At 38.8% G+C, this 57,671-nt stretch carries 53 protein-coding genes, 2 tRNA genes, 1 pseudogene and 1 riboswitch (2 of these 57 cut by a window edge); of the genes and pseudogenes, 34 read left to right on the top strand and 22 right to left on the bottom strand.

The window, feature by feature from the left end:
- The 3 genes from RB214_RS00570 to RB214_RS00560 form a co-directional block, all read right to left on the bottom strand.
- Positions 1-415, bottom strand: the beginning of a protein-coding gene (locus RB214_RS00570) for a mannose-1-phosphate guanylyltransferase/mannose-6-phosphate isomerase (protein WP_309167930.1). 1,001 nt of this gene lie to the left of the window's left edge; the window shows 415 of its 1,416 coding nt (coding positions 1-415); the start codon lies at positions 413-415; its stop codon lies off the left edge, out of view.
- A gap of 75 nt (positions 416-490) precedes the next feature.
- A complete protein-coding gene (locus RB214_RS00565; protein WP_222714764.1) occupies positions 491-1,264 on the bottom strand; it encodes an amidohydrolase in 774 nt (257 codons plus the stop codon).
- Complete coding sequence (locus tag RB214_RS00560; RefSeq protein ID WP_309167929.1) at positions 1,252-2,394, bottom strand: methionine aminotransferase; 1,143 nt, start codon at positions 2,392-2,394, stop codon at positions 1,252-1,254. The genes RB214_RS00565 and RB214_RS00560 overlap by 13 nt, the downstream gene beginning before the upstream one ends.
- A gap of 108 nt (positions 2,395-2,502) precedes the next feature.
- On the opposite strand from RB214_RS00560, the gene RB214_RS00555 reads away from it, so the two are divergent.
- Genes RB214_RS00555 through RB214_RS00545 form a run of 3 tightly spaced genes read left to right on the top strand, consistent with a single transcriptional unit; the run spans position 2,503 to position 4,354 of the window.
- Positions 2,503-3,132 carry a methylthioribulose 1-phosphate dehydratase gene (locus tag RB214_RS00555; protein WP_024589460.1) on the top strand — a complete coding sequence of 210 codons (630 nt, stop codon included), beginning with the start codon at positions 2,503-2,505 and terminating at the stop codon, positions 3,130-3,132.
- The gene (gene mtnC, locus RB214_RS00550; RefSeq protein ID WP_309167928.1) at positions 3,129-3,815 is read left to right on the top strand and encodes an acireductone synthase; all 687 of its coding nucleotides are present in this window, start codon (positions 3,129-3,131) and stop codon (positions 3,813-3,815) included. The genes RB214_RS00555 and mtnC overlap by 4 nt, the downstream gene beginning before the upstream one ends.
- Positions 3,812-4,354 (top strand): acireductone dioxygenase, encoded by a 543-nt coding sequence (locus RB214_RS00545; RefSeq protein WP_309167927.1) that lies wholly within the window; start codon positions 3,812-3,814, stop codon positions 4,352-4,354. Before mtnC ends, RB214_RS00545 begins: the two co-directional genes overlap by 4 nt.
- 75 nt (positions 4,355-4,429) lie before the next feature.
- Here the strand turns inward: RB214_RS00545 and mtnA are convergent, their stop codons facing one another.
- The gene (gene mtnA / locus RB214_RS00540; RefSeq protein ID WP_309167926.1) at positions 4,430-5,455 is read right to left on the bottom strand and encodes an S-methyl-5-thioribose-1-phosphate isomerase; all 1,026 of its coding nucleotides are present in this window, start codon (positions 5,453-5,455) and stop codon (positions 4,430-4,432) included.
- Positions 5,456-5,584: 129 nt separating this feature from the next.
- Here mtnA and mtnK point away from each other — a divergent pair, with 129 nt between their 5' ends.
- Positions 5,585-6,802 carry an S-methyl-5-thioribose kinase gene (gene mtnK / locus RB214_RS00535; RefSeq protein WP_165726891.1) on the top strand — a complete coding sequence of 406 codons (1,218 nt, stop codon included), beginning with the start codon at positions 5,585-5,587 and terminating at the stop codon, positions 6,800-6,802.
- Between the two features lie 128 nt (positions 6,803-6,930).
- Positions 6,931-8,304 (top strand): IS4 family transposase, encoded by a 1,374-nt coding sequence (locus tag RB214_RS00530; RefSeq protein WP_309167925.1) that lies wholly within the window; start codon positions 6,931-6,933, stop codon positions 8,302-8,304.
- A 42-nt stretch (positions 8,305-8,346) separates the two neighbouring features.
- Here RB214_RS00530 and RB214_RS00525 read toward each other — a convergent pair whose 3' ends face one another.
- Both RB214_RS00525 and RB214_RS00520 read right to left on the bottom strand, forming a co-directional pair.
- Positions 8,347-9,813, bottom strand: coding sequence for an FMN-binding glutamate synthase family protein (locus RB214_RS00525; protein ID WP_007579865.1), 1,467 nt, complete (start codon positions 9,811-9,813; stop codon positions 8,347-8,349).
- 112 nt (positions 9,814-9,925) lie between these two features.
- On the bottom strand, positions 9,926-11,704 hold the full coding sequence (locus RB214_RS00520; RefSeq protein WP_309167924.1) for a DUF885 domain-containing protein: 1,779 nt from the start codon (positions 11,702-11,704) through the stop codon (positions 9,926-9,928).
- A 358-nt stretch (positions 11,705-12,062) separates the two neighbouring features.
- On the opposite strand from RB214_RS00520, the gene RB214_RS00515 reads away from it, so the two are divergent.
- The 14 genes from RB214_RS00515 (at position 12,063) to mdoH (ending at position 28,572) form a co-directional block, all read left to right on the top strand.
- The gene (locus tag RB214_RS00515; protein ID WP_309168930.1) at positions 12,063-13,049 is read left to right on the top strand and encodes a GGDEF domain-containing protein; all 987 of its coding nucleotides are present in this window, start codon (positions 12,063-12,065) and stop codon (positions 13,047-13,049) included.
- Positions 13,050-13,132: 83 nt separating this feature from the next.
- On the top strand, positions 13,133-13,888 hold the full coding sequence (ubiE, locus tag RB214_RS00510; RefSeq protein WP_197184354.1) for a bifunctional demethylmenaquinone methyltransferase/2-methoxy-6-polyprenyl-1,4-benzoquinol methylase UbiE: 756 nt from the start codon (positions 13,133-13,135) through the stop codon (positions 13,886-13,888).
- A gap of 11 nt (positions 13,889-13,899) precedes the next feature.
- Complete coding sequence (locus RB214_RS00505; RefSeq protein WP_309167923.1) at positions 13,900-14,583, top strand: SCP2 sterol-binding domain-containing protein; 684 nt, start codon at positions 13,900-13,902, stop codon at positions 14,581-14,583.
- Between the two features lie 9 nt (positions 14,584-14,592).
- Positions 14,593-16,197: a ubiquinone biosynthesis regulatory protein kinase UbiB gene (ubiB, locus tag RB214_RS00500; RefSeq protein WP_309167922.1), complete on the top strand. Its 1,605-nt coding sequence runs from the start codon at positions 14,593-14,595 to the stop codon at positions 16,195-16,197.
- An 80-nt stretch (positions 16,198-16,277) separates the two neighbouring features.
- Positions 16,278-16,526, top strand: coding sequence for a Sec-independent protein translocase subunit TatA (gene tatA, locus RB214_RS00495; RefSeq protein WP_007579853.1), 249 nt, complete (start codon positions 16,278-16,280; stop codon positions 16,524-16,526).
- Positions 16,527-16,531: 5 nt separating this feature from the next.
- Positions 16,532-16,864: a Sec-independent protein translocase protein TatB gene (gene tatB / locus RB214_RS00490; protein WP_309167921.1), complete on the top strand. Its 333-nt coding sequence runs from the start codon at positions 16,532-16,534 to the stop codon at positions 16,862-16,864.
- Between the two features lie 48 nt (positions 16,865-16,912).
- On the top strand, positions 16,913-17,653 hold the full coding sequence (gene tatC, locus RB214_RS00485; RefSeq protein WP_309167920.1) for a twin-arginine translocase subunit TatC: 741 nt from the start codon (positions 16,913-16,915) through the stop codon (positions 17,651-17,653).
- Position 17,654: 1 nt separating this feature from the next.
- Complete coding sequence (locus RB214_RS00480) at positions 17,655-18,170, top strand: hypothetical protein (protein ID WP_309167919.1); 516 nt, start codon at positions 17,655-17,657, stop codon at positions 18,168-18,170.
- Complete coding sequence (locus tag RB214_RS00475; RefSeq protein ID WP_182197636.1) at positions 18,170-18,955, top strand: TatD family hydrolase; 786 nt, start codon at positions 18,170-18,172, stop codon at positions 18,953-18,955. Before RB214_RS00480 ends, RB214_RS00475 begins: the two co-directional genes overlap by 1 nt.
- Positions 18,955-20,808, top strand: a complete 1,854-nt coding sequence (locus RB214_RS00470; protein ID WP_309167918.1) for a diguanylate cyclase — start codon at positions 18,955-18,957, stop codon at positions 20,806-20,808. Before RB214_RS00475 ends, RB214_RS00470 begins: the two co-directional genes overlap by 1 nt.
- 12 nt (positions 20,809-20,820) lie before the next feature.
- Entirely contained in the window at positions 20,821-21,831 is a 1,011-nt protein-coding gene (gene hemB / locus RB214_RS00465) for a porphobilinogen synthase (RefSeq protein WP_309167917.1), read from the top strand.
- A gap of 127 nt (positions 21,832-21,958) precedes the next feature.
- A complete protein-coding gene (locus tag RB214_RS00460; protein WP_309167916.1) occupies positions 21,959-24,688 on the top strand; it encodes an ExeM/NucH family extracellular endonuclease in 2,730 nt (909 codons plus the stop codon).
- Between the two features lie 331 nt (positions 24,689-25,019).
- The gene (locus RB214_RS00455; protein ID WP_309167915.1) at positions 25,020-26,639 is read left to right on the top strand and encodes a glucan biosynthesis protein G; all 1,620 of its coding nucleotides are present in this window, start codon (positions 25,020-25,022) and stop codon (positions 26,637-26,639) included.
- Positions 26,611-28,572: a glucans biosynthesis glucosyltransferase MdoH gene (gene mdoH, locus RB214_RS00450; protein ID WP_309167914.1), complete on the top strand. Its 1,962-nt coding sequence runs from the start codon at positions 26,611-26,613 to the stop codon at positions 28,570-28,572. Before RB214_RS00455 ends, mdoH begins: the two co-directional genes overlap by 29 nt.
- 472 nt (positions 28,573-29,044) lie before the next feature.
- Here mdoH and fusA read toward each other — a convergent pair whose 3' ends face one another.
- The 3 genes from fusA to ylqF form a co-directional block, all read right to left on the bottom strand.
- Positions 29,045-31,129 carry an elongation factor G gene (gene fusA / locus RB214_RS00445; RefSeq protein ID WP_024605154.1) on the bottom strand — a complete coding sequence of 695 codons (2,085 nt, stop codon included), beginning with the start codon at positions 31,127-31,129 and terminating at the stop codon, positions 29,045-29,047.
- A gap of 206 nt (positions 31,130-31,335) precedes the next feature.
- Complete coding sequence (locus tag RB214_RS00440; RefSeq protein WP_222714700.1) at positions 31,336-32,061, bottom strand: response regulator; 726 nt, start codon at positions 32,059-32,061, stop codon at positions 31,336-31,338.
- A gap of 487 nt (positions 32,062-32,548) precedes the next feature.
- Positions 32,549-33,493 (bottom strand): ribosome biogenesis GTPase YlqF, encoded by a 945-nt coding sequence (ylqF, locus tag RB214_RS00435; protein WP_309167913.1) that lies wholly within the window; start codon positions 33,491-33,493, stop codon positions 32,549-32,551.
- 91 nt (positions 33,494-33,584) lie between these two features.
- On the opposite strand from ylqF, the gene RB214_RS00430 reads away from it, so the two are divergent.
- Positions 33,585-34,121 carry a YaeQ family protein gene (locus RB214_RS00430; protein ID WP_165744885.1) on the top strand — a complete coding sequence of 179 codons (537 nt, stop codon included), beginning with the start codon at positions 33,585-33,587 and terminating at the stop codon, positions 34,119-34,121.
- Positions 34,122-34,304: 183 nt separating this feature from the next.
- Positions 34,305-34,910 (top strand): alpha/beta fold hydrolase, encoded by a 606-nt coding sequence (locus tag RB214_RS00425; RefSeq protein ID WP_004334986.1) that lies wholly within the window; start codon positions 34,305-34,307, stop codon positions 34,908-34,910.
- Here the strand turns inward: RB214_RS00425 and RB214_RS00420 are convergent.
- Complete coding sequence (locus tag RB214_RS00420) at positions 34,907-35,116, bottom strand: hypothetical protein (RefSeq protein WP_007579816.1); 210 nt, start codon at positions 35,114-35,116, stop codon at positions 34,907-34,909. The genes RB214_RS00425 and RB214_RS00420 overlap by 4 nt on opposite strands.
- 335 nt (positions 35,117-35,451) lie before the next feature.
- Here RB214_RS00420 and RB214_RS00415 point away from each other — a divergent pair, with 335 nt between their 5' ends.
- On the top strand, positions 35,452-35,925 hold the full coding sequence (locus RB214_RS00415; RefSeq protein ID WP_165744884.1) for a Dps family protein: 474 nt from the start codon (positions 35,452-35,454) through the stop codon (positions 35,923-35,925).
- Between the two features lie 405 nt (positions 35,926-36,330).
- Here the strand turns inward: RB214_RS00415 and RB214_RS20450 are convergent.
- Positions 36,331-38,084: pseudogene (locus RB214_RS20450) on the bottom strand (TonB-dependent receptor plug domain-containing protein); the annotation flags it as partial.
- A 238-nt stretch (positions 38,085-38,322) separates the two neighbouring features.
- Here RB214_RS20450 and RB214_RS00400 point away from each other — a divergent pair.
- Positions 38,323-39,075 carry a LytTR family transcriptional regulator DNA-binding domain-containing protein gene (locus tag RB214_RS00400; RefSeq protein WP_309167911.1) on the top strand — a complete coding sequence of 251 codons (753 nt, stop codon included), beginning with the start codon at positions 38,323-38,325 and terminating at the stop codon, positions 39,073-39,075.
- A 22-nt stretch (positions 39,076-39,097) separates the two neighbouring features.
- Here the strand turns inward: RB214_RS00400 and RB214_RS00395 are convergent, their stop codons facing one another.
- From RB214_RS00395 to RB214_RS00380, 4 genes are all read right to left on the bottom strand, one after another.
- Complete coding sequence (locus RB214_RS00395) at positions 39,098-39,496, bottom strand: hypothetical protein (RefSeq protein WP_024597142.1); 399 nt, start codon at positions 39,494-39,496, stop codon at positions 39,098-39,100.
- Positions 39,497-39,556: 60 nt separating this feature from the next.
- A complete protein-coding gene (locus RB214_RS00390) occupies positions 39,557-41,632 on the bottom strand; it encodes a S9 family peptidase (protein WP_309167910.1) in 2,076 nt (691 codons plus the stop codon).
- 137 nt (positions 41,633-41,769) lie between these two features.
- Complete coding sequence (locus RB214_RS00385) at positions 41,770-42,333, bottom strand: hypothetical protein (RefSeq protein ID WP_024604716.1); 564 nt, start codon at positions 42,331-42,333, stop codon at positions 41,770-41,772.
- Between the two features lie 96 nt (positions 42,334-42,429).
- A riboswitch (cyclic di-GMP riboswitch) is annotated at positions 42,430-42,517 on the bottom strand.
- A gap of 88 nt (positions 42,518-42,605) precedes the next feature.
- A complete protein-coding gene (locus RB214_RS00380) occupies positions 42,606-43,262 on the bottom strand; it encodes a cytochrome b/b6 domain-containing protein (protein ID WP_033038622.1) in 657 nt (218 codons plus the stop codon).
- A gap of 107 nt (positions 43,263-43,369) precedes the next feature.
- Between RB214_RS00380 and RB214_RS00375 the strand changes: the two genes are divergently transcribed.
- The 3 genes from RB214_RS00375 (at position 43,370) to RB214_RS00365 (ending at position 44,941) form a co-directional block, all read left to right on the top strand.
- Entirely contained in the window at positions 43,370-44,074 is a 705-nt protein-coding gene (locus tag RB214_RS00375) for an AzlC family ABC transporter permease (RefSeq protein ID WP_309167909.1), read from the top strand.
- Positions 44,071-44,370, top strand: coding sequence for an AzlD domain-containing protein (locus RB214_RS00370; RefSeq protein WP_004335020.1), 300 nt, complete (start codon positions 44,071-44,073; stop codon positions 44,368-44,370). Before RB214_RS00375 ends, RB214_RS00370 begins: the two co-directional genes overlap by 4 nt.
- Positions 44,371-44,443: 73 nt before the next feature.
- Positions 44,444-44,941, top strand: coding sequence for a glutathione peroxidase (locus RB214_RS00365; RefSeq protein ID WP_033030969.1), 498 nt, complete (start codon positions 44,444-44,446; stop codon positions 44,939-44,941).
- Positions 44,942-45,059: 118 nt separating this feature from the next.
- Here RB214_RS00365 and RB214_RS00360 read toward each other — a convergent pair whose 3' ends face one another.
- A complete protein-coding gene (locus RB214_RS00360; protein ID WP_007579801.1) occupies positions 45,060-45,245 on the bottom strand; it encodes a PA3496 family putative envelope integrity protein in 186 nt (61 codons plus the stop codon).
- 387 nt (positions 45,246-45,632) lie between these two features.
- Between RB214_RS00360 and RB214_RS00355 the strand changes: the two genes are divergently transcribed.
- Positions 45,633-46,427, top strand: a complete 795-nt coding sequence (locus RB214_RS00355; RefSeq protein ID WP_309167908.1) for a YggN family protein — start codon at positions 45,633-45,635, stop codon at positions 46,425-46,427.
- Between the two features lie 236 nt (positions 46,428-46,663).
- Here the strand turns inward: RB214_RS00355 and RB214_RS00350 are convergent, their stop codons facing one another.
- Entirely contained in the window at positions 46,664-48,106 is a 1,443-nt protein-coding gene (locus tag RB214_RS00350; RefSeq protein WP_309168927.1) for a PLP-dependent aminotransferase family protein, read from the bottom strand.
- A 102-nt stretch (positions 48,107-48,208) separates the two neighbouring features.
- Between RB214_RS00350 and RB214_RS00345 the strand changes: the two genes are divergently transcribed.
- A complete protein-coding gene (locus tag RB214_RS00345) occupies positions 48,209-49,138 on the top strand; it encodes an EamA family transporter (RefSeq protein ID WP_309167907.1) in 930 nt (309 codons plus the stop codon).
- Between the two features lie 37 nt (positions 49,139-49,175).
- Here RB214_RS00345 and RB214_RS00340 read toward each other — a convergent pair whose 3' ends face one another.
- The 3 genes from RB214_RS00340 to RB214_RS00330 form a co-directional block, all read right to left on the bottom strand.
- Positions 49,176-49,499: a hypothetical protein gene (locus RB214_RS00340; protein WP_309168926.1), complete on the bottom strand. Its 324-nt coding sequence runs from the start codon at positions 49,497-49,499 to the stop codon at positions 49,176-49,178.
- Positions 49,500-49,771: 272 nt separating this feature from the next.
- A complete protein-coding gene (locus RB214_RS00335; RefSeq protein WP_309167906.1) occupies positions 49,772-49,903 on the bottom strand; it encodes a hypothetical protein in 132 nt (43 codons plus the stop codon).
- A gap of 14 nt (positions 49,904-49,917) precedes the next feature.
- Positions 49,918-50,310 (bottom strand): diacylglycerol kinase family protein, encoded by a 393-nt coding sequence (locus RB214_RS00330; protein WP_309167905.1) that lies wholly within the window; start codon positions 50,308-50,310, stop codon positions 49,918-49,920.
- 325 nt (positions 50,311-50,635) lie between these two features.
- Here RB214_RS00330 and RB214_RS00325 point away from each other — a divergent pair, with 325 nt between their 5' ends.
- From RB214_RS00325 to RB214_RS00310, 4 genes are all read left to right on the top strand, one after another.
- Positions 50,636-50,776 (top strand): hypothetical protein, encoded by a 141-nt coding sequence (locus RB214_RS00325; protein WP_004335040.1) that lies wholly within the window; start codon positions 50,636-50,638, stop codon positions 50,774-50,776.
- A 218-nt stretch (positions 50,777-50,994) separates the two neighbouring features.
- Positions 50,995-51,085 (top strand) — tRNA-Ser (locus RB214_RS00320).
- Positions 51,086-51,135: 50 nt separating this feature from the next.
- A tRNA-Ser gene (locus tag RB214_RS00315) sits at positions 51,136-51,228 on the top strand.
- A 491-nt stretch (positions 51,229-51,719) separates the two neighbouring features.
- The gene (locus RB214_RS00310; protein ID WP_024597153.1) at positions 51,720-52,208 is read left to right on the top strand and encodes an RNA-binding protein; all 489 of its coding nucleotides are present in this window, start codon (positions 51,720-51,722) and stop codon (positions 52,206-52,208) included.
- Here the strand turns inward: RB214_RS00310 and RB214_RS00305 are convergent.
- Together RB214_RS00305 and RB214_RS00300 are read right to left on the bottom strand one after the other, a co-directional pair.
- The gene (locus RB214_RS00305; RefSeq protein WP_309167904.1) at positions 52,192-53,316 is read right to left on the bottom strand and encodes an aminotransferase class V-fold PLP-dependent enzyme; all 1,125 of its coding nucleotides are present in this window, start codon (positions 53,314-53,316) and stop codon (positions 52,192-52,194) included. The genes RB214_RS00310 and RB214_RS00305 overlap by 17 nt on opposite strands.
- A 1-nt stretch (position 53,317) precedes the next feature.
- The gene (locus tag RB214_RS00300; protein ID WP_165744624.1) at positions 53,318-54,487 is read right to left on the bottom strand and encodes a monodechloroaminopyrrolnitrin synthase PrnB family protein; all 1,170 of its coding nucleotides are present in this window, start codon (positions 54,485-54,487) and stop codon (positions 53,318-53,320) included.
- A gap of 136 nt (positions 54,488-54,623) precedes the next feature.
- On the opposite strand from RB214_RS00300, the gene RB214_RS00295 reads away from it, so the two are divergent.
- Together RB214_RS00295 and RB214_RS00290 are read left to right on the top strand one after the other, a co-directional pair.
- Complete coding sequence (locus RB214_RS00295) at positions 54,624-55,079, top strand: Lrp/AsnC family transcriptional regulator (protein ID WP_024604725.1); 456 nt, start codon at positions 54,624-54,626, stop codon at positions 55,077-55,079.
- Between the two features lie 72 nt (positions 55,080-55,151).
- On the top strand, positions 55,152-57,671 hold the 5' portion of the coding sequence (locus RB214_RS00290; protein WP_309167903.1) for an ATP-binding protein. 201 nt of this gene lie beyond the right edge of the window; the window shows 2,520 of its 2,721 coding nt (coding positions 1-2,520); it begins with the start codon at positions 55,152-55,154; the stop codon falls past the right edge of the window.

Here is a 57,671-nt window from a genome sequence, read left to right as displayed (position 1 = left end):
TTCCTTGCTCAGCAAGTTTTACAGCTTCAGGGAGCTTAGCCGTTAATACATCAAAGTTTTCAATATGATGATCGGCAGGCATCACTAATAGCGGACCGGTAATCCCATTTTGCAGTGCATAGTGGGCGGCTAATGCGATGGCAGGCGCGGTATTTTTACCTTTGGGTTCGAGTAATAATGCAGTAGGAATTGAGCTTTCAGCTTGCTCGGCGGCAATAAATCTGTGCTGTTCGTTACACACTAAAATAGCATTATCAAACAACTCATTAGAAACACGCGCCAATGTACTTTGCAGCAATGACGTGTTTTCATTTAGTAGTGGTAAAAATTGTTTAGGCATTGCTTGGCGAGAAAGCGGCCACAAGCGAGAGCCTATGCCACCAGCTAAAATTACAGGAGTGATTAAAGTGTTCATGATGTATATTAGCCGCCAACAAAAATATCAGCGACTATTTTAACACTTTATTGGCTCTGCGCTAAATTAACGTGTTTATACTAATGTAAAAGGGTCTGCATCTAAATAGGCAGGAAACGCTGCTTTAAACTCATCCAGTGGCGATTTTTCAAGCGTGATAGTAACTAGTTGCTCTGCGTCATCTTGCGCTTTAGTTAACGCATCGCCTTTGAAGTCGTATACTGCGGTACCGCCATTGTGCGAGGCACCATTACCGTCGTCACCCACACGATTAACGCCTACTACGTAACACAGGTTTTCCATTGCACGCGCCATAAGTAACGTATCCCAAATATGGCGGCGCACAGCAGGCCAATTTGCTACGTTTATCATTACATCGTAGTCGTTATTATTACGTTGAAATACCGGAAAGCGCAGGTCGTAACATACCTGCGGTAATAGTTTAAAGCCGTTGATTTCAAAAATTTTGCGCGCTTGCCCTGCTACAACGTGATCGCCCTCGCTGCCTAAGCGAAATAAATGGCGTTTATCGTAATAATTCACCTCACCATCGGGTTTTACCCAATAAAACCGATTCGCTTTTTTATCACCTTGTGCAACAAGTACCGAACCCGCAATAACCGCATTATGTTTATGAGCCTGCGCCTTTAACCACGTCAGTACTTTACCGTTTTCTGGCTCTGCACAATCTACATTAATAGCAAAGCCAGTCGAGAATGTTTCGGGCAGTAAAATAAGATCGGGCCGATGCGTAATTGCCTCAAGCTGCTTATTAAACATGGCTAAATTAGCATCTTTATCAAGCCAATAAAGCGAGCTTTGCAATGCTGTAATGGTTAAAGTTGACATAATATTTGCGCAGCCTCTATGAGAGTGTTGTCGTTTTTAGCAAAGCATAAACGAATTACTTTATCGGTTGGTGGTTTTTGATAAAACACACTTAACGGAATAGCCGCCACACCTGCTTGCTCAACTAACCAATGGCAAAATTCAACATCGTTTAAATCCGATACATCACTGTAATCTAATAATAAAAAGTAAGTGCCTTGGCTAGGTAAAATTTTAAAACGACTATTACTTAAATGGCTCGCTAATAAGTCGCGTTTTTGCTGATAAAACCCACTTAGCTCATCTATATGCTCGCCTTGCTGCTCGAGCATATCGGCAAGCGCATGCTGTGCGGGGGTAAAACTTGAAAACGTAACGTACTGATGAATTTTTCTAAATTCGACAGCTAAATCGGCAGGTGCAATACAGTAACCCATTTTCCAGCCCGTACTGTGAAACGTTTTACCAAAACTCGATATAACAAAGCTTTTGGCAAATAATTCATCATCGCGTAATACGCTTAAATGCGGTTGTTCATCAAACGTAATGTGCTCATATACCTCATCGCTTATTACATACAAATTGTGAGTACCAACTAACTCTTTAAGCTCTTTTATATCTTGTGGCTGTAATATTTTACCGCTTGGGTTATGAGGCGTATTTATAATAATTGCACAGGTATTTTTAGTAATTGCTTGGCTTACTACTTGCCAATCAATAGTGTAATTTGGCGCACTTAAAGCAATGTGTACCGACTTTCCACCAGCAAGTTCAATTGCGGGTTGGTAAGAGTCATATGCAGGGTCAAATACAATCACTTCATCACTTGGGCGCACAATTGTTTGAATAGCCACAAACAATGCCTCTGTTGCACCCGAGGTAACAGTCACTTGATCAGCCGCGTTTATATCAGCTGCATATTTGCGCTTTGCTAAATCAGCAATTTGTTGCTGTAATCGTGGTACACCACTTGAAGGTGAATATTGATTAACGCCCTGCTGCACGTAATAATTTAACTGCGTTTTTAAAAGATCAGGAGCATCAAACTCAGGAAAGCCTTGAGAGAGATTAATTGCCGAAAACTCATTAGCCAACCCGCTCATTTGGCTAAATATACTAACGCCTAAATTTGGTAATTTACTTTCAAACACGTGATGCCCTTAATGATGGTTTTGCGCTTAAAGCGATGCTATCATTGCTTAAAACAGAAGTATAGCCGTCTAAAAATAATTAACTTTACGCTCATTAGTGAGGAATGTATGCAAAACAATACCGCTATTTCACAACTTATTGAAGCCGGAAAATGGGTTAGCCAAAAAGGCTGGGTGCCCGCTACAGGTGGAAACTTTTCAGCTCGTACTAGCACTGGCTTTGTTGTTACAGCAAGTGGGCACGATAAAGGCTCACTGACGCAAGAGCATTTTTTGCAATTAGATCACCAAGGCGAGCGCCTAGCAGGAGCTGTAAAGCCATCGGCAGAAACACAATTACACCTAAGTTTGTATCAGCTTATACCTGATGCACAGTGTGTTTTGCATACTCATTCTGTAGCCGCCACCGTACTGTCGCAAATTACCCAAAGGCATCAGCTTGATTTAACAGGCTATGAAATGCAAAAAGCACTGAGCGGCTTTACTTCGCATTTAGAAACGCTGAGCATTCCTATTTTCGATAACGATCAAGATATTGACCGATTAAGCCTGCTGGTCAGTGACCATCATTTACATACACCAATAGAGCATGGCGTACTTATACGTGGTCATGGCTTATATGCTGTAGGGCGCAATATTGATGAAGTTCGCCGCCACCTAGAAGCCTTAGAGTTTTTATTTAGCTGCGAACTAGAGCGCCTAAAAATAATAGGCATTCAAGCGGGAGTAACTAAATGATTAAAGCCATTTTAACCGATATTGAAGGCACAATAACCCGTATTTCGTTTGTTAAAGAGGTGTTGTTTCCTTACGCGGCAAAGCAGTTACCTACCTTTGTACGTGCCAATGCTAATAAGCCTAATGTAGCCGAGCAAATTAATGCCGTAAAAGCGCTTATTGAAAAGCCAAACGCCAATATAGAAGAAGTCATTAGCACTTTACTTACTTGGATTGATGAAGATAAAAAAATCACTCCACTTAAGCAGTTACAAGGCTTAATTTGGCAAACAGGGTATGAACACGGTGATTTTAAAGGGCATTTATACCCAGATGCATTTGATTTTTTACAAGCTCAACACAACAACGATATTACTTTATATGTGTACTCGTCAGGGTCGGTAAAAGCGCAGCAGCTACTTTTTAAATACAGTGATTATGGCGACATTCGCAGCTTGTTTACTGACTTTTTTGACACCAAAGTTGGCGCAAAACAAGAGCAAACAGCCTATAACACTATTGTTGAGCTGTTACCGTTTAAAGCAGCAGAAATACTCTTTTTAAGTGATGTAGCCGGCGAGCTTGATGCCGCACAAGCTGCGGGCTTAAAAACACTACATTTAATTCGTGATGGGCAAGCAAGCACTAAAGCACACCCTTATATTAATGACTTTAGCCAATTTAAATTGGAGAAATTAGTATGAGCCAATTAACGGTGTATGCCGACAACAATGCAAACAAAGCACTTGTAAGCACATCAAATGCTGATGATATTGTAAATCAACTAGCTAAAGTAAACGTACGCTTTGAACAGTGGCAAGCAAATGCAGATATTAATGAGCACACCACCCATGAGCAAATTATTAGTGCGTACAAAAACGATATAGATCGGTTAAAAACTGAAAATGGCTATCAAATAGTAGACGTTATATCTCTAGCTAAAGGTAATCTTGGCGCATCAGAGCTGCGCAAAAAGTTTTTATTTGAACATACCCATAGTGAAGACGAAGTGCGTTTTTTTGTAAAAGGCCAAGGGCTATTTTGCCTACATTTAGGCAATAAGGTTTATCAGGTACTTTGCCAACAAGGCGATTTAATTTCAGTGCCTGAACTTACCCCGCATTGGTTTGATATGGGAAGCGACCCTGAGTTTACTGCCATTCGCTTATTTAACAATACAGAGGGCTGGGTAGCAAAAAGTACTGACTCGTCTATTGCAGAGCAATTTCCGCTATTATCGTAAGTTAGTCATTCATTCATTCATTCAAAACCTTGGTCCACACTAATAAACATAATGTGAACCAAGGATATTACGAAATTATTTAAGCTTTAAAAGTTCGCCACTTTCTACCTGACTTTGGTTATACACACCGGTATCTAACACCCACCCTGTGACCAGTTTTGCCGGCGTTATATCAAATGCAGGGTTATACACATTAGCATTAGTGGGCGCCCATAAAGCCTCACCAAAGCTACCGCTAACTCCGCGCACTTCTTGAGGATTACGTTGCTCTATTTCTATATCACCACCACACGCGGTGTTGGTATCAAGCGTGGTAATAGGCGCGACCACATAAAATGGAATGTTATGAAAATGCGCTAGTACGGCTAAATTATAAGTACCCACTTTATTAGCAAAATCACCATTGGCAGCAATGCGATCAGCCCCTACCACTATTTTATCCACCTTACCTGCAGCCATTAAACTCGCCGCCATATTATCGCAAATTAATGTGTAAGGTATTTTCCAGCGCTCAAGCTCAAAGGCAGTTAAGCGACCGCCTTGTAATAATGGTCGTGTTTCATCAACCCACACATGTACGTTGCCATATTTTTGCTGCGCTTTGTAAATAACACCTAGTGCAGTACCAATACCAGCGGTTGCAAGCGCCCCTGTATTACAATGGGTTAATATGTTGTCGCCACTATTTATAAGTTCGGCGCCACGGCTTGCCATTCGCTCACACAGCTCAATATCTTCAATAAACAACCGCTCGGCTGTGGTAACAATACCGGCAACATAATCGCTTTGCGTTAAAGCTTTACGCAATGCCGCCATACAATGCATTAAATTAACCGCCGTTGGGCGAGTGGCTTCTAGCTCATTGATTGCTTTTTCAAGCTCACCTTTAACTACCCCTTGCTCAGCTAAATACGCCACTAACAAGCTCGCGCTTAAACCAATAAGTGGAGCTCCACGTACTTTTAAACTAATGATCAGCTCTTTCATGGTTTCTACATCATGGCATTGATGCCATACCTGCTGGTGAGGTAGTAAATATTGGTCGAGCACACTAAGCGACCCGTTTTCATATTTTAAACTGCTTGCGATTAAATTTTGCATAATGCTTAAGGTATTAAAAATGCGTAACGTTATTTTACACCACTTTGAATAACTCTCAAGTTGGACTTGTAGACATCTAAACATTTAAAGGTATAGAATGCTTAAAAGCTGATTTTTGAGATTTAAACCATGACTAACTATGTTGCTTTTAATGCACAGCGCGCTATCGATTATGTATCGACATTAATTGAGTCTAAACAATGTAATTTTTTTGCTCCCGGACAAGCCTTATCGGCATATGAGTTTGGTGATGGCAATCTTAATTTAGTATTTAGAATTACTGATGAGCAAAACAATAGTGTTATTTTAAAGCAAGCTCTGCCTTACGCGCGTTGCGTGGGTGAGTCGTGGCCATTAACGCTTGATAGAGCTCGTATAGAAGCACAAGTTTTGCTTAATCATGGCGCTATTTGCCCAACTTATACTGCTAGGGTTTTACATTATAGTGAAATGCAAGCACTGACTATTTTAGAAGATTTAGGTAATTTACAAATACTGCGAACTGCACAAAATAATGCTGAGCAATTTCCTAAATTAGCGCAGCACGTAGCTACCTACTTAAGCCATACTGGTTTTTATAATTCAGATTTTTATTTAACCGCACAAACTAAAAAAGCGCTAGTTAGCCAATTTACTAACCCTGAGCTTTGCCAAATCACTGAAGACTTATTTTTTAGCGATCCGTACATTGAGCACGAACGCAATAACTATCCAAAGCAACTACAAAGCGAAGTTGATGCAATACACAAAAACAGCGCATTAAAATTAGAAATAGCAAAACTAAAAGCTAATTTTTTATCTAACCCGCAAACATTACTTCATGGTGATATGCATAGCGGCAGTATTTTTGTTGATTGTAATAATACAAAGATGATCGATCCTGAGTTTGGTTTTTTTGGTCCTGCTGGGTTCGATATTGGCTCTTTTATTGGCAATTTACTTTTAAATTACTGCGCACAATACGGGCATATTGAAGATTTTGTGGCTCGTCGTAATTACCAAACCCACTTATTAAGCACCCTTGTTGAATGCTATACCTTATTTGAACAGCATTGGCTTACGCTTATAAATGAGCACACTACTGATAATTCGCTAAAAGTTACAGGCTACGATGAATACTTTATAAAAGGCGTATTACAAGACGCCATTGGTTACTGTGGTGCTGAGTTAATTAGGCGCACCATAGGGCTCGCACATGTAACCGATATAGATAGTATTGGTGATGATAAGGCGCGTCTTATAGTGCAAAAACAAACATTAGCACTAGGCGAGCAACTTATTTTGAATGCCCACACGTGCAACAACAAAGAAGCATTTTTTAGTTTATTAATAAGCCAATTAAACTAAAAAACACTAAAAAAGGCGCTATTAGCTGTCTCTTATACACAAATCCCTGCTAAGAAATTAGCGGGGATTTTTTTGAACTAAATCTCAATGTCATGATCAGATCTTCAAATCTTGTTTGAGGGCACATTATGATTAACGAACATACTCATTGGGCAAAACAACAATTCGGTAAATCGGACTTAGGTGATCCAAGAAGAACAGCGCGTCTGGTAAAGTTAGCATCAACGCTTGCAAATGAACCAGGAAAACCACTTGTGAACATCACTCAATCCCCCGCCGATATGGAAGGTGCCTACCGCTTTATTCGCAACGAGAATATTGACGCAACGGCTATAGCAGAGTCAGGCTTTAAAGCCACGGTTGAACAAGCAAAAAGTCATAACTTATTGCTCGCATTAGAAGACACGACCACACTAATTTATAAGCATTCCTCCATTCGAGATGATTTGGGTCATGTCGGACGAGGAGCAAAACAACGAGGCTTGTTAGCTCATAGCGTATTACTGTTTGCGCCAGACACAAAGCAAGTTGTGGGATTAATTGAACAGTCTCGCTGGAGTCGTGATATCAACACGATTGGAAAAAGAGAAAAACACGCGACGACTTCTTACGAAGAAAAAGAAAGTTACAAGTGGGAGTCAGCGTCACGAGCGATGGCAGAGCGGCTGCAAGGACAAATGGCGAACGTGATATCGGTGTGTGACCGCGAAGCGGACATCTACGAATACTTGCAGTATAAACTGACCGAGCAGCAACGATTCGTCGTACGCTCGATGCAAAGTCGTCATATTGAAGAAGGTGAGGATAAGCTCTATGCGTTTGCAAGCGAGCTGATGAGTGCAGGCACCAAACACATCCACATTGCACAAAAAGGAGGAAGAAAAGCCCGAAGCGCAACACTGGATATCACCTATGCGCCAGTGACACTCAAAGCGCCTTACAATAAGAAAGGACACTCCCTCCCAGTTTACTATGTCGGCTGTACAGAGCGAGGAAACGCTAAGAATGGCTTAAGCTGGCACCTATTAACCAGTGAACCAGTCACCAGCAAAGAAGACGCCTTAGCTATCATCACCTACTATGAGCACCGTTGGCTTGTAGAGGAATACCATAAAGTCTGGAAAAGTGATGGTACGGATATCGAAAGTTTACGCCTTCAAAGCCAAGATAACATGGAAAGATTGGTGACGATTAATGGCTTTATTGCGACGCGAATATTGCAACTAAAGTTCACCAATGAGCAGCCTGATTCTCCAAGTTGTGAACAACTGTTATATCCCAAAGCATGGAAGTTATTGTGGTTAAAGAGAATAAAAACACCATTGCCTGAAACTGCTCCAAATATGTCATGGGCGTATCAGGAACTGGCAAAGTTAGGAGGCTGGAAAGATACCAAGCGCACAGGGCGTGCATCTGTGAAAGTGTTATGGAAAGGATGGCTTAAGTTACAAGCCATCCTGGAAGGCTACGATTTAGCAAAATCTCTTGAGTCAGACTTGTGATCAAGAGACAGCTATTAGCGCCTTTTTTAGTTAGTTAAAAACTTACTTATAGTTTTCGTAAATTTTATCGAGCGGTTCTGATAAACCACTTTCTTGCACTATACGTACATGTTCACGTTTTAATTCGCGTGCACTAGTCACACCACAAGAATGGGCTATTAGCCCAGCTCCATAATGAATGTATTTATTATAGTTAGCTACTCGTTGCGCTTTATCAGCTACATTTAAGCCGCGTTGCAAACGCTCGTTATGCGTAGTGATCCCGGTCGGACAGGTATCTTTATTACATTGCATTGCCTGAATACAGCCCAGTGCAAACATATGCCCTCGAGCCGATACAACAAAATCAGCACCGAGCGCTAACGCCCAAGCAACCTTTGAAGGAACAATTAATTTACCTGAGGCGATTATTTTAATACGATCTCGCAGCCCATGTTTTTCAAGCATATTAACTACAAGCGGTAAACTTTCGCGCAGTGGTAAACCCACCGAATCCATAAGCGGTTGTGGTGCTGCGCCCGTACCACCATCAGCACTATCTATGGTAATAAAGTCAGGTGCAGACTCTATACCACGATGGTTTATTTCAGCGAACAATGTTTCTAACCATCCGTAAGCACCAATTACCGCTTTAAAGCCTGTAGGTTTACCTGTCGCGTTACGCACAGTGGCAATCATATCGAGAATATCGGCTGGGTTTTTAATTTCAGGATGACCATTGGGGCTAATAGAATCTTGCCCTTCTGGTATGCCCCTAATTTTAGCTATTTCGGCGTTAACTTTGCGCCCTGGTAACATACCGCCTTTACCTGGTTTTGCACCTTGGCTCATTTTAAGTTCAAACATTTTTACTTGTTCGTGAGCCGCTATTTCTTTTAGTTTTTCGGTACTTAAATTTCCATGCTCGTCTCGTGCACCATATTTAGCTGTACCAATCTGAAACACTAAATCGGCACCACCTTCTAAATGATAAGGACTTAATCCCCCTTCACCGGTATTCATCCAACAACCCGCTAATTTAGCACCTTTTGATAAAGCACGTACAGCGGGCTTTGAAAGCGCACCAAAACTCATACCAGATACATTGAATAACGAGTTGGTCGTGTAAGGTGTTTTACAGTATGGACCCAAAGTAACATTACTCGGGTCAAGTGCCTCTTCATCTAAAGTAGGAAATGCACAGTTCATAAACATAACCGTACCTGTTACTTCTAAGCTTTGCGTGGAGCCAAATGCAGCCGTACGGTCAACATCTTTTGCTGCACGATAAACCCAACTACGCTCTGCGCGGTTAAACGGCATTTCTTCTCTATCTTGAGCAAAAAAGTACTGTCTAAAAAACTCACCTTGGCGTTCAAAAAAATATCGAAAGCGACCAATAACAGGGTAATTACGTCTAATTGCATGCTTGGTTTGTGTTACATCTCGAATATAAAAAACGACAACGATTAAAACCAATAACCCTAAAACAACAATAAACATACTTGCAAATACATCAATACTAAACATTATAAAATTACTCACCCAAGGCCCCTTGATGACTGTTTTTAAAATAAAAAAGTGCTATACCACCAAAATGACATAACACTTTTATTTGTTCAAGGCTTTAACTGCCTTATATCTAATTCTGTTGTTTAGCTAACTCTGCTTTTATGTATAAACGCACTTGCGTTTCAAGTACCGATAAAGGCACTGAACCATGGCGTAATATTTGATGATGAAATTCACGAATATCAAAGCTTTTTCCTAGCGCTTGCTCTGCTTCAATGCGTAAACGCTTAATAGTAAGCTCACCTATTTTGTACGAAAGCGCCTGTGCAGGCCATGTAATATAACGATCGGTTTCGGTTTTAACGTTATGCAACGAAAGCGCTGTATTTTCGCTCATAAAGTTCATGGCACGCTCGCGACTCCAGCCATACATATGCATACCTGTATCAACAACTAAACGCGCTGCTCGCCACATTTCATACGTTAAACGACCAAAACGGCTATATGGGTCTTGATAAAAACCTGCCTCTAAACCTAAATACTCAGAGTAAAGCCCCCAACCTTCGCCAAATGCCGAGAGGTAAGCATCACGGCGATAGCTCGGCAGATTTTCAAGCTCTGCATTAAGTGATATTTGTAAATGATGGCCAGGCACGGCTTCGTGCAGCGTTAATGCTTCTAAAACATACAAAGGGCGCTTATCTAAAGCGTAAGTATTTACCCAATAATACCCTGCTTCATCATCTCGATTAGAGCCTGAATATCGACCGGTTGTGTATTTAGGTGCAATACTAGCCGGTACAGGTGCTACACCATAAGGTTTGCGTGGTAAGGTATGAAATAACTTAGGCAGTTGTGCATCCATTTTTTTAGCAATATAAGATGCTTCTTTTAAAAGTTGCTCTGGTGTTGTGGCGTAAAATTGTGGATCAGTGCGTAAAAAGTGGATAAATTCGGCAAACGTGCCTTTAAAACCTACTTCTGCTATTACGTTTTCCATTTCACTACGAATTCGCTCAACTTCTTTTAAGCCAAGTTCGTGAATCTCTTTTGGTGTCATGTCGGTAGTGGTGTAGTACTTAGCTCTATTTTTATAAAACGCTTCGCCATTAGGTGTTTCTGATATGCCAATACTTGTACGTGCACCAGGTCGATATTGCTGCGTAAAAAACGCTAAATAATCTTTATAAGATTTTATAACCTCTTCTTTTATAATGATTTTGGCTTTTTGTTGTAGTGCTTTAAATTCACTTTCACTTAAACCCGCTGTGTTAGTTAAAAATGGTTTATAAAATTCAGACGTAGTTACATCGTCAACAATGTAAGCATTAATTGAATCTTCATAACCTTCCAACACAGCTTTAGGTTGAGTAAGCCCTGTCTCAAGCCCTTTTTTCATCCAATACATGTTTTGCTCAAAAAAGCGTGGAACTTGCGACAATCGTGCAAGATACACTTGATAGTCTTCCGGGTTTTTATATTGAGAACTATTTATTATGTACGACAAACCAGAATGAAACCCATATTCAGAGGTGAGCGGCATATAGTGCGCATTAAATACATATTCATCGACACTGTTTTGTACTTGAGCTCGAATAATATCGAAGTTAATTTGATTTTCGTCGCTTAGCTTTTCAATATTAATAGTGTCTAATTCAGCAAGTAATCGCGTTTTATTTTTATATTCTTGCGCTAAAAATTCAGAGGATAAATTTGGTAATAAATAACCATCAACACCACCTACACTATCGTAAGGGTTAATGCTTTCTCTATAATCAACAATACTTTGCGCTACTTGAGTAAATTGTTGATCTGAATTTTGCATGGTCATTTGGCATGCACTTAATGAGCACAAAACCGTGATACCAAATAAAGATTGGCGAAGGGGCTTAATTAAAAAATGATTCATTATAATGTAACTTAGCAGTGTTATTAATTTCATAAAGCTATCGTAGGGTAAATAAATAGCAAGTAAATGAGACCAACCTCATAGTAATAATCCCTACTTATACCAAGTGTATTAATACGTTACATACATTAAATGAAGTAAAAACCAACCTAATTGATGAGAAAAACAGCGATTAAGCTGCTAAAGCAAAATTTAAGTTCCCTAACTATCGTTTTTGCTTTTAAATAGCTCGGATAATGATTACTGTATAAAAAAATAATAAAAAGCTCGGACGCATAACCGCCTCATGGAATGAGATATTTTAAAATTTGCACTTATGCGTACTTAGTTGGTATTTAAAATGATGTTCCATGATTCCATGGCTATTGCACAAGAAAAAATGACCAAAGTGTGTATGTTTTTAGAGCGCTATACGCTCCCACCTACGCCGCTGAATTATCAAGTTATTTATGCTTATACCAGTCAAACTAATCTCAAGCTAAATAAAGCTTTAGACCGTGCTATCGCTGTTGAAGACAATATAGATAGCGTTTTAATTGAACAACTACATTCTGAGTTTTTAAATACTGGCCACAAAGCGCAAGTCAACATGATTCAAAATGTTGATGGTGTTATAAACTCACTTTCTCAAAATTCTCAAGCTACTGAAAAGCAAATAATTCGCTTTGCGGGTCAAGTGAGCGAATGCGTACATTCGCTAGATGAGAACAACATAGAACAAAGCCGTCAAGCGCTTGAAGTTCTTCATAATCAAACCGCCGAATTACTCAACCAACATAAGCAATTTAAGCAAGAACTAAGCAAAGCCAAACAACTACACGAAAAAACACAAAAGCAGCTAACTCAACTTCGTAAACAGCATATTATTGATAGCCAAACAGGGCTTTATAAGCGCCATTATTTAACGCAACAAACCCAAGTGTGGACTAATCAACAAAAATCTATTTGCGCAATAGCGATTCAAATAGACAACCTTGATCACTTTACTAAAAATTATGGTGATATTATTGGTGAAGTCATTTTGAGTAAAGTTGCTAAGCAAGTGCAAAAATATGTTTTTCAAAGTGGCTTACCTGGTCGCACAGCAAAAGATCAATTTACTGTTCTCCTCGCCGACATAGACCCAGATACAGCTAATGTTATTGCCGAAAAAGTACGAAATGGGGTCGAAAAGCTACGCTTTGTTAGTTCAAAAACAGGTATCAAGCTACCAAGTATTGGCTTATCACTAGGAATTGCTCAGCATCAACAAGAAGATGATTTTAATCAGTTAGCAAAAAAAGCATCTCATGCGGCTTTTAAAGCACATTCATTAGGTCAAAGTAGTTACACTGCAGGGCAATAAATTACCTGATAAATCATATTCAAATTGCACCTACTGTGTACAATAAAGTACACTAACCTCTATTGTCACGATAGAGATTAATCATGAACGAAACCGAACAAAAGACCACGCATTTTGGTTATAAAACAGTAGCCGAGAACGATAAAGCTTCTATGGTTGCTGATGTATTTCACTCAGTAGCTGCAAAATACGATGTAATGAATGATTTAATGTCTTTTGGGGTACATCGTTTATGGAAACGTCAAACTATTGCAAGCTCAGGTGTTCGTAAAGGCCATCATGTACTCGATTTAGCCGGCGGCACTGGCGACTTAACGGCAAAGTTTAGCCAATTAGTGGGCGAAACGGGTCAAGTTGTTTTGGGTGATATAAACTCATCTATGCTTAAAGTTGGTCGTGAAAAACTGCATAATCTTGGATTAGTGTGCAATATCGACTACGTACAAATGAATGCAGAAATGCTACCGTTCCCAGATAATAGCTTTGATGTGATCACTATTGCCTTTGGCTTACGTAACGTTACCGATAAAGACAAAGCATTACGATCTATGTACCGTATTTTAAAGCCAGGTGGCAGATTACTTGTTTTAGAGTTTTCAAAACCAGAGCATGACGTACTTAGTAAAGCTTACGATTTTTACTCATTTAATTTATTGCCTACAATGGGTAAGCTAGTTGCTAACGACAGTGAATCGTATAAGTATTTAGCTGAATCTATTCGAATGCATCCAGATCAAGACACGCTAAAAGCGATGATGGAAGATGCAGGCTTTGAGCAAACAACATACCAAAACCTCACAGGCGGAATTGTTGCGCTGCACCGTGGTTTTAAATATTAAGGCTAGCAGTTATGGCGCTTGAGAAAATAACAAAAAATAATAATGATGCAATGCCATCTGAATTTTTTATGTTACCTAATTTTGTACTTTCGCTTATTGAGCGCGTACTAAATCAAGCACTTAGCCTTGACCCACAATTATCCAAAAAGCTAAGCGCAGTTAAACATCAGCGCTTAGTAGTTGAAGTAAGAGATTGGCAACAAAGCATCCAACTTGTTTATAGCGCTGAGCAATTACACTTATACAGTGATCAAAATAATGAAAACGCAGATTGTATGATCAGCGCAGACATAGACACGCTTTTAGCGCTTAAAAACCCAGCTATGCTTACCCAGTTAATTCGCCAAGATAAGCTCGACTTACAAGGCGATTTAAATATTGCGCAAACTTATAGCAATGCGTTTTCAGGCATTGATATTGATTGGCCTGAACAGCTCTCTAGATACATTGGCGATACCCCCGCTCAGCAGTTATATCTGCACTTAAAAAAACTAAAACAAAAGAGCAGCAAAACCAACACTAAAATAAGTACAATGCTTACAAGTTTATGCCAAGATGAGCTCGCAATTACTATTCACCCATTAGAACTTGAGCAATTTAAACAAAAAAATAGAGAACTCAAAGGCCAAGTCGCTGCTGTTGAGCAGCGTATAAATACCTTGTTAAACTCTTTTTCACCTTCAAACACCCGCTAAGGATTTTTTGTGTCGACTGCACGTTTGTATAACATCACCAAAACATTACTTAGCTATGGGTTAGACGAGCTAATTCCAAAACATAAGATCCCTTGGTTTGGTAAAGTAGCTCGTGGCAGTTTGTTTTGGCTGCGTAATCAGCACAAAGAAAAACCTGCAGGGCTACGCTTACGTTTGGCACTACAAGAGCTTGGTCCTGTTTGGATTAAGTTTGGCCAAATGCTCTCAACTCGTCGTGACTTACTCCCTCATGATATCGCTTTAGAGCTTGCGTTTTTACAAGATCAAGTTCAGCCATTTGAAGGCGCACTTGCACAAAAAATCATAGAGAAAGCGCTCGAAATTAACGATATAAGTGAATTGTTTAGTGAGTTTTCACAAACTCCACTGGCCTCTGCATCTATAGCGCAAGTACATACAGCAAAGCTTATTGATGAGCAAAGCATTGAGCAGGATGTCGTAATTAAGGTTATTAGACCCAATATTTACGAGCAAATTAATGCCGACTTAGCGTTAATGGAAAAGCTCGCTAAGGTACTTGCAAAAGTCCATAACGAATCAAAACGTCTACGCCCCGTTGAAGTGGTTAAAGAATACAAAAAAACACTCCTAGACGAGCTCGACTTAATGCGCGAAGGTGCCAATGGCATTCAACTAAAACGCAATTTTGAAGGCTCTGATTCATTATATATCCCTGCAGTTTACAGTGATTACAGCCGTAGCAATGTGCTGGTAATGGAGCGTATTTACGGTATACCTGTGTCTGATATGGATGCATTACTGGCGCAAAACACTAATATGAAATTACTTGCTGAGCGCGGCGTAGAAGTGTTTTTTACGCAGGTGTTTAGAGACAGCTTTTTTCATGCCGACATGCACCCTGGTAATATATTCGTCTCTCGCGAGCATCCTGAAAATCCAATGTATATCGGTATTGATTGCGGTATAGTTGGTACGTTAAGCAAAGAAGATAAACGCTATTTAGCTGAAAACTTTATCGCCTTTTTTAATCGTGATTATCGCCAAGTTGCACAGCTACACGTAGATTCTGGTTGGGTACCACCAGATACTAGCATTGAAGAATTTGAATTTGCGATTCGCACAGTTTGCGAGCCTATATTTAATAAACCTTTGGCTGAAATTTCATTTGGTCACGTACTCGTAAATCTATTTAATACTGCACGTCGTTTTAACATGCAAGTACAACCGCAATTAGTATTGCTACAAAAAACCTTATTATACGTTGAAGGATTAGGGCGTCAGCTTTACCCGCAACTCGACTTATGGAAAACAGCCAAACCCTTTTTAGAAGATTGGGTGAAGCAGCAAGTTGGACCGCTATCAGTACTGAAGCAAATGTATGCTAACTTGCCATTTTGGGCTGAAAAAATGCCTGAACTACCTGATCTAATTTACCAAAATTTAAAGCGTGCACCACACGCTCATCAACCTCAAGAACAAAAGGTATCTCATAAACCTTTAATATTGAGTTTATTTGGTAGTGCTACAATGATTATGGCAACACTTTGTTATTTACAGCACGATTTAGTAGCTGCAAGCATTGCAATAGCCTTATCTGCTATTAGCTTTATTGCAGCATGGCGCAACGCATAAACTGAGTGCTATTTGCGCTATTGGGCGTATAATTAGTATTTAAAATGTACATTTAACCGTTTTATATATTGGAGAAAACCATGGGTTTTGGTGGTATTAGTATTTGGCAATTATTAATTGTTTTAGCGATCATAGTTTTACTTTTCGGCACAAAAAAACTACGCGGTATGGGTGGTGATATTGGAGGCGCTGTTAAAGGCTTCAAAAAAGCAATGTCGGACGACACAGCGAGTGAGCAAGAAAAATCAGAGCAAATTCAACAATCAGAAAAAAGCACCGTTGACGACTCAACCAATACTGAAAAAAACAAAGATAGCAATAAGGTTTAATTAGTATGGGGATGTGGGAGCTTGTTGTTATTTTTATTGTTGGCTTAGTGGTGCTCGGTCCTGAGCGCTTACCTGTTGCTATTAGAACAGTGAGTAAATGGGTTAAAACCGCTAAATCACTTGCCAATTCGGTAAAAGCCGAAGTAAGTGAAGAACTGCGTATTCATGAACTTCACGAAAACCTTAAAAAAGCAGAACAACAAGAACTAAAAGACTTAAGCCCTGAGCTACAAAGTTCATTAACAGAGCTACAAAAAGCGGCGGAGTCAGTTACCCACAGCTACGAGAAAAAACAACCTGATACATCAAATAACCAACAACTTGATGAAAAAAAGTGAAATTTATCTCTCACTTTGCGGTCAACTTACTACATGGTATAAAAAATAATGGCTGAGGAAGTAAAATCGGGGTTTGTAGCGCATTTAATTGAGTTGCGTGATCGTCTAATAAAAGCACTATTAAGCATTTTTGTTATTTTCATTGCCATAGTATATTTTGCGAATGATATTTACGCCTTTGTTGCACAGCCGTTAGTTTCGCATTTGCCAAGCACTGCAACCATGATTGCGACCGATGTAACGGCTCCCTTTTTTGCACCTTTCAAACTTACTTTATTTGTCGCTTTATTTGCGTCGATCCCGTGGATATTGCATCAGGTTTGGGGATTTATAGCACCAGGTTTATATCAGCACGAAAAGAAAATGCTTATGCCTATTCTTACCTCAAGTATAATATTATTTTATGGCGGTATAGCCTTTTGTTATTTTGTAGTTCTGCCAATTATTTTAGGTTTTTTTACAAGTACCGGCCCCGAAATGATGACTCTTGCGCCCGACATAAGTAGCTATTTAGGATTTGTATTAAAACTGTTTTTTGCATTCGGTGTCGCTTTCGAAATTCCAGTGGCAATAATGCTGCTATGCTGGAGTGGTGCAACAACAACAACAAGCTTAAAAGAAAAGCGCCCTTATATCGTCGTGGGTGTTTTTGTAGTGGCGATGTTTTTAACACCGCCTGATGTATTATCACAAACATTATTAGCATTTCCGATGCTTCTTTTGTTTGAACTAGGTTTAATTTTAGCAAAATTTTATACCGCCAAACCACAAAAAGAATCTGAGGAATAAAATGAAAAAACAACTACTCTCACTATTGGTTTTATTAAGTGCGCCTACTTTTGCTGCACAAACTGAATTTAATACTCAGGCCCTGCAAGCATGTAGCTTTATTGAAAATGACTTTAACCGATTGCTTTGCTATGACAATACAATTGCTGGTAAATCACTAACAAAGCCAACAATAACAAAAACGCTCACCCCACCAACGGCTAACAATGTACCTCAAGTCGTAGCTGCTGCACCAATGCAAGTAAAGGAAAAAACTGACGATTTTGGCTTAGAGCACAAAGAATCACAGATAGAAAAAGAGACTGAAATTAAAGCTATGGCTACTTCAGTGAAAGAAGCAGCTTATGGCGAGTTAATTATTTCGCTAGATAACGGCCAACAATGGCGTCAAATTGGCTCTGACAGTATGCGTTTAAAAGAAAACGATTCCGTTGTAATTAGCCGTGGCGTATTTAACTCATTTTTGCTTAAAGTAGACGGTAAAAACCGCTCTATTCGCGTTAAACGTACTAAGTAATGTCATATACGTTAATTGATGCTGGAGTTAACCTAACTAATCATCAATTTGATGAGCAGCATCACGATGTAATTACCCGTGCCAATGAAGCGGGTGTTACAAATATGCTTATTATTGGTTGTGATATTGCAAGCAGTCAGCAATCACTTGATCTTGCAACAAAGCATCTTCAATATTCTACGGCGGGTATTCACCCGCATGATGCAAAATCAGCCACTAATGAACTAGAAGCACAACTAACTATACTTGCAAATAATAAGCATGTTATTGCTATTGGTGAGTGCGGTCTTGATTATAACCGCGACTTTTCGCCTCGCGATGTACAGCGCAGTGTTTTTAGGCGCCAATTAGCACTTGCTGAAAAATTAGATTTACCTGTTTACTTGCATGAACGTGATGCAAGTGACGACATGTTAAGTATATTAAAAGAGTTTAATATTCGCGGTGTACTCCACTGCTTTACGGGTAACTCAGCAGCTCTAAAGCAATATTTAGATTTAGGTCTATATATTGGTATAACGGGTTGGGTATGTGATGAAAGGCGTGGAAAAGATTTACAACTGCTAGTGCCTAGCATTCCTCTAGATCGATTATTAATAGAAACTGATGCACCATTTTTAATTCCACGAACAGTTAAGCCAAAACCTAAATCACGTAAAAATGAACCTGCCCTGCTTCCTTATATCTGTCAAACGGTTGCACAACTTTATAAAATAGATGAAGAAGTTGTGGCCCGTAAAACTACAGAAAACTTTCACCGTGTTTTTGGTTTAGAAGATCGTTAATGGCCTATGCAAAGGCACTTTTAAGCCTATTAGTATTCCTTTTCACTTTTTGCTGTTTCGCAAACCCAGTAATAATAAAACACGATTTTAACTCTCAAAACATTAATAACCTGTATTACTCTTTTGAACCAACGTCGCTATTAAGCGCACAACAAAGTAGCCATATACAGTGGCAAAAAAACACAGGAAAACCCCTTAATTTAGGACTAGAGCAGCGTCCTGTATGGATAAAATTTAAAATAAAAAACACACTTAGTTATAATACTGAGCAAATATTGTCACTAAACAATCCTTTGCTAAACCACGTTCAAGTATATCAATTACATAACTCGCAATTACTTTCTTATACTCAAATTGGTGATGCCTACCCCTTATATAAGCGCAAAATTAAAAGTGAGTCTTTATTAGTTAAACTGCTCAGCCCTGCAAATAGCGAAACGCTTATTATAATGAAAGTGGCGAATAGTTCAGGCTTGCGAGTCCCTTTAACACTGTGGCAACCAGAAGCTTATTTGGCACACAAAGGAAAACTCAATTTACTCTATGGCTTATTGATTGGTTTTATATTTTCTTTGGGTGTGAGTTGCATAGTTTTATATGGTTTTTCACGTAAAGGTTATTTTGTTTATGCTGGGGTTATATCTCTCACATTAGGTAGTGTATTAGCCTACCTTTGTGGTTTTGGCTTAAGGTACGTTCATCCTAATTTGCCTGCATTACAGCAAGTTATGATCCCTATATTACTTACGCTTATCACTTTAATGTTTTTGCCTTTGCAAAAGCAAGTTTGCCATCCCAGGCCCTCTCTTCTGCTAACTATTCAAAAAGTTGTAGTTAACGCTTTAGCCATTTCGTTATTATTTATTTGGCTACTTCCAAACAACATAGTTACATTATTTTGTTTAATCACTACTCCAATCGTTTTAGGCTTTTATATTGTAACTACGTTTATGTGCGTGCGTTTAACGCCTTCTAAACCAAACAAAGCACTATTACTTGTATTGGTTTTTTTCTTGGTGGTAATGCTTTATTTTACTGTTGCAGTAATGGGCCTATACGCCTTTGACAGAAGTACGCTCGCATTTGTATTTGCATGCTTTTTTGGTTACACTTTTTGCTTATGCTACAGCGTAATGAAGTTATTTATTTTACAACGCGATGAAGAAGTGATTGCCCAACAGACCTTGATTGCTGAAAACACAGCACAAGATACACTACTTAAAGAGCGCTTAAAATTACAAGAAAAAACTCGCCAAGAACTTGAATCCCAGGTGGACGAACGCACCTTTGAATTACAAGTAACGCTTAGAGAGCTTGAAGAAAAAAACCGCTCACTTGAGTTACTAAATACTGAAGACGCATTGACTGGAATAAAAAACAGACGCTTTTTTGATAAAAAACTGGTAATGGAGCTTCGTCGCTCTCGTCGAGAACAAACGCCGCTTAGCATTGTTATGCTTGATATAGATCGATTTAAAAATATCAACGACACGTACGGCCATATCATTGGCGATCAAGTTATTAAAGCAGTTTCTGACCTTATAAAAGACCATTTAAAACGACCACTCGATGAAGTTGCCCGTTATGGCGGTGAAGAATTTGTTGTGCTATTACCTAATACCCCTAGTGAAGGCGCACAAGACATAGCTGAAAAAATACGAGCTGATATCTCAGTAAGTACTGTAACGGTTGCCAATAATGATATTCAATTTACTATTAGCGCTGGTGTATACACCAGTATTGCTGATGATGTTAGCAACCCTCAAATTTTTACTGAGTGCGCCGACAAAGCACTTTATTACGCAAAGCAGCATGGCCGTAATCAAGTAATCACTTTTCCATTACCACAGTAGGAGCATATTAGTATGGCCCAATCAGGATTAGACCTTTTCCCATATACTCGCATGCGCAGAATGCGCCGCAGCGACTTTTCTCGCCGCTTAATGGCTGAAAACCAGCTTAGCGTAAATGATTTAATTTACCCTGTATTTGTACTTGATGGTAAAAATCGCCGCGAGGTAATTGAATCAATGCCTGGTATTGAGCGCCTATCAATTGATTTACTGCTTGTTGAAGCAAAAGAACTCGTTGAACTTGGCGTACCTGCCGTTGCTATTTTTCCAGTAACGCCTGCGGATAAAAAATCATTATTTGCCGAAGAAGCATATAACGATGATGGCTTAGCACAACGCACCGTAAGAGCGTTAAAAGAAGCTTTTCCTGAGTTGGGTGTGATTACTGATGTAGCACTTGACCCTTACACTACGCATGGGCAAGACGGCATCATTGATGATTCAGGTTATGTTATTAATGATGTCACTACTGAAATTTTAGTTAAACAAGCACTTTCCCATGCAGAAGCTGGTGCTGATGTTGTTGCCCCTTCTGATATGATGGATGGTCGTATTGGCGCTATTCGCGAAGCACTTGAAGCTGATGGGTTTATTCATACTCGAATTATGGCCTACTCAGCTAAATACGCATCTAGCTACTATGGCCCATTTAGAGATGCTGTAGGCTCTGCTGGTAACTTAAAAGGTGCTGATAAAAAAACTTACCAAATGGATCCAGCAAACTCTGATGAAGCAATACGTGAAGTCGCATTAGACTTACAAGAAGGCGCTGATATGGTTATGGTAAAGCCCGGTATGCCTTATTTAGATATTGTACGGCGTGTTAAAGACGAATTTGGTGTACCTACTTTCGCATATCAGGTAAGTGGCGAGTATGCAATGCACAAAGCAGCAATTGATAACGGTTGGTTAAGTGAAGAGGCTACAATAATGGAATCTTTACTTGCATTTAAGCGTGCAGGAGCCGATGGAATATTAACCTACTTTGCTAAGCAAGCCGCAAAATATCTAGCTAAAAAGTAATTTTTTATTAAAAGGCGGTTAAACCGCCTTTTATTTACATTCGTTTACATTTTTGTATTATTTCCGTCATATTTATTCTCTAAACTGGTGTCCCATTTTGGGATTAATACACGGGAATAATAAAAAAATGTTTAAAACAAAAATAACACCACTCGCACTTGTTATAGCAAGTCTCAGTGCACCAGCATCCGCTGATCTAATCATTTCAGAATATATAGAGGGAAGCAGTAATAATAAAGCAATTGAGCTTTATAATAATGCTGATACGGAGCTTTCTCTTGAAGGTTATACTTTAGGACTCTATTCAAATGGTAGCAGTTCGGTTGGCAACTCGATTGATTTAACCGGAACATTGGCCGCCAATACCACCTACATTATTTCAAACCCCAGTGCAGCAGCTGCAATACTTGATATTGCAGATGAAACCAGCACAGTAACCTACTATAACGGTGATGATGCCCTTGTTTTAACTAAAGACGGTGTAATTGTTGATAGTTTTGGTCAAGTTGGTTTTGATCCGGGTTCAGAGTGGTCTGAAGGGGGTGTAACTACGGTTAACAAAACGCTGCGAAGAAAAGATAGCATTACCACAGGCCGAACTGACTCGACAGCCATTTTTGATCCTAGCGAAGAATGGGAACAGTTTGATATTGACACCTTTGATGGATTAGGTTCACACACAGGAAACGGCGGTACCGCTCCTGTGCCAGACCCTGAACCAGAGCCACTTGAACCACTAGTTTGTGGTGCAGAAAAAACACTAATAAATGCTATTCAAGGTGACGGCTCTGCTAGCCCACTTGTAGGTACATTAGTAGAACTTGAAGGTGTTGTAAGCTCCGATTTTCAAGGTGATGATCAACTAAAAGGTTTTTTTGTTAGCTCACTTGCTGCCGATATAGATGCCAACCCACTAACCTCTGAAGGTGTATTTGTTTATTTTGCAGATACTGATGTAAATGTTGGTGACCATGTGCGCGTACAAGGTACTGTTGAAGAGTATTTTGATGCAACACAAATTGGCAGCGTAAGCCAAGTAGTAGTTTGTAATACAGGTTTAGCTGTAGCAGCTACAAAAATCACTTTACCTTTAGCTGATGCAACTGATTTAGAAGCTTTTGAAGGTATGTTAGTTACATTAGAGCAATCATTAGTGGTTACTAATAACTTTGGTCTTGGTAGATATGGTGAAGTTGAATTAGCTACAGAGCGCTTATATCAAGGGACTCAAATTGCATTACCTGGAGATGCAGCTAATGCAGTTGAAACAGAAAATCTACTTAAAAAGATTTTACTAGATGATGGCTCTACAGTACAAAACTTAGACCCGACAGCTTACCCAGCTCCAGGCTTATCTGCAGAAAATACATTACGCACTGGCGATACAGTAAATACTGTTACAGGGGCACTTGCTTATAGCTTTGGTCTTTACCGAATTCACCCAACTTTAGCGCCTCAGTTTATTGCGACAAATGCACGTGAAGATGCGCCAGAGCTTAATGCAGAAGCAGATTTACGTGTGGCTAGCTTTAACGTGCTTAATTACTTTAATGGTGATGGCCAAGGTGAAGGGTTTCCTACAGCGCGTGGTGCAGACTCTGAAGCTGAATTTATTCGTCAAGAAGCTAAAATTGTAAGTGCAATTAGCGCTATCCAGGCCGATGTTGTTGGTTTAATGGAAATCGAAAATGATGGCTTTGGTGAATTTAGTGCAATTGCAAGCTTAGTAAATGCATTAAACGAAGCTGATTCAGCTAACCAATATGCATTTGTTGACTTTAATGTAGATCAAATTGGTACAGATGCAATTACTACCGCACTTATCTATCGTGCTAACAAGGTAGAAGAAGTAGGTACTGCTGCTATTACGGCTGAGACTCCATTTGATTTTAGTAACCGTGCTCCAATTGCACAAAGCTTTAAATCAATAGAAACTGACGAAGTATTTACTGTTGCTGTGTCACACCTTAAATCTAAAAGCTGTGGTAGTGCTTCTGGAAACAATGCAGATTCAGGTGATGGCCAAGGCTGTTGGAATGAAATACGCACAGAAGGTGCTAATGCATTCGCAGATTGGCTTGATAGCAAACCAACCGGTGTTAATGATGAAGATACTATTTTAGTCGGCGATATGAATGCTTACGCAATGGAAGATCCAATACGTGCATTTGCAGATAAAGGATATAAAAGTGTAGTTGCAGAGCTTGATGGCAATAAACTTGGTTACTCTTATAGCTTCTCTGGTCGTGCAGGTAGCCTTGACCATGCTGTAGCAAGTGCATCGTTACTTAGCAAAGTAGTATCGGCTAAAGATTGGCATATTAATGCTGATGAACCAATTTCGCTTGATTACAATGTAGAGTTTAAAAGCGAAGGTCAACAATCTAGCTTGTACTCTGAAAGTGCATACCGTGCATCAGATCACGACCCTGTAATTATTGATATTAAATCTGAGGTAATTTTAACTCCTGAGGAACAAACACCAATAATTGCTGCTGACCAAGTTTTTTCAATTGATGAAAATAGCGCAATTGACACAATTATCGGCACGCTTGAATTCAGTGATCCGAATGCGGATGTATCGCCAGTGGTTGAATTTATAGTGTCGGGTAGTGAGATAATTACAGTTAATGAACAAGGTCAACTTATTGTAACCGGTGAACTTGATTTTGACGTTGAAAGTACAATTGCACTATCAGTGCAAGCAAAAGATAGCGCAGATAACGTGTCTGATTCGGTAGCAGTTACAATTAACATCACTGAAACGAGCTCTGATGATGACGATTCAGGTTCATTATTATGGTTATCACTTCTTTTAGCACCACTATCAATAGTGCGTAGATTCAAAACGAAATAACCAACTTTAATCTCAACATTTAAAAAGCCGCTTTTGCGGCTTTTTTATTTTATACAAATGTAATTCAGACAAGCTTCATTAAACTCCCCGTAATATGTTCATACGATTAGTGAGTCTTCTAGTACTTAATAAGCAACAACTACATAAGATTGAGTGAATTTTACACAACAAAAACCTCGATGACTTATGTATATTGGTTTTTCCTATTGAAAAATATGAACTTTTATAAGGGTTCACATTTTGCTTTAAGTAAATTAGAAGATACTTACAAAACAAAATCAATATTTACCCTAAACGTAAAAATAAGTCGTGTTTTTATAAAGGAATGAGAATGAAACAACTAACCCAAAACTTGCCTAAATGGCAAAAAAAATCAGCACCACTACTGGGTCTACTTATTATTTTTTCGACTTGGGGCAATAGCAACCAAGCGATTGCTGCAACTGTTGATGTAGCAATTCCACAAAGTAGCTTATTTGATGTAATTAGCGCTCGCGCTAAAAAGTTAGCAAGCGAAGAATATGTGGCACCTAAAAACATCGAGCTTGAAGCACTAAATAATATTGATTATCAAGACTACCGTTCAATTCGATTTAAAAAAGACAAAGCGGTATGGAAAGATGAAGGCTTGTACGAGCTGCAATTATTCCACCCTGGTTTTTTATATAAAACCCCCGTAACAATAAATACTGTTGATAGCGACTCTAAACGTAGCCGCTTACCTTTCAGCACTGACTTTTACCAATACGATGGCACTGCTGCACCACTACAAGAAGAAATAGCTAAAAGTGTGGCGGGCACTCAACTAGGCCATGCTGGATTTCGCTTACATTACCCATTAAATACTAACGAGTATAAAGACGAAGTAATGGTATTTCAGGGAGCATCGTATTTTAGAGTCGTTGGCCCTCAACAAGTTTATGGCTTATCAGCAAGAGGCCTTGCCATTGATACTGCTGAAAATTCGGGTGAAGAATTTCCAATGTTCAAAGAGTTTTGGTTAGTTAAACCAAAGGCCGACCAAACACAAATCACCATTTTTGCATTGTTGGATAGTCCATCTATTTCTGGTGCGTACAAATTTAGCGTCGACCCTACAACTAATATGCTAGTTGATGTTGATATGCAGATTTTTGCGCGTAAAGATATTAAAAAACTAGGTGTAGCACCATTAACGAGTATGTTTTATCACGGCGAAAACAGCACCAAATTTTTTGATGACTATCGCCCTGAAGTTCATGACTCGGATGGCCTATTAACTCAATCTGCTGATGACAAGTGGGTATGGCGTCCTCTTAACAACCCATCACAACTCAGCGTTACTTCATTTTCGTACAATAACCCAAAAGGTTTTGGGTTAGCTCAACGAGACCGAGACTTTAATAACTATCTAGACACAGAAGCACATTACCACGACCGCCCTAGCCTATGGATTGAACCACAAGGTGAGTGGGGAAATGGTCGTGTAGAGCTTGTAGAAATACCGACTGATACAGAAACTAACGACAATATCGTAAGTTACTGGGTACCAGAAAAACCAATGAAGGCCGGAGATTCATTAAAATTAAGCTACAAAATGACCACCTTTAATTCAGTTTTAACTCAGCACGAGAAAGCACGTGTACTACGTACAAGAATTGGTAGCGCCGCTTTACCAGGTGAGGACAACCCACCACCAAAAAGCCACCGCCAATTTACTGTTGATTTTACTGGTTCAGAAATAAATCAACTGTCTAAACAGTTAAAACTAGATGCCGACATTCAACTTACAACAGGCGAAGTAACCGACGTGAATGTACAAAAACTTCCGGATTCACGTGGATGGCGTGTAGCCTTTAAAATTGCACCACAGGACGATCAACCCGTTGATATGCGTTTATCGTTAAAACTACGTGACAAAGAAATTAGCGAGGTATGGAGCTATGTTTGGTACCCAAATGACATCAAGTAATAAAGGTAGGGGCACTCCAATGCCATTCAAAACACTAAGAGTATGGCTATTTGCCATTGCGGCACTTGGCACATCTGGCTACGGCATATCTATTATGTTTGAGATTTTAAGCTCAAACGGTATGACATTACTTGAGTATGCCCTTTTAGTATTATTCTCAATCACATTTGCTTGGATTGTAACGGCTTTTTGTAGTGGCACAATCGGCTTTGTACTACAGTTGTTTCGAATTGACCCGCTTACGTTAAAACGTATTAAACCAATTGAGTTCAATAACGAGGCAATTAACGCTCAGAAAACCGCCGTTGTAATGCCTATTTATAACGAAGATACCCACCGTGTTATCGCGGGCTTTGAAGTAAGTCTACAATCGTTAAAAGAAACTGGTCAGCTTGATAATTTTGATTTTTATTTATTAAGCGATACACAAGACCCTCAAATAGTTAAAAACGAGCTAAGTGCATGGCATGCATTGTGCGAACGTTTAGGGGATACAGCAAAGCATGTTTTTTATCGTCGTCGCGAAGATAACAAACACCGCAAAGTAGGTAACCTAACCGACTTTTGTGAGCGCTGGGGAAGTAATTACGACCATATGATTGTGCTTGATGCAGATAGCGTAATGACCGGTAAATGTATGTTAGAACTTACTACAAGCATGCTAAACAACCCACAAGCAGGCCTGATCCAAACGATTCCAATACCTGTTCGTCAAGATACCTTTTTTGGTCGTTTTTTACAGTTTGCGTCAGTGCTATATAGCCCAATGCTCGCTACTGGCTCAGCATTTTGGCAAACAGATAAAGCCAACTACTGGGGTCATAATGCAATCATTAGAGTTGAAGCATTTATAACGTGCTGTGGCTTGCCAACACTCAAAGGTAATGCACCCTTTGGCGGTGAGATTTTAAGTCATGACTTTGTAGAAGCATCACTACTTCATAGTGCAGGTTGGGATGTACTATTACTATCAGACATTGAAGGCAGCTACGAAGAAGTACCAAGTAATATTCTAGATTATGCTGTACGCGATAGACGCTGGGTGCAGGGTAATATTCAGCACTTAGGTTTACTATCGTCATCTAAATTAAAATTAATGAGTAAGCTGCACTTTCTATTAGGTGCAACCGCTTATATTTCATCACTAATTTGGCTCTCAATGCTAGCGCTAAGTACTATTGATGCAGTAACGCGCGCATTAAATAGTGATGTGTACTTTAACCGTGTTTATCAATTATTTCCTACATGGCAAATAGCTAAAACCGATCTTATTGATTCACTCTTGTATTTAACTATTGTTATTTTATTAATGCCTAAATTAATGGGCGTAATAGTCACCCTAATACATAGAAACAAACGCTTTGGTGGTTCAATTAAGCTCATACTAGGTTCAATCATTGAAACCGTATTTGCTATTATTGTTGCGCCATTAATGATGGTATTTCATGCTTACTTTGTACTTTGCGTATTTTTAGGTAAAAAAGTGAAGTGGGATGCACAACCGCGCGAAGGTCGTATGGTCCCGTGGAAAGAAGCGTTTGGTTATACGTTATTCTCTACTATTGTGGCTATAGCATGGGGCAGCACAGCCTACTACTTCACACCTGTATTCTTTTGGTGGCTATCACCTATATTATTAGGCTTAGTATTAGGTGCTCCAATTATCCGTTATTCCAGTAGTATCAAACTCGGCGTACAGCTAAGAAAGTTAGGTATATTTATTTGCCCTAGTGAAGTTGATAACGACTCAACTCTAGAGGCGCTTAAAGTACATCTAAAAGAGATTTCCGTGCCAGAGGAAGGAACTTACCCACAAACAATTCCGGCACTGCCACAAGAGCATATGGTATCAATGCCTATACAATCTTTTAAAAAGCCACGCAGGCTAAAGATGAAAGCGCTAAAAGCTAAGGCTATAAAAAAGTTTAATTAGCGCGTTATAAAATAAAAACAAAAAAGGAGCAATTAATTGCTCCTTTTTTCTATCTAAATTAAAAAATCATGCGCTACATTTGCCGCTAATATTTTCTACTTTTTTAGCTAACTTATTACAGTACATTTTAGAAATAGCTGATTGCGTTTCATCATCAAGTTGCCAGTTATAAAAATGAAAAACCTTACCATTCTCCAGTTCTACTTAAAAATAGTGAAAAGAAAAAACGAGCTAAATGATACAACAGTAATTTCCTCACTATTGATATAACGCTCTGTGCATAGACGTGTATAGCAAACCCCTGCTTTGTAACAATATAAATAAATTGCTCTAGTACCTTTTCATTAATTATAAATATAGGACTAATCAGTAATAAGGAGCAGTTATAAAAAACTATAAAAAATAAAACCAAATTATAGGTAATAAAAAACCCGCAACATGTGCGGGTTTTTTTAAAGAGTTAAGGAGCTAATTACTTAGCAGCTTTTTTCTCTTTTTCTGCAGCGATTACTGTGTCAGCTACGTTTTGTGGACATGGTGCGTAGTGTGAGAACTCCATAGAGAACTGACCACGACCAGATGTCATTGTACGTAGTGAACCAATGTAACCGAACATTTCTGATAACGGAACGTCAGCTTTAATGCGAACGCCAGTTAAACCAGCTTCTTGGTCGCTTAGCATACCACGACGACGGTTAAGGTCACCGATTACATCACCAACGTGATCTTCTGGAGTGAACACGTCAACTTTCATGATTGGCTCAAGAAGTTGTGCGCCCGCTTTAGGGATCGATTGGCGGAAAGCACCTTTAGCAGCGATTTCGAACGCGATTGCAGATGAATCCACGGCATGGAAACCACCGTCAAAAAGTTCAACTTCAACGTCTAATACTGGGAAGCCAGCTAGAACACCTTCGCCCATCATTGACTTAAAGCCTTTCTCAACTGCAGGCCAGAATTCTTTAGGTACGTTACCACCAACAACTGATGATTTAAACGTGAAGCCTGAAGCAACTTCGCCTGGCTTGATGCGGTAGTCGATTTTACCAAACTGACCAGAACCACCAGATTGTTTCTTATGCGTGTAGCTATCTTCGATTTCACGAGTGATAGTTTCACGGTAAGCAACCTGTGGTTGACCAACGATAAGGTCTACACCGTAAGTACGCTTAAGGATATCAACTTTGATATCTAAGTGAAGCTCACCCATACCTTTAAGGATAGTTTCGCCTGAATCTTCATCAGTCTCAACTTGGAAAGATGGATCTTCTGCAACCATTTTACCGATAGCAACACCCATTTTCTCATTACCGCCTTTATCTTTAGGCTGTACAGCAATCGAGATTACTGGAGTTGGGAATACCATTGGCTCAAGTGTTACTGGGTGCTTAGGATCACATAGAGTGTGACCAGTTTGCACATTTTTCATGCCTACGATAGCAATGATGTCACCAGCTTGTGCTGAAGTAAGCTCTTTACGCTCATCTGCTTGCATCTCAACCATACGGCCAACACGCTCAGTTTTACCAGTAAACGCATTAAGGATAGTGTCACCCTTATTAAGCTTACCTGAGTAGATACGTACGAAAGTTAATGCACCAAAACGGTCATCCATTATCTTAAATGCTAGCGCCTTGAAAGGTTCGTCAGCAGATACGATTGCGAATTCGCCATTTTCGTTACCTTCTTCATCCATAAGAGGTTGAGGATCAACTTCTGTTGGAGCAGGTAAGTAGTCAACAACAGCATCAAGAATTAATTGCATACCTTTGTTTTTGAACGCAGAACCACAGTAAGTAGGGAAGAAAGCAAGGTCACGAGTACCTTTACGGATACAACGCTTGATATCTTCGATAGAAGGTACTTCACCTTCCATGTACGCTTCCATTAGGTCATCGTCTTGCTCTACAGCAGTTTCGATAAGCATTTCATGGTATTCATCAGTTTTCTCTACCATGTCTGCAGGAACGTCTTCAATAGTGTAGTTTTCTGGAAGACCTGTCTCATCCCAAACATATGCTTTTTTGTTTAAAACATCAACAACACCTATGAATTCGTCTTCAATACCGATTGGTAAAGTCATGATAAGTGGAGTAGCACCAAGTACTTTTTGTACTTGCGCTGTTACACGGTAAAAATCAGCACCCATACGGTCTAATTTGTTTACGAAGATGATACGTGCAACACCTGACTCATTCGCGTAGCGCCAGTTAGTTTCTGATTGTGGCTCAACACCACCAGAACCACAGAATACACCCACACCGCCATCTAATACTTTAAGTGAACGGTAAACTTCAACGGTGAAGTCAACGTGTCCAGGAGTATCGATAACGTTAAAACGGTGATCTTTCCAGAAACAGCTTACTGCCGCAGACTGGATAGTAATACCGCGCTCAGCTTCTTGCTCCATGAAATCGGTAGTCGATTCACCATCATGTGTCTCACCGCTTTTGTGGATAGTACCTGTAAGCTTTAGGATACGCTCAGTAGTTGTGGTTTTACCCGCATCAACGTGCGCGAAAATACCAATGTTTCTGTACTTCGATAAATCTGCCATTAATTTTACTCTTAATAAAGTCGATAAATTATTCGGCAGGAGTATAACATCACTTAATGCGAACATCACCATACAAGCCGCTTAAAATGCAATCAATTCAACATATTTTTTTTATCGTCAGAATCTATTAAATATCAAACATAACAAAAAAATCACAAGACATTGAAATTAATAGCGTTTAATACTTAAGTTTCAGATACACCAAGTTACTTCGCTATTTTATAGCAACGTTCAGGGCGGCCAATACTGCCGTAACTTTGATCCGCTGTTAACTTACCTGATTCAAGCAAATACTCTAAGTAACGACGTGCTGTAGAGCGACTAACACCGACCAAATCGCCCATTTGCTGAGCAGTAAATGCAGTGGTTGCGTGCTCTACAAAAGCATCATGTATTTTTTGCAGGGTAAGTTGGTCGACCCCTTTTGGTAAACGAACAGACGTGTTGGTTTGCTGCTTTGAGCCAAATAACGTATCAACCATTGACTGCGTTACTTCACTTGCATCAGAAAAACATTGCTGACGTGATTCAAAACGTGCAAGTGCTTGATCTAGTCGGTTTAACATTAATGGCTTAACTAAAAAGTCGCATGCGCCTAACTGCATTGCTTTTTCAAGGGTTTCAACCTCTTTTGCAGCCGTGAGCAGCATAACTTCACTTTTAATTGTTCGTCGTCGTAAATCAGTTAACAAATCTAAGCCATTACCATCAGGCAGGTGTATATCGAGTAAAATTAAATCAGGTTCAATTGCATGCAGCAAAGCTGTTGCCGTGCTTAAATTACCTGCAATGCCCACTACCTGATACTGTGCTTGCCTTAAACTTTGCTTTGGCGTTTGATTGCCTGCAATACCATTTGGTAATAACAAGTACTGCGCTAAAAGCTGTGCTACCTCTACTTCGTCTTCAATTATTACTACTGAATAAGTCATGTTTAATGCTCTTATTATTTTGGAATATAAACACTTAGTCTTGCACCAAGTAGGTCTGACTCACCAATTTTTAACGTACCGCCGCATGAGTCTAAATTTTTATGAAATTAAGCATGTACTTTAGTACTCACTAGCCGATTTATATATGAATAAAAAACAAACTTATCAATAATAAGAATTATTTGTATTTAGGTGTTGACAGGCAGTTAGATCTAACTGATAATCAATATCAACAAGACGGATTGCATACCACTTGTTAAGGAATGAATTGATTTGTTTCTCGACCCTGAAACAACGTGTGGCGCACGTAAACAGCTATGGTTACTTGTTATGAACCGCAACGCCCCTTGATGTTGATGATGAGTAACCGCCCTACTATTTTACTTGCTACATTGCTCATATCGGTGACGGTAGATATGAAACTAAAAAAGCCCTTACGGGCTTTTTTTATGTCTGTAATTTAGTTGGTTAAATTAAACTAAATCAATTAACGACGGTTTTTACGTGCGCGTGCTCGGCGTTGTTTTTTCTCTTCTTCTTTAGCTGCCTTTTTAGCTTCTGCTGCAGCGCGTAAACCAGCAACCATTACTTCTTCTTCCTCACGCATTTGCGGGGTTTCCATAGTAATACGGCCAATAATACCGTCGCGTAATTCGTTGATTAGTATTTCAGACATTTTGTATGTGTCTATTTGATTGCCACCACGAATACAGCCGCGTTTTTTCCCCGCCATTTCAACAAATTCCCAATCACTTTCTGGTAATTCATCTATTTTATAACGCCCTTTTAATAACTCAGGGTATGCACGCAATAGGTACTCAGCTGTGTAACTTGCTACTTCTTCATACTCAAGTGCTGTATCACGAATGGCACCGGTGGCGCCTAAGCGATAACCTGAGTTTTCGTTTTCTACTTTTGGCCACAACATACCTGGCGTATCGTAAAGCATAATACCGTCTTCAAGCTTAATGCGTTGTTGCGCTTTAGTAACAGCAGGCTCATTACCTGTTTTTGCAACTATACGCCCAGCCAATACATTAATTAACGTAGATTTACCCACGTTAGGAATACCCATGATCATGGCTTTAATTTGCTTATCTACACCCACTTTATGTGGCACTAGCTTTTTACAAAGCTCATTAATACGGTGTACTTCAGCTGCTTTATCATGCCCAAAAGAAATCGCTTTAACACCGTTTTCTTGCTCAAAATAATCTTTCCAGATTTGAGTCATTTTAGGATCAGCTAAATCAGCTTTGTTCAAAATTTTGATGACCGGCTTACCTTCACGCAAGGTTGCCACCATCGGGTTTTCACTACTGTAGGGAATGCGCGCATCAAGCACTTCAATGATCACATCCATTTGTGGCATTATTTCTTTAATTTCATTGCGGGCTTTATTCATGTGCCCAGGGAACCACTGGATAGCCATTTTTAACTCCTAACGTATAATTAACCGCTATTTTAACTGGCAATTCATTTAATTGCGCTATACTGGCGCAAATTTTTTCAGATTAGTTGTTATGGCTCTTAAATCCACCATTATGAAAGTGCAGTTATCGCTTAGCGATATGGACCGCCACGTTTATCAAGATTTTAATTTAACCTTGGCTCAACACCCATCAGAAACCGACCAAAGGTTGATGATTCGCTTACTCGCTTTTGCGCTAAATAGCTGTGATGGTTTAGAATTTACTAAAGGGTTAAGTGCTGATGATGAGCCTGAACTTTGGCATGTAAGCTATAGTGAAGAAATAGAACTATGGGTTGAACTTGGCTTACCAGATGAGAAACGCCTTAAAAAAGCCTGTAATAAATCTAAAAAAGTGGTGCTGTATACTTATGGTGAAAACAATCAAGCAATTTGGTGGCAAAAACATCAACCTAAATTGTATGAATTTAAAAATCTAAGTATTTTTAGCCTTGATTACGCAGCAACACAAGCACTTGCTGCTTTGGTTGATCGTGGAATTAAGCTCGCCATTACCATTCAAGATGGTGAAGTATGGGTAAATACCGATAAAACCAATATTGAAATAAAACCGCTAAAGTTAATGTAATTACGGTAGTTATACCAATTGCATTAAATTAGTTATGTATTATAGCGACAAATAAATAAGTCGATAACAAGGCGAAAATTATGATATATAGCTGTTTTATATAAATAATTTTTAACGCAGGTAGCGGATTATTTAATACGCTAGGATGATCATGTTTTTAATAAAATTGGTATTAGGGAGCATATGAAAGTTAAACACGTTATTGTTTTACATGGCTTGTATATGTCTGGCTTTGTTATGCGCCCACTTTGTTCACGACTTGAAGAGTCGGGTATGACGGTATTAAACATTACCTACAATACGCTCGACCCTCACCGCGATACCATATTTGCACAAATTGATGAGTGTATTTCTAACGAACCTGCAGCGCTTGTATGCCACTCAATGGGAGGGCTTATTGCACGTGCTTACCTAGAGGCAAACTCTCCTGCTAGCCAGAATATTACGAAGGTAATTACACTGGGTACTCCACATAAAGGCAGCCATATAGCGCAAAAAATGAAGCAAAAAGGGTTTGAATCATTTTTAAAAAATAGTGTTGAGTTTTTGCTTACTAAAAATGGTAATTGGCCTTTTAAAGCTAAGCTTTATAGTATCGCAGGCGATTTACCTATTGGGCTTATGCCTTTAATAGTCAAAGGTAGCCAGTCAGATGGCACCGTATTACTAGATGAAACCAAACTTAAAGGTATGGCCGAACACAAAGTGTTTCATTTAAGCCATACCAGTATGATTTACTCGCGCCAAGTACTCGATTACATTTTAAAGTGCTTAAACGAGAAAGATTAATCCTCAGCATTGGCTGCTATTTTATAACTAATTAAAAATACCACTGCCAATATAAGTGGAATCGGCGCCGCAATGTAGCCAAAAAAATCTGAGTTCGCAAAGCTTGCACCCGCTAAGTGCGCTACTAACCCAAGCACAAATGCGATGACTGCAATTCCTACCACAATTAACTCTGCTTTATTTTGTTTTGCTGTTTTTGCATGCATGTTATCTCTCCTAATTATTTCGACAATATTATTATGCGCCGTTAGGATGGATGATTTTTGACCTACATCAATAAAAAAATACCTAAGCTATTACCTTGAATAAAATTTGTTTTAGATCATGATTTATATACTTTTGAGTTTTATTTATTTTTGAGGGGTAGTATTTTTATTAATCAGTCCCATTTCTATTAATAGTCTAAAGTGAATACAGGTATCAAAAACAGCTAATAGGTTAAAACTATTAACTAGATACATTTAAACGAATTTACTAATTTATCGAAATTAGTAATACTTATCACAAGTTCACAAATCAACGGTTATTCAAGGAGCAAGTTATGTCACAGGTAAACGCAATAGGTCTAAACAGTGCTAAAAGTGATGACATTGTAAAATCACTCAATACGCTATTAAGCAGCTACCAAATTCAGTACATGAATGCGCGTGGTTTTCACTGGAATATTAAAGGCCGTAACTTTTTTGAACTACATGTTAAGTTTGAAGAAATTTATAACTTATTACTTCTAAAAGTAGATGAAGTTGCAGAACGTATTTTAACGTTAGATGGCGCACCTCTACATGCATTTTCTGATTACCTTGAAGTAAGTAAAATTAAAGAAGCTAAAGGTATTAGTGATGGCGTTACAGCCGTAGAGAACCTACTTGCTGGTTACAGTACATTAATTCACATGCAGCGTGAAATTTTAACTCAAGCTGGTGATGCAGACGATGAAGGTACAGCCTCACTAATGAGTGATTACATCTCAGAGCAAGAAAAGCTGGTTTGGATGTTAAAAGCTTACTTAGACTAAAGTTAAGCAAAAAAAAACCCTCAATGAAGAGGGCACAAATAGGGATAAATCGTTAAATAATCAAGCGATTCGGTTACTATATTAGCCTCCTCCCCATACTAAACAACGCCCCTGTTACCAGTGGCGTTGTTTTTGGTTTAAGTGGGCACAATACTTATATATTGGGATAAACGATGTATAAAAAATTACTGCCGCATTATTTTTTCCAATAAAAAAGCCCCAGCAATACTGAGGCTTTGTGAACGTAACTAATTAAGTAACTATAGTTAGTATCGTTATTGTTGGTTAGAATTTACTTCTAAAACCAATGTAGAATGATTGCCCAATTGGGTCATACGTACCTGCATCCGTTTCAGTACCCGTGCTTGAACCACTTACACCCGATAAAATTCGTGGTGGCTCTTTATCAAATAAGTTACTCGCACCAGCGTAAAGCTCTGTTGAATCGCTGATATGGTAACTTGCTTGAACATCATGATATGTCACTGAACCAATCCCTACTCCACCTGGAGCAATACCAAAACCACTTAAGAATTGATCATCAAAGTCTGCAGCGCCAATGTAAGTTAAGCTCCAGTTAAAATCAAAGTCGTTAAGTTTATAACCAAAGTTCCAGTTAGCTTTATGCTCTGATGCACCAATTTCTCCAGCAAACTCATCTTTATCAGCGCCCGGAAGTGGAATGCTATAACCATCGATTAGGTAAGTATAAGCAAGGCGAGTTCTAAACGCACCTGGGCCAATATCAGTAGAGTACGTCAGTGTTAAATCAACACCTTCTGTACCTAAACCACCACTGTTAGATACACCGCTATCAATAAACTCTAGTGAACCAGCACTATTATTACCTGATGGCGCACTACGACGAGTTACAAAGTCACAAAAGCTTGTATCGCCGCCGCCATAACATTGGTCAAGAATAAACTGACGAGGTGTTGATACGATTGCATCTGTAATTTCGATATCAAAGTAATCAAGCGTAATGTCTAGGCCTGATATTAGATTTTCTGGTGTAAATACTAAACCTACTGTTACAGAGTCACCAACTTCTTCTTTTAAATCTTGGTTGCCACGGTTAAAGGAAATAGCTCTAATTCAGAAACGGTTGTTGTTGCAGCGTAAGTACCTTCATAAAAAAAGCTATGCTTTTCGCTTAGCTCGTAGCTACCATTTGAGACAAATAAGTAATGTTCTGTAGGTATCGCTATCGTACGTACGCTACTTCGGTTAAAACCATTTGCAGCTACGCCATCTCCACCGTTAGTACTAAACGAGTTTTGTAGGGTGTTTGCATCATTAAACGTAAATGTTTCATCCCCAGCGCTAAAGCGACCCTGTGGCGGAAATGAAGATAAAAATGGGCTTACAGCATCAAATACAGAACCTGGGTTTGCTACTGGATCATCTTCAAAGAAGATACCTGAAAATTGGTCTACTGCCGAGCGGTCACGGTCACGTGAAAAAACAGCACCTTGATCAGAATATCCAAGATGGAACATCGCGTGCCCTTTCCCATCTGAGCTTGATAAGCCCGAGGTAAAGTTAAATTGGCGTGATTCATCATCGCCTTCGCTTGATTCACCATATTGGCCTTCGAATTCAATACCTTCAAAATCATCTTTTAGTACAAAGTTAACTACACCAGCAACAGCGTCAGAACCATAAACAGATGAAGCACCACCTGTCATAATTTCAACACGTTCGATGAATTGACTCGGAATAGTATTTAAATCGACAGCAGAGCTACCTGGTACACCTGATACATAACGACGACCATTCACTAAAACCAATGTGCGGTTAGAGCCTAAATTACGTAAATCAACAGTAGCAACACCCGCACTTGCGGTATTAAAGTTTGAGTTAGTACGGCTAATAGCTGGTGTACCAAATGCAGGGTTCTCTAATAATAAGTCTTGAATATTTAACGACCCTGATGCATCAATAGCAGCACTATCTACAACTTGAATAGGAGCCGATGACATTGCCTCAGCTGAACGAATTCGAGAACCTGTAACTTGTACGCGTTCTATTTTAGTTATTTCGTCATCTTCTGCTGCAACACCTTGAAATGAAAAGCTTGCAAGTATCGCGCTCCTTAGCCCAACTGTTAACGACGATTTTTTAAATAATCGCGCGCTACCTTTGTTAGTTAATGCCATATAATTCCCCTGAATTGTTATTTTTGTAACTAAATAGTTACTTCGCGGATTACAGTAAGGGGATTTATTTAAACACTCTACGGGCATTATTTATGAGGCGTAGTCTTTGGTACGAATAGCAGGTTTTATGGGATGAATCAGTACGTCACAATTATTTTATAAATATATTGTACTTTTCATAACATTTTTTCCGCTAAGCACGGTCTTTATTATTATATACAGCAAGAGATATAAAATAATGATCGCTTCTTTTCATGCATTAACTTTTGTTAGTAACACTAAGTTTGCAACATTTTTAACAAAGCGCGTGCAAGATCACCGGCACTTTGAATCTCAATCTTTTCTTCAAACAAATAGATTAGATCAAATAGACACAGATCAATACAATGTACTGTTTTACGAACTAACCAACCTAGCTGACCCGATGCAAATAGTGCATTTAACAGAGCTTGCTAAAAAGCTGAAGTTAGTCATTATTGCTCAATCGGGACATTTTGCGAGTTTTGCCTTTGAAGTTGGCGCTGTAGATTTTTTAATATTAGATTCAACTGCATCACGTATTGATAAATGCTTTGATAAGCTGATTCACCTTTGCCCGATTGCAAGTGCGGCCGAACGCCAATACCAGCAAAGCACACAAGCTGCAAAGCCATCATCACACATTGTGGTTAAAGATGTAGGTAAGGTAAGGCTAATTGATATAAATGATATTATTTGGATTAATGGCGCGGGCAACTATGTAGAGCTGCATTTTACCCAAGGTAATACGCCGGTACTACATCGCGAAACCATGAAAAATATTGAACAACAACTAGAACCTGAAGGATTTGTTCGCATTCATCGCTCTACGCTGGTAAGAAAACAAGCTATTTGCGAACTGATGCCTACTGACAGTTGCGATTATAGAGTAAGACTGAAAAACGATATGTGTTTAATCCTTTCACGGCGCTATAAAGGGTGTTTAGAGAGTATTATAAGCCCTCTTCAATAGCGGTTTATAATACTCATATTAATTACCAGTTCTGTTTTATATAACTGTCATTTGGGTGCACTAATAAATAGCTTTCGGTATCTTTATAAAAATTAACTTCTACATCGCTATTTTTCCATACTTTTTCAAACATATTTTTAGCTATGATATTAATGTTTATATAGTCAACTCGTTGATAGCCACGTTCTTTTACACCGGCAAAATAGGCCTCTAATGAATCGAGGCCATCCAAAGTTAACAGCTCAAACTCTTTTAAATTAACAACCACAAACTTAATCGTATTTTCAGGGTGAGTGCTCAACTCCTGAACAACTCCATTAGTTAACAGCGTAATGCCTTCATTATTAAAGCTCCCTTTCAATTCTAAATACATCTGAGGGGGCTGTGAACAAATTTGAAATTCACCATGTGCACCAAACATAAATCGCCTTACATATATCAACTTCTATATATAGGATAATACAATTTTCCGATTTTGCAGTTAATTTAATAAAGCAATAAAAAAGGCCATTTCGAGTGCTTTTTCCTCTAAACTTTTAAAGCGACCTGATGCACCACCGTGCCCTGCATCCATATCGGTTTTAAATACTAAAATATTACTATCAGTCTTAAGTTCACGCATTTTTGCAACCCACTTCATAGGCTCCCAATACTGCACTTGTGAGTCATGAAGACCGGTAGTAACGAGTATGTTCGGATAGTTTTGGGCGCGAATATTGTCATACGGCGAGTAAGCTTCAATTACATCATAAAACTGAGGCTCATTTGGATTACCCCATTCATCGTATTCATTTGTTGTGAGCGGAATACTTTCATCAAGCATCGTGGTTAATACGTCTAAAAATGGTACATGACAGCCAACACCGCAATATAACTCTGGTGCTTGGTTTACAACCGCCCCCATTAATAAACCACCAGCACTGCCGCCTGAGGCAAACACCTTGCTGCTATCACAATAGCCTTGTGCAACAAGCGCTTTTGTCACATCAGTAAAGTCACTAAAGCTATTTTGTTTATGCTCTTTTTTACCTTGTTCGTACCACTGACGACCTAGCATTTCAGAGCCTCGAACATGTGCTATTACATAAACAAAACCACGATCGAGCAAGCTCAGCGATGAACTTGAAAAACTTGGATCAATCGTATAGCCATACGCACCATAACCGTATTGAAATAACGGATTTGAGCCATCTTTTTTAAAGCTGTCTTTTCGATAAACAACTGATACGGGTACTTTAACTCCGTCGCGAGCAGTTACCATTAATCGCTCAGACTGATAGTCATCGGCATTAAAACTACCGAGTACTTTTTGCTGTTTAAGTAGTGTTTTTTCGCCAGTTGCTAAATCAACATCATATAAAGAACCTGGTGTTGTTAAACTTGAGTAATAAATACGCGCAGTGCTTGTGTCTGGCTCTGGGTTCATTGCTATTGCAGCATAATAACAAGGATCGGCAAACTCAAGTGCCATACGATCCCCTTGCCTATTAACAACTACAAATCGAGCTTGCCCTTGCTCGCGTTCACTCAATACTAAAAAGTCATTAAATAACTCTACACCTTCAAGCAGTACATTCTCTCTGTGAGCTGTATGCTCAACCCATTGTGTTTTATCAGCAATTGTTTCGTTTGTTGCCGTCATTAATCTAAAGTTTTTAGCTTGCCAGTTAGTCACAATATAAAATGTGTCACCTAGCTTATCTACGTCAAACTCGTGGCCATCTTCACGCGGCATTAATGCTTTAAATTCGCCAGTGGGCTTATTAGCATCAAGCACCCATGTATCATTGGTCTCTGTCGATGCTAAATCAATAATAATTAAGCTTTCATCGCGGCTTTTACCAAGTCCCATAAAAAAGCTGCTGTCTTGCTCTTCGTAGACCATTACGTCTTGGCTTTGCTCGCAGCCAAGCTCATGCCTAAATACTTGGTATCCTAATAGCGTTTTTAAATCTTTTTTTACATAAAAAACAGTTTTATTGTCGTTAGCCCAAACAACTTGTCCTTCTGTATTTTCAAGTACATCAGGTAGCATTTCACCGGTCGCTAAGCTTTTAAAGCGAACATTATAAATACGACGACCTTCAGTATCTTCAGAGTAAGCCATAAGCTGCTCGCATGGACTTAGTGCGACTTCGCCCAGCTCAAAAAACTCAAATCCTTCAGCTAAGACATTCACATCGAGTAAAAGCTCTTTATTATCGGCCTTTATACTCGTACTTCTATAGTGACGCGAGTATTCATCATCACCACGAACTTCTGAGTGATACCAGTATTTCCCATCTTTAACGGGTACCGAATTATCATCTTTTACAATGCGTGCTTTTAACTCTTCAAAAAGTGTATTTTCTAGTGGCTTCATAGCAGCTAACTGTTCATCGCAGTACGCATTTTCAGCATGTAAATGCGCAAGTACTTGCTCATCCTGGCGATCGTCATCACGCATCCAATAGTAATTATCGGTACGTATCTTATTATGAGTACTTGATGTATGGGCTTGCTGTTTAGCAATCGGGAAATTAGGTAATAAACTTAAAGAGTAGACAGGACGAGACACAACAAAACCAATTAAAAAAATAATGTGATTTGCAGTTTATCATAAAAATAAAAAAGCCCACCCAATAGTTGGATGGGTTAAAACGGTAAACGCTTCATTACTAAAACCGCTATACCTTTGGGAAGATAATTTAAGCTTTATATTTGCTGCCATGCCATAGCCCAGCTTTGCCCTACACCAGGTTCGAACATAGACTTATTATCGTCATTCGTGCGGCAAAACTCATTAAATGGCCAAGGCCTGCATTGATATACATGCCCAGTTTTTGGCTGCAATACCTTTGTACCCGCATTATAGTTTTCACAATTTTCAGGGTACACGTAATCATAAGTATCAAGGTTCTTAACAACACGCTCATCGCATTTTGCAATACAATGAAAGTCGATGTGTGCTTTACATATACCACTGCTTTGCAAAGCAAAAATTTCATTATTTCTATAGGCTACAATTAAACCCTGTTCGGTCATTTTACCTGCGCTAACCAGAGGAACATGCACATTAATATGCTCGGCAACTAAACGTGGCCATGCGTGAGGCTCACCTTGCTCAAGCGAGGTGATCTTGTAATCAAATGATAAACTAACCAGCTCTCCTTGCATGTCGTAAAAGATTACACTCACCACATCACCAATAAATAATTGGGTATGATGATTTAAGCAACCTATTGTTGACCACTTTCCACAGGCCAACGACGTATGCATAAACACGGCAACACCTTAAGAGTTACAAAATCTTATCCATACACTATGGATACACAAAAAATACACTGAGGGCAAGTGATACATAACAACACGTTATGCAGTAGTCCCGCTACCATAGCTTTTAAAAAGCCTTAGACCGGAAACTTTGCGTCCTAACCTTTCGGCTAGTTTGCCAGCAATGCGGCGATTATAATTCGACCCCGCATAACAATCAAACAAAAGAATGTAACCAAAAACAAAAACCAACCCTTTAAGGTTGGTTTAATGTATTTTTAACTAAACAAATAAGTTAAAGGCTCTTTCGCCCACGTAAATACCAGCAACACCAATAAAGATATAAATATTAACCACGCAGGCCAAGACGCTTTAGTTACTTTAGCCTCAGAGTCATCCGCTTTTAACTCTTTTGAGCCTGTGATCATCGCCTTAACTAGCGGTTTGCCTTTTATTCTATAAACAATAATAGCTAATACATGCAAGCCAATAGCATAGAGTAAAATGTCAAAATTCAGCTCATGTAGCCAATTGGCAAAATCAATCGTATCGCTAGACACATATTGAGCAAGCGGGCCATCAGTTAAAATGCCATCGCTACTCATTAGGCCACTTACAAGTTGCGTTATGATTAATATAAAAAACACTATCACCATACAGCTACCGGGTGCTGAATGGCCTAACGATTCGCTTGGTGTTTTTAGCGCCTTTAAAATAGCACTAGGAGAGTGCAGTAACCCACTTAATCTCGCGGTTTTACTACCAATAACACCCCAAATTAAACGTGTTACTATAAGTGCTAAAGTAAAAAAGCCAGCAACAAAATGAAGCTCAATCATGCCCTCTTCAATACTAAAATAAAGCACTGCAATACTTACAACCAAAAACCAATGAAAGCATCTAATAAACCCATCCCACACTTTTAACGTCGTCATTGTGCCTATCCTTAAAAAAACAGTATTATTTAATTTGTTAACTACTTTAACATCATAATATTAAGGTATCCTTATGAGCCATTCTACAAGCCGTGAGAGTAAATATCATGCAACCAGTTAAAAAAGCTATTTTAAAAGGCTTTTTAGATATGCTACCACTGTGTTTAGCCGTTGTTCCTTGGGGTATTTTATGCGGCTCTTTAGCGATTCAAAATGGTTTTAGCGCCTTTGAAACCCAAGCAATGTCGTTATTAGTATTTGCAGGCTCTGCACAGCTTGTTGCGATTGAACTTATGGCGGGCAACACACCATTGCTCACAATTTTATTCACAACATTTATTATTAGCTCTCGGCACTTTTTATACGGTTTAGCTGTGCGTCATAAGGTCATTGATCAACCTATGCGTTGGCGCTTACCGGTGAGCTTTGTTTTAACCGACGAGCTGTTTGCGTTTTCTCATCATCGAAAAGCATATAGAACAAAAACACGCTTAATATACGCATTGAGCGCTGGTTTTAGCTTTTATATTGCATGGAATATTTGGACGTTAATTGGCATTGTAGCGGGCACAATGCTGCCCGACTTAACTAATTTAGGGCTCGACTTTGGGATTGCTGCCACGTTTATCGCGTTGGTTATTCCGGGAATCAAAAATTTGGCCTCACTCGTTACGGTAATTGTAGCAGGCGTCAGCGCAACGCTTTTAAAAAGTACCGAATTTGAGTTATGGCTTGTTTGCTCAGCGCTGCTGGCAATGGCCGCAGGTTATAGCACAGCAAGGCTAACCGCTAAAAAGGAAGCAACGCTATGATGACAACTATTTTACTCATGGCGTGCATTACATTTTTTACGCGTTATTTATTTTTACACCGCGCTTTACCGTTTAAAGTAGGTCCTAAAATGCAGCAATTTTTAAGCTTTAGCGCACCTGCGGTGCTTACAGCAATTTGGGTGCCTATCGTGTTTTTGAATGAAGATGGCATTAACTTAAACTGGCAAAACCCTTATTTAAGCGCAGCGATAGTCGCCATCATTGTTGCCTATAAAACACATAATATTTATTACACAACGCTTGCCGGTATGGGGCTATTTCTGATTTTAAATTAGAGCGCTCTTTATACTTTATGAAATACTGTACTCAGGTTAAAATACCAATAACAATAATAAAAAAGACGCCAATATGCACAAATTCCATCAATTAAGCGCAACAAGCTTGCAGGGTCAACCTATTAACTTTAGTGATTTTGAAGGTAAGGTTGTGCTTATTGTTAATACCGCAAGTAAATGTGGATTTACCTACCAATACGAGTCGCTTCAAGCTTTGCATAATAAATATGCCAGCCAAGGTTTAGTTATTTTAGGATTTCCGTGTAATCAATTTGGTCAGCAAGAACCCGGCGACGCTACACAAATAGAGCAAGGATGTTTAATTAATTTTGGTGTGAGTTTTTTAATGGCGGCCAAAGTAGATGTAAACGGTAAGCATGCTCACCCAGTCTTTCGTTATTTAAAATCGGCTTTACCTGGTTTTTTAACACGTAAAATAAAGTGGAATTTTACTAAATTTTTAATTGCCGCAGATGGCACGCCAATTAAACGTTATGCACCTTTTACTAAACCCGAAAAGCTAGAACTTACAATTCAAAAAGCTTTGGCACAGGCTAAAAGCACGCTTTAAAAAGTAATAAAGAGGCGCAGGGCCTCTTTATTGCCAATACTACTGAAACTTAAACATACGCATAACTGCACATTTAAACTCTCAATATTAATTGGTATTTTATTTATACTAGTGAAATTTAATCGGTGTAATCGCTTAAATCGTCTTCGCCTAGATTTTTACGCAAGCGTTTTTGCTCAAGGTAGTCTTCCAACTTCTTTTTAACCTTTTGCTTGTTCTTATCGTGTTGATTACGGCCGAGCATTTCGTACTCGTCTTCAACAAAATCGTCATCTAGCGCATCGTAACTAAATGTCTTACCCACAACCCACTCCATAAAGTGTTTGAGACCAACCAAGGATTTTATTATCGCAATAGTCGGTAAAATTAAAATGTTTAACGTCAAAATGCTGTGCAAATTAACATCAAAATAAAGCCACGTGACTACTGTAAATAGTCTTCATGTCAGTAATGTGAATAAATAGCGCTAAATTTGAATTGAGGAAAGTGAGAGTTTTTTATCGTATCGATAAATAAAATTTATTAATTTTTATTAGTTAGCCAATTTGACTAAAAAATAGTTATTTATTAATTAATTTCATTTACTAAAAAACAAACAAAAACAGTTAACCATATGTTTTATATTAAAAAATAAAACTGGCACCAAACTTGTTATTAGTTAATCGTCATCAACAGAAAGTAGAGAACAAACATGAAAAAATTACTATTAGTTAGCGCATTAATTTGTACGCCAGCCGCTATGGCTCATAACGATAACGATTCTGCAATTTCATTTAGTAATGATGAATGTAACGTCGAATTTAAAAATGATGTGCGCATTAAGCCAAACGAATTGGAAATTTTTACCGTCAACAATAAAACCATGCAGTTTAATACCCATGGTGACTTAACTGTAAATGGCGAATTTGTAGCACTTAATAACTCACAACGCGAAGCGCTAACCAAGTACTCTGATAGTTTACGCACACAATTACCTGAAGTAGCTAATATAGCGCTAGAAGGCGTTAAAATTGCCGGTGTGGCATTAGAAGAAGTAGGCAATGCATTTAATATTGACGGCCTTGATAATATGTCAGAGCTTATGGATGACATTAAAATCGAAGTAGAAAACACATTTTACCAACAAGGTACATTTGTAATGGGCCAACAAAGTTTTAATCAATTTGGCGAAAACTTTGAACAACAATTTGAGCAGCAGATAGAAACAGCGGTTGAATCAGCAGTGATGCAATCAATGGGCAGTATTTTAGTAGCTTTAGGTTCTGAGTTACTTGGTTCAGGCGGTGATATGGATGCCTTTGAACAACGTATGGAAAATATGGGTGCACAAATAGAAGAAAAAGTAGAGCTACATGCAAGCGCACTTGAAGAACGTGCTAACTCTTTATGTGGAAGCTTTGCTGATATAGCAAAACAAGAAGAGCAATTAATAATGCAAGTGCCTGAGCTTGAAGGTTACCAGTTATTTAGTTTTAAACAGAATTAGTACAGCAAACGTTATTTAACATCCCTTTGGCAGCATTTAAGTTTACTTAAATGCTGCTTTTTTATGTTTCGCAAACTTATACCAACCTGCATAAATCTTTGATCAGTTTAACGAATTAAATTGCACTATAACTTCGTTAAATTTTTTATTTAGAACAACTAGATACAAAAACTTTTGCCTAGCTCTAGCGTAATTTTCTTAACGTTAAATAGACCCCATATATAAGCAGATTGGTATTACTTTTTAGCTAATAAAGTAAGCTTACCCAATGTAACTATTGCTTGCTCAATTTGCGCGCTCCATTGCACACCATAACTTAACCTTACGCAGCTTTTATATTTATTAGAGGCCGAAAAAACAAGCCCAGGGGTAATACTAATACCAACCTCAAGCGCAAGTAAAAACAATGTTTGGCTATCGTATTCGCCTCCTAAATCTAGCCACATAACGCAGCCTCCTTTTGGATCGCTTATACGTGTGTTTTTTGGCATAGCTTGTTGTAAGCACCATCGCATACGCTCTTTGTTATCGCGCAGGCGTTGCCTAAGTACTTTTAAATTTCGGTCGTACTCGCCGCTGGCAATAAATTCAGATAACGTCCATTGGTTTATTAACGAAGCAGAGCAACTTAGTGCTCTTTTATATCGCCTTGCTTGCGTTGCAAATTTACCCGCAACTAACCAACCTACACGATAGCTCGGCGCTGCGGTTTTAGAAAAAGATGAGCAACTAATCACTAATCCTTTTTTAGAGTACGCTAAAGCTGGTGTGCCTCGTTTTGCCGTAAAATATAAATCGCCGTATACGTCATCTTCAATAAGCACTACGTCATGACTTTCAAGTAGCTCCACCAGCTGCTGTCTGTTTTTATCTGGCATAAAGCTGCCTACAGGGTTGCTAATTGCAGTCGAGAATAAACATGCTTTTATGTCATGCTCATTCAAAGCGCGTTCTAAATCGTTTAGCCAAATGCCGTTATCTGGACACAGTGGTATTTCGAGCGCTTTGAGGCCTAAGCTCTCTATTAGCTCTATAATCCCGTGATAACAAGGCGTCTCAATGGCAACTACATCGCCTGGCTTTGTCACACATTTAAGCGCAATAGCCATGGCTTCCTGTGCACCATTGGTGATCACAAGCTCGTCCATATTTATACCAATGCCAAAATCTAGATAGCGATGCACTAGTTGCTTTTTCAGCGGCACAAATCCATCTGTTGGCCCATAGTTAATGGCTTTACTGCCGGCAATTGTCATTACTCGGCGCATATTTCTGGCCAGTGCTTTATCGGTAGGTGCAGCGGCTATAGGATTAGCGATACCAAAAGGGACTACGTTAGCTTGATGAATGGCGCTGTATACCTGCTCTATTAAGGCTTGTTTATTTACCACAACAGGCTCGCGACTCAATTTAACTCGCTTAGGTAAGTTATGCGCCATGCTAACGACTTTTAAAAAATACCCTGATTTTTCACGTGCCTCTACTAACCCCTGATCTTCAAGTGTTTGATAAGCTTGCTTCACTGTCGGAATACTAATGTTTAAGTTATCTGCCATTTTACGCAGTGATGGAAGTTTTTCGCCAGGGAGTAAAACCTGCTGGGCGCTCATATCTCTGATCAACTGAATAACTTGCTGATATAGAAACTCATGCCCCTGGCTATTTTTTTGTCTTATCATCACACACCAAATCTGTATAGGTTACATTTTTACTTTTCTGTATATGGTAAGTATACAGATAGGTCTTAAAATAGCCATTCAATCGGGCTTTGGAGAGTAACCATGAAAAGTGCAGCGCTATACATTACAACCGTTTTAATTTGGGGTTCTACTTGGTTAGCCATCGAATTTCAGCTAGGTGATATTGCGGTAGAGCTATCGTTATTTTATCGCTTTGCTATTGCAGCACTTTTAATGTGGTTGTATGTAGCGTACAAAAAACCCGACATGCGTTTCTCATTAGTCGATCATGGCTTTTTTGCTTTATTAGCTCTGTTTAACTTTGGTTTAAATTACTTAATGCTTTACTGGGCACAAAATTACCTAACCTCAGCCATGAGCTCCATTGCCTTTTCGATGCTGCTGGTTATGAACATAGTTAACACTCGACTATTTTTTGGTAAACCAATCTCAAAGCGAATTTATACAGGAGCTGTTCTTGCTGTATTAGGTATTACGTCCCTGTTTTGGCCGCAGTTACAGCAGTTCGACTTAAGTAATGGTGCATTGGTCGGGTTACTACTTGCTCTTAGCGGTACCTTTGTGGCTTCATTAGGAAATATGGTAAGCGTTCGAAATTCTCGTAAGCAAATTGGCGTATTGCAGGGCAATGCATGGGGCATGTTATATAGCGCCGTAGGCTTAGCGCTATATGTATTAATGAATGACGTGCAATTTAGTGTAAACGCGCCACCGAGTTACTGGTTATCATTACTCTACTTATCAATATTTGGCACCGTAATCGCTTTTGGTTGCTACTTTGCACTACTAAAAAATATTGGCCCTGAAAAAGCCAGCTACGTTATTGTTTTATTTCCATTAGTGGCAGTAACGCTAAGTAGTTTTTTTGAAGGGTTTGAATGGCACGCAAATACCTTTGCAGGGTTTAGCTTAGTACTATTAGGTAACGCCATTGTGCTTACCCCAACAAAACGAATTAACGCCTTTTTAGCTAATAGAGCAATAGCTAAAAGTGGCTCCGTCCCCAGTTAGACGCGTTATTAACGCAACTAACGCAAAAGCGCCTACTTTACTGTAGGCGCTTTTTTATTGGCATATGAAAAAGTAAGGCCTGTCCATGCACACTAACAACTGCAGGAGTTTTACCTATCAGCTCACCATCTGCTTCAATCAATAGCCCTTCAGTATTTATGGAAGCTGTATTTAAGCGACTATAGGTAAGGTTTTTTATATACTCATGACGCTTAAAAAATAACTTAATAAAGCTTATTACATTATAAAAAAGCCCACCCGATCGCATTTGATAACACTCAAGCTGACCATCAATTAAATCTGCTTTTGGCGCTATTTTTAGCCCGCCACCAAAGTACTTATGATTAGCAAATACAGTAATTAAATTTTGATACTGCCTAGGGCGTGTTGACCTTTGGTGGTTGAATTTGCAGCAGTATGTTTGGTTTTTAGGCCAGGCAGAGCCTATGCAGTGTGGTTATTCCCCATAAATAGGCGATAACGCAGCATAAATGCCAAACATGTGCTGCCCTTTGGGTTCTTTCTAGGGACGATTAACTCTTTGTTGCTCGGTTTTTACTTAGCCCACTAGGTTACAAACATCGCGCCGCAATTTAATCGCCCCTAGATTGAACAAATTTCAATCCACAAAGATCAACACGCCCTTACATCGTCATTAAACGTACCTTGTAACTGCTGAGCTTGATAATAAAATAGCTCTTTGATACTCGTCCAACTGTAATCAAAAGATGAAAAATTAGCTTTCTCGTTAATTGTTTTAATCACATGAGCATCAAATCCTACCCTGCAATATTAATAAAATAGCGGCTATTAATTTTTCCTATATCAATTGCTGTCGGTGTATTAAATAATGCCTTTCGCCAATCATCTTCTTTGCAATTAAACCCTCTGGAGAAATCGTTACCTGTACCGCAAGGTAATAATGCTAACGAACAGCTGCTGCCTATTAGCGCATTAACCGCCAAGTTCAATGTCCCATCGCCACCTAGTGCAACTACTTTGGGAAATTTACTCAGTAACAACCTTATTTGAGCGCAGTCACCGTCAAAGCTTCCCGTTGTAGTAAATATACAATAAGAAAAGCTGCGTTTTTTACAGATATTTTTAAGCCATGCCAATGATTTTTGGCTCTGTTTTTTGATACTTGGTTTAATAATTATAAGTAGTGACAAGCTTTTGTTTCCAGCAATGTATTTTAGAGTGAGATAACAAACGTTTAATTAAATTTTTTTAATCTGAATAAATAATCAAAAAACATTGTATAAAATGCATAAAAATAAATTAAAAAACCAAAAACCCCAACATCAAAGGGGTTAAAACCAACCGTCATATAAATAGCTATGCAAAAACAGTAATGCAACTTACTGAATCGCATATTAATAAAATCAATTCAGATTAGTTTAACTAATCCCTCAGGCTCAATTTTTATCGTTGTATTTTTAACCAAGCAACGTGCAAAATGCACGCGATTTCAACAGATACAACCGGAGCAAAATAATGAAACCAATTAATACATTAAATCAAACAGCAGCAGCGCAAGTAGCCGTTAAACCAACTAACCGTAAAGCAAGAATGTTAGCTAAACTTAACACGATTGGTAAAAGACTAGCACTTAGCGGTGCAGCTCAATATAAATAATCACCCAACCATGATTATTTTTCGGTGCAGCGAACACTCAACCACTAAATGAAGTCACTTATTTAGCTCCCATTGTTTGCTGCAACCTATTTATTTTATTAAAAATTGCCTTAATTTCCCCTTATTTACAAAAAAAACCTCATTTACGTATGTTTTTTAGGCAAACAGTCATTTTGCTATTTACACAGCGGTATCACCTAAGTATTATTCTGCGTCACGGAGAGATGGCAGAGTGGTCGAATGCACCGGTCTTGAAAACCGGCATGGGTTTATAGCCCATCTAGGGTTCAAATCCCTATCTCTCCACCATATTTTAATTGGTGGCTTTTTTACTCCATCAATACAACCGGTTATGCGTTGGAGAGGTGTCCGAGTGGCCGAAGGAGCTCCCCTGCTAAGGGAGTATAGAGTTTGTAGCTCTATCGAGGGTTCGAATCCCTCCCTCTCCACCATACTTAATTTAAACCACTTAATTGTGGTTTTTTTGTGCCTAAAATTTAACACCGATACTAAATTGGGAGGGTGAGAACCCTCGACAGGGTTCGACAAAATGTCTGGAACATTTTAGGCCGCTGCAAGCGTCGCGCAGCGATTGATTACATGGATGTAAGCAAGTCTATCCCTCCCTCTCCACCATACTTAATTTAAACCACTTAATTGTGGTTTTTTTGTGCCCAAAATTTAACACCGATACTAAATTGGGAGGGTGAGAACCCTCGACAGGGTTCGACAAAATGTCTGGAACATTTTAGGCCGCTGCAAGCGTCGCGTAGCGATTGATTACATGGATGTAAGCAAGTCTATCCCTCCCTCTGGACCATACTTAATTTAAACCGCTTGATTGTGGTTTTTTGTGCCAAAAATTTATAAAAACTAAACAAATTGTGCCTAGTAATAACTTAGGGCATTATTAACACAACTTTAGCCACTTATAGATTTAACTATGATCCGGTTCATATTGCTATCATTTTGCGCGGCAGCACCATTTTTTACCTTGGCACAAAGTACAACAGTGTATAAGTGTGTAATTAAGGGCGTTCCTACTTTTAGCCAAACGCCTTGCGCTAAAGATGCACAAGTTATTACTCTAAAAGATATAAATGTAATTGAAGCATATAAAAGCTCTACGCCCGGTAAAGGTATCACCGATACCTCTGTTGATGACTACTTAGAAGTTCAGCAAATAGAGCGTGAAATAAAGCGCCTTGAGCTATCTATTGAACAAAGCCAAAAAGAATACGCAGCTAAAAAACAACAAATAGATTATATGACCCAAGATAAGGCCAATCGTTTAGGCGCTTCGTCTATTGCTGATGCTATCGCAACTAAAACAAATTCATTAAAACAAGCCTACGACGCATCAATTAGTCAAACGCAGCAAAAAATAGAGTCATTAAAGCAAAGAAAGCAGCAGCTTAGCCAAAACCCTTAAGCGCTCGTTTTACTATAGAAATAAATTGCGCAACGTCTTCTTGAGTATTATAAATATGTGGCGATACTCGTATTCCAAATTTGCGAGCATCTACACTAACTTTCGCTTTATTAAGCTCTGTAAGTACATGGTCTTGTTGCTTGTTAAAAAACAAAATAGCAGTCCCGCTGCATTTATCACCAATCATAGGTGATGCAACATATTCGCTTAGTTGCTCATGAATAAGAGTAAGCATCGCTAAGTTATGCACCCTTACCTTGTGAGCTGTTAGCTCTGCAAAGTAGGCAATACTATTTGCGGCAATAATATAAGGCGCTACAGAAGGGGTGCCCCCCCAAAACTTAAGCGCACTGGCGTTATATTCAAAGTGGTTAATATCGAACTCAAATGGATTTTGATGCGAAAACCAACCCACATCTTTAGGCTCACAATACTCTATTTGATTTTTGTTAACCCATAAATAAGCTGCACCTGGGCCACCACATAACCATTTAACGCTCGAGCCAATCATAAAGTCCGCATCGAGCACGCTTAAATCAAGCGGTATAACACCCGCTGACTGAGCAACATCAACTATTGATAAACTATTGGTTAATTTACTTATAGCTACAATATCGTACACAGGCGCCTGTACACCTGTATTTGAATACACATGGCTTATAAAAACTAAATCGATATCACAAGTTATATAACGCTGCCAAACACTAATATCTGTTAGGTTTTCGTGCTCAGGTATAAATATGATTTGCGCGCACTTTGGCAACGCTTTTTGCATTACAAAACCCATACTCGGAAAATCACTTTGCGCCATAAGCACTTTACAATTTTTTTGCTGTAGCCGTGGATGCGACATAAGCAATTTTGTTAAGCCACTTGATAAATTAACCTGAGGACAAAACTGCGAACTAGGCGCATTAAATAACTTACCAAGCGCGGTAGTAAATTGCTCAACTGCGGGCAGCCATTGTTGCCAAGGTTCTTTATTTGAGCTCTCCCACGGTAAAAAGTAGTGCTGTGCTAAATATTGCTGCGTATTTTTAAGAGGACGCCCTACCGAGTGGTTTAGTAAATAACAGCCATCAGCCATACAAAAATCATTTTTAAGCATGCTATTTAACCCATTCTTTAAGTGTATTTAGATCGTCAAAACGTGTTTTTATATCGTCGCGTTTTGCGCTAGCTCGCCTATCTCTTAATTTTTCGAGCGAATCAAGTAACACATTAAGCGGCGGACCACTTGCTGTTACCTTGCTCATATGCTGCTGTTGCATATTTTTTGAAGGCTGAGCAATAAACTTTTCAACCAGTTGATTATGATGACCGACTGCGGTGTCGCCATGTAATTTACACACTTGAATAAATAACGTTGCGTGGCTTTTAAACCAATCTGTATTTTTATATGGCTCTGCTTGTAAAAAGTCATCCATAAAGCTTTGCATACGCATGGCTTCTCGCAGGATTTGTTGATCCTCTGGCATCATATATAAAAACTTATCCACCAGCATTTGCGAGTAACTAGGCTCGTTTGCACTACACAGCCCTAACAGCATATCAATCACGTTAATACCTGCAAAGTCACCAGCATTTGCCCCTCTGTAAACCTCTTTACCTACACGGTACGGTTTATAATAAGGGCGAACGCAGTTAAAAAAGCGATCTGTATCGAGCTCAGAATAAAGTGCATTGTTTGACTCAATTACATCTATAAGCGCTTGTTTAGCTACTTTTAATAACTCACCACACAAGGGATGTGAAATACCTAACGGCAATATTTTTAATAAAGCATCACTTGCCCGTTTGTAGGCCAAAATACCTTGGGTGTTGTAATCAAGAAACAGCTTTTCATCAGGTAAATTAGTAAATCGTTTATAAATACCGTTAAGTGCTTTGTTATGAGTAGTTAAGTGGGCGGTAGCAAAACGAGGGGTTACGCCAATGGATGCGCCTATATGCATAGCAAGCGCTGAGGCTTCAATTAGCGGTGAAGTAGTTTCTCTGCTTGGCTCAGTAATTTCATGGCGCCTACACGCTGCCATAAATAATCCTACGTTACCGAGTAAGTCAAAAGCGCTATCAAAGCCTTGATCTGTGTTTCCCTCGGCTAATAAATTACTAATTAATGCGTTGCCTTCTTTTTCTAATTGTTGCTTTAAGGCCTCACCTATTCCTTCTACATTTGCTTTATCGGTTTGCTGCCAATAAAGCTGCTCTAATTCACTATTTAAAGTGACAAACTCTGTTCGTATCCAGTGATCGAAAATAGCGGTATGTGTGTTCATTGATGTGCTCTATTATTTTTATAGTTAAATGCTAACAGAGTTCAATGAGGGTAAAACGCCAAAAAAATTAGTAAAAACTGCAATACTTAGCAATAATCACTACAAATATAAAAATAATCAATAAAAGCCGACAACTATGTTAGATAAAAAAGACCAGCAATTACTCATTGCACTGCAAAGCCAAGCTCGTATGTCGGTTTCAGATTTAGCTGGCAGTATTAACCTATCGGATACACCTTGTTTAAGGCGTATAAAAAAGTTAGAGCAAGAAAACATTATTACCGGCTACCACGCCGCCATAAATCCCAAAGCACTTAATCTTAATGTATTGGTATATGCGTTTGTACGATTAAGCCAAAACTCGGTCAGTGCTGCAGAGCAATTTGAGCAACATGTAGAAAAATTACCACATGTATTAGAGTGTTGTGTAATATCAGGAAGCTATGATTATTTATTAAAAATCATTGCACATGATCTTGAGAGCTACGAAACGTTTGTGAAACATCAACTAGGTGGCTTAAGCTGTATCGCAAATATAGAATCAACAGTTGTGCTTAAACAATCATTTAGCAAAAAACAGTTACCTTTATAAAAATAACCAAAATAACTTACTGTTAGCTATACTGATATTTCAAAACGACAATAATAATTGCTTGGACCTTATGTGAAAAATTTTAACTCTAAAAATCATTCCATTATTTTTTACATCATGTTTGCTTTAGCATATTTTTTAGTCGGCATAGCACTCACTAAACTTGCTTTTAACTCGCAAATTATACCAATTTGGTTACCTGCAGGCATAGCTCTAGTCGGTTGTTATATTTGGTGGTGGCGCTTTATCCCGCCTTTATTTGTAGCTGCAATTGCCTTTAACCTTAATATTTTTGACAGTTCTGCTCATGAGCTAGTCCTGGTCGGTAACTCATTTAACGAGGCTATGTATATCGCCTTTGGTGTTGTTATACAGGCAATGGTCGGCGCAGCTCTTTTAAAGTATTGGCTTGGGCACCCGCTGCGCTTTAAAAAGCGCAAGAATATAATTTACTTTATCCTTGTCATAGCAATATTGGTCAGCTTAATTTCGGCTAACTTTGGCGTATTTGCCTTAAGCCAATTCAACTCGGTTTACAGTGTTGATAATCATTGGAAGAATGTTACTTACTGGTGGCTTGGTGATACATTAGGAGTATTAATTGCGACTCCGCTTTTACTTTCTTTATTACCACAAAAGTCTAATCAACATAATATATCGGCGTTTCCGACAATTGCAGTATGCTCTATTTTATTTTTATCAGTCGCGGTAACAACGCAGTTATACGATCAAGAAAATCGTATAAACACTATTAAAATTGCTGAACGTGAAGTCCATGTTATAGAAAACAGCCTTTATAGATATACAAATCGTAGTATTATTGCAGTGCAGAGCCTAGCAAGTCAGGTACAGTCATCTCCCATGCTAAGCCAGCAAGATTTTTATTCTTATGCTAGCCAGTTACTAACTCAGCACGCATTTATTAACGCCTTATCGTGGAACGCAAAAATACCTCAAGATCAACGCGACGTCTTTGCCCAAGAAATATCAAACATTTATCATTTAGATATTGATGTAGTTGGCGAACCTCTTGAAACTAGCGATCCCCTTGTTATAGTAAAATACATAGCTCCTTTTAATGGTAATCAAAAAGCTATTGGCTTTAATGTATTTTCAAACCCTGATCGAAAAAGCTCTCTGCTTAACCCCGCTATAAAGTACATGCCAGTAGGAACTAAAATAATTCAATTGGTGCAAACCAAACAACCTAAACCAGCCTATTTATTATTTGCCCCTGTGTACTCCCAGCATAGTGATGAAAAAACAATTAAAAGCTATGCCACTGGTGTATTTTTAGTGCGTAGTATTATTGAGCAGGCCATTTCTAAAGAACAGTCTGATATGTTTTCGATTGGTATATACGAAGATACAAACACTCCGCCGTTTTATAGTAATTACTCTCAAAATGTTCAGCAAGCTAAAGGCAGCCGCTTAATGTCGTTTGATGTGGACTTTGCAGGGCAAAAATGGATTGTAAAACTAGCCCTTAAAGAAAGCTTTTTAACACAACATAATAGTCAACTAACTTTATTATTACTCATACTTCAAGTTGCCGTATGTTCTTTAATTTTAATGGTTTTACTGCTGTTTAATCAGCAACAAATCGCACTTACACGTCAAGTTGCAGAGCGTACTCACTCACTCGCACAAGCAAAGAAGCAGTCCGATTTAGCTAATCAGGCTAAAAGCCAATTTTTAGCGAATATGAGCCACGAAATACGAACACCATTAAACGCCGTTATTGGTTTTTCTTCACTTGCTAGAGAAACAGACAATGCAAATACACTCATTGGCTATTTAGATAAAATAAACTCAGCATCTAAAAGCTTATTAAACTTAATTAATGACATTCTTGATATATCAAAAATAGAATCCCAAAAGTTAGTTATTGAATCTATTGCATTCGACTTAGGTGCTTTAATAACACGTATAAACAACATGTTTGAGCAAAGCGCAGTTAACAAAGGTATTAAATGGCAAGTTAATTCAAAGCTACCTGTTGATACCTGGTTTATTGGTGATCCTATGCGAATTGAGCAAATATTACTTAATTTATGTAGCAACGCGATTAAATTTACAAGCCAAGGCAGCGTTACTTTAAACATAGAAACAGAGTTTACTGCCGCCAATAAAGTACAGCTAGTTATAACCGTTAGTGATACCGGCATAGGTATAAAACCAAGCCAACATAAAAAATTATTTAACGCATTTACCCAAGCGGATAGTTCTACCTCAAGGCAGTTTGGTGGTACAGGCCTTGGCTTAACCATAGCGAAAGAGTTAAGCCAATTAATGGGGGCTGATATAACACTTAAAAGTGAAATAAATAAAGGCTCTACTTTTACATTTTCAATGCGATTAGAAACAACAGAACCTAAAAAAGAACATGTTATTACATTTGATAATACTAATATTACTTCGCTAGATATTTTGGTCGCAGAGGATAACCCAGTAAATCAAATGGTTATTAAAGCGATGCTTGGCTCGTTAGGAATTGTGCCGTATATAGTAGAAAATGGCGAACTGGCCGTTGATATAGTTAAAAAGCAGCATTTTGACTTAGTGCTTATGGATTGCCAAATGCCTGTAATG

This window comes from Pseudoalteromonas sp. HL-AS1 (genome assembly GCF_031198785.1).
In the GTDB taxonomy this organism is placed as follows: Bacteria; Pseudomonadota; Gammaproteobacteria; order Enterobacterales; family Alteromonadaceae; genus Pseudoalteromonas; species Pseudoalteromonas distincta.
The sequence above is the reverse complement of the archived record's forward strand: the minus strand, read 5'-3'. Positions and strand labels throughout refer to the sequence as shown.

Excerpts from the sequence above, each read along its gene's own strand:
- RB214_RS00565 (WP_222714764.1), bottom strand. The coding sequence starts at position 1,264 with ATGTCAACTTTAACCATTACAGCATTGCAAAGCTCGCTTTATTGGCTT.
- RB214_RS00555 (WP_024589460.1), top strand. The coding sequence starts at position 2,503 with ATGCAAAACAATACCGCTATTTCACAACTTATTGAAGCCGGAAAATGG.
- mtnC (WP_309167928.1), top strand. The coding sequence starts at position 3,129 with ATGATTAAAGCCATTTTAACCGATATTGAAGGCACAATAACCCGTATT.
- RB214_RS00545 (WP_309167927.1), top strand. The coding sequence starts at position 3,812 with ATGAGCCAATTAACGGTGTATGCCGACAACAATGCAAACAAAGCACTT.
- mtnA (WP_309167926.1), bottom strand. The coding sequence starts at position 5,455 with ATGCAAAATTTAATCGCAAGCAGTTTAAAATATGAAAACGGGTCGCTT.
- mtnK (WP_165726891.1), top strand. The coding sequence starts at position 5,585 with ATGACTAACTATGTTGCTTTTAATGCACAGCGCGCTATCGATTATGTA.
- RB214_RS00530 (WP_309167925.1), top strand. The coding sequence starts at position 6,931 with ATGATTAACGAACATACTCATTGGGCAAAACAACAATTCGGTAAATCG.
- RB214_RS00525 (WP_007579865.1), bottom strand. The coding sequence starts at position 9,813 with ATGTTTAGTATTGATGTATTTGCAAGTATGTTTATTGTTGTTTTAGGG.
- RB214_RS00520 (WP_309167924.1), bottom strand. The coding sequence starts at position 11,704 with ATGAATCATTTTTTAATTAAGCCCCTTCGCCAATCTTTATTTGGTATC.
- RB214_RS00515 (WP_309168930.1), top strand. The coding sequence starts at position 12,063 with ATGGCTATTGCACAAGAAAAAATGACCAAAGTGTGTATGTTTTTAGAG.
- ubiE (WP_197184354.1), top strand. The coding sequence starts at position 13,133 with ATGAACGAAACCGAACAAAAGACCACGCATTTTGGTTATAAAACAGTA.
- RB214_RS00505 (WP_309167923.1), top strand. The coding sequence starts at position 13,900 with ATGGCGCTTGAGAAAATAACAAAAAATAATAATGATGCAATGCCATCT.
- tatA (WP_007579853.1), top strand. The coding sequence starts at position 16,278 with ATGGGTTTTGGTGGTATTAGTATTTGGCAATTATTAATTGTTTTAGCG.
- tatB (WP_309167921.1), top strand. The coding sequence starts at position 16,532 with ATGGGGATGTGGGAGCTTGTTGTTATTTTTATTGTTGGCTTAGTGGTG.
- tatC (WP_309167920.1), top strand. The coding sequence starts at position 16,913 with ATGGCTGAGGAAGTAAAATCGGGGTTTGTAGCGCATTTAATTGAGTTG.
- RB214_RS00480 (WP_309167919.1), top strand. The coding sequence starts at position 17,655 with ATGAAAAAACAACTACTCTCACTATTGGTTTTATTAAGTGCGCCTACT.
- RB214_RS00475 (WP_182197636.1), top strand. The coding sequence starts at position 18,170 with ATGTCATATACGTTAATTGATGCTGGAGTTAACCTAACTAATCATCAA.
- RB214_RS00470 (WP_309167918.1), top strand. The coding sequence starts at position 18,955 with ATGGCCTATGCAAAGGCACTTTTAAGCCTATTAGTATTCCTTTTCACT.
- hemB (WP_309167917.1), top strand. The coding sequence starts at position 20,821 with ATGGCCCAATCAGGATTAGACCTTTTCCCATATACTCGCATGCGCAGA.
- RB214_RS00460 (WP_309167916.1), top strand. The coding sequence starts at position 21,959 with ATGTTTAAAACAAAAATAACACCACTCGCACTTGTTATAGCAAGTCTC.
- RB214_RS00455 (WP_309167915.1), top strand. The coding sequence starts at position 25,020 with ATGAAACAACTAACCCAAAACTTGCCTAAATGGCAAAAAAAATCAGCA.
- mdoH (WP_309167914.1), top strand. The coding sequence starts at position 26,611 with ATGTTTGGTACCCAAATGACATCAAGTAATAAAGGTAGGGGCACTCCA.
- fusA (WP_024605154.1), bottom strand. The coding sequence starts at position 31,129 with ATGGCAGATTTATCGAAGTACAGAAACATTGGTATTTTCGCGCACGTT.
- RB214_RS00440 (WP_222714700.1), bottom strand. The coding sequence starts at position 32,061 with ATGACTTATTCAGTAGTAATAATTGAAGACGAAGTAGAGGTAGCACAG.
- ylqF (WP_309167913.1), bottom strand. The coding sequence starts at position 33,493 with ATGGCTATCCAGTGGTTCCCTGGGCACATGAATAAAGCCCGCAATGAA.
- RB214_RS00430 (WP_165744885.1), top strand. The coding sequence starts at position 33,585 with ATGGCTCTTAAATCCACCATTATGAAAGTGCAGTTATCGCTTAGCGAT.
- RB214_RS00425 (WP_004334986.1), top strand. The coding sequence starts at position 34,305 with ATGAAAGTTAAACACGTTATTGTTTTACATGGCTTGTATATGTCTGGC.
- RB214_RS00420 (WP_007579816.1), bottom strand. The coding sequence starts at position 35,116 with ATGCATGCAAAAACAGCAAAACAAAATAAAGCAGAGTTAATTGTGGTA.
- RB214_RS00415 (WP_165744884.1), top strand. The coding sequence starts at position 35,452 with ATGTCACAGGTAAACGCAATAGGTCTAAACAGTGCTAAAAGTGATGAC.
- RB214_RS00400 (WP_309167911.1), top strand. The coding sequence starts at position 38,323 with ATGATCGCTTCTTTTCATGCATTAACTTTTGTTAGTAACACTAAGTTT.
- RB214_RS00395 (WP_024597142.1), bottom strand. The coding sequence starts at position 39,496 with ATGTTTGGTGCACATGGTGAATTTCAAATTTGTTCACAGCCCCCTCAG.
- RB214_RS00385 (WP_024604716.1), bottom strand. The coding sequence starts at position 42,333 with ATGCATACGTCGTTGGCCTGTGGAAAGTGGTCAACAATAGGTTGCTTA.
- RB214_RS00380 (WP_033038622.1), bottom strand. The coding sequence starts at position 43,262 with ATGACGACGTTAAAAGTGTGGGATGGGTTTATTAGATGCTTTCATTGG.
- RB214_RS00375 (WP_309167909.1), top strand. The coding sequence starts at position 43,370 with ATGCAACCAGTTAAAAAAGCTATTTTAAAAGGCTTTTTAGATATGCTA.
- RB214_RS00370 (WP_004335020.1), top strand. The coding sequence starts at position 44,071 with ATGATGACAACTATTTTACTCATGGCGTGCATTACATTTTTTACGCGT.
- RB214_RS00365 (WP_033030969.1), top strand. The coding sequence starts at position 44,444 with ATGCACAAATTCCATCAATTAAGCGCAACAAGCTTGCAGGGTCAACCT.
- RB214_RS00355 (WP_309167908.1), top strand. The coding sequence starts at position 45,633 with ATGAAAAAATTACTATTAGTTAGCGCATTAATTTGTACGCCAGCCGCT.
- RB214_RS00350 (WP_309168927.1), bottom strand. The coding sequence starts at position 48,106 with ATGATAAGACAAAAAAATAGCCAGGGGCATGAGTTTCTATATCAGCAA.
- RB214_RS00345 (WP_309167907.1), top strand. The coding sequence starts at position 48,209 with ATGAAAAGTGCAGCGCTATACATTACAACCGTTTTAATTTGGGGTTCT.
- RB214_RS00325 (WP_004335040.1), top strand. The coding sequence starts at position 50,636 with ATGAAACCAATTAATACATTAAATCAAACAGCAGCAGCGCAAGTAGCC.
- RB214_RS00310 (WP_024597153.1), top strand. The coding sequence starts at position 51,720 with ATGATCCGGTTCATATTGCTATCATTTTGCGCGGCAGCACCATTTTTT.
- RB214_RS00305 (WP_309167904.1), bottom strand. The coding sequence starts at position 53,316 with ATGCTTAAAAATGATTTTTGTATGGCTGATGGCTGTTATTTACTAAAC.
- RB214_RS00300 (WP_165744624.1), bottom strand. The coding sequence starts at position 54,487 with ATGAACACACATACCGCTATTTTCGATCACTGGATACGAACAGAGTTT.
- RB214_RS00295 (WP_024604725.1), top strand. The coding sequence starts at position 54,624 with ATGTTAGATAAAAAAGACCAGCAATTACTCATTGCACTGCAAAGCCAA.